This is a genomic window from Streptomyces sp. NPDC001450 (assembly GCF_053597295.1).
Genome location: NZ_JBSFHY010000048.1, coordinates 1 through 54,936, shown reverse-complemented (window position 1 = coordinate 54,936; position 54,936 = coordinate 1). Strand labels below are relative to the sequence as shown.

55 protein-coding genes and 1 pseudogene (1 of these 56 only partly in view) are annotated in these 54,936 nt (G+C 71.7%); 25 read left to right on the top strand and 31 right to left on the bottom strand.

Going from position 1 to position 54,936, the window contains the following annotated elements:
* Window positions 1–21 (bottom strand): annotated as a pseudogene (locus ACWC5O_RS38310) (N-acetylmuramoyl-L-alanine amidase) (its annotated part extends 507 nt beyond the left edge of the window); the annotation flags it as partial.
* A gap of 33 nt (window positions 22–54) precedes the next feature.
* Between ACWC5O_RS38310 and ACWC5O_RS38305 the strand changes: the two are divergent.
* From ACWC5O_RS38305 to ACWC5O_RS38290, 4 genes are all read left to right on the top strand, one after another.
* A complete protein-coding gene (locus ACWC5O_RS38305) occupies window positions 55–810 on the top strand; it encodes a TIGR03089 family protein (protein ID WP_450591035.1) in 756 nt (251 codons plus the stop codon).
* Window positions 811–983: 173 nt separating this feature from the next.
* Window positions 984–2,186: an LCP family protein gene (locus ACWC5O_RS38300; RefSeq protein WP_450591036.1), complete on the top strand. Its 1,203-nt coding sequence runs from the start codon at window positions 984–986 to the stop codon at window positions 2,184–2,186.
* Between the two features lie 232 nt (window positions 2,187–2,418).
* A complete protein-coding gene (locus ACWC5O_RS38295; protein ID WP_450591037.1) occupies window positions 2,419–4,173 on the top strand; it encodes an LCP family protein in 1,755 nt (584 codons plus the stop codon).
* A 128-nt stretch (window positions 4,174–4,301) separates the two neighbouring features.
* Window positions 4,302–5,900, top strand: a complete 1,599-nt coding sequence (locus ACWC5O_RS38290; RefSeq protein WP_450591098.1) for an LCP family protein — start codon at window positions 4,302–4,304, stop codon at window positions 5,898–5,900.
* Window positions 5,901–5,954: 54 nt separating this feature from the next.
* Here the strand turns inward: ACWC5O_RS38290 and ACWC5O_RS38285 are convergent, their stop codons facing one another.
* On the bottom strand, window positions 5,955–6,998 hold the full coding sequence (locus tag ACWC5O_RS38285; RefSeq protein WP_450591038.1) for a glycosyltransferase family 2 protein: 1,044 nt from the start codon (window positions 6,996–6,998) through the stop codon (window positions 5,955–5,957).
* Window positions 6,999–7,125: 127 nt separating this feature from the next.
* Between ACWC5O_RS38285 and ACWC5O_RS38280 the strand changes: the two genes are divergently transcribed.
* The gene (locus ACWC5O_RS38280; protein ID WP_450591039.1) at window positions 7,126–8,628 is read left to right on the top strand and encodes an LCP family protein; all 1,503 of its coding nucleotides are present in this window, start codon (window positions 7,126–7,128) and stop codon (window positions 8,626–8,628) included.
* A gap of 14 nt (window positions 8,629–8,642) precedes the next feature.
* On the opposite strand, the gene ACWC5O_RS38275 is transcribed toward ACWC5O_RS38280, so the two are convergent.
* Window positions 8,643–9,191, bottom strand: a complete 549-nt coding sequence (locus ACWC5O_RS38275; RefSeq protein ID WP_450591040.1) for an acyl-CoA thioesterase — start codon at window positions 9,189–9,191, stop codon at window positions 8,643–8,645.
* 118 nt (window positions 9,192–9,309) lie between these two features.
* Here ACWC5O_RS38275 and ACWC5O_RS38270 point away from each other — a divergent pair, with 118 nt between their 5' ends.
* Window positions 9,310–10,611 carry an LCP family protein gene (locus ACWC5O_RS38270; RefSeq protein WP_450591041.1) on the top strand — a complete coding sequence of 434 codons (1,302 nt, stop codon included), beginning with the start codon at window positions 9,310–9,312 and terminating at the stop codon, window positions 10,609–10,611.
* On the opposite strand, the gene ACWC5O_RS38265 is transcribed toward ACWC5O_RS38270, so the two are convergent.
* The 4 genes from ACWC5O_RS38265 to ACWC5O_RS38250 all read right to left on the bottom strand — a co-directional run bounded on the left by ACWC5O_RS38265 (window position 10,608) and on the right by ACWC5O_RS38250 (window position 14,055).
* Window positions 10,608–11,426 (bottom strand): class I SAM-dependent methyltransferase, encoded by an 819-nt coding sequence (locus ACWC5O_RS38265; protein WP_450591042.1) that lies wholly within the window; start codon window positions 11,424–11,426, stop codon window positions 10,608–10,610. The two genes, ACWC5O_RS38270 and ACWC5O_RS38265, sit on opposite strands and share 4 nt — an antisense overlap.
* Before the next feature lie 75 nt (window positions 11,427–11,501).
* Window positions 11,502–11,867 (bottom strand): four-helix bundle copper-binding protein, encoded by a 366-nt coding sequence (locus tag ACWC5O_RS38260; RefSeq protein WP_450591043.1) that lies wholly within the window; start codon window positions 11,865–11,867, stop codon window positions 11,502–11,504.
* A gap of 124 nt (window positions 11,868–11,991) precedes the next feature.
* Window positions 11,992–12,771, bottom strand: a complete 780-nt coding sequence (locus ACWC5O_RS38255; protein WP_450591045.1) for an SDR family oxidoreductase — start codon at window positions 12,769–12,771, stop codon at window positions 11,992–11,994.
* 126 nt (window positions 12,772–12,897) lie between these two features.
* Window positions 12,898–14,055 (bottom strand): acyl-CoA dehydrogenase, encoded by a 1,158-nt coding sequence (locus ACWC5O_RS38250; RefSeq protein WP_450591046.1) that lies wholly within the window; start codon window positions 14,053–14,055, stop codon window positions 12,898–12,900.
* Between the two features lie 181 nt (window positions 14,056–14,236).
* Between ACWC5O_RS38250 and ACWC5O_RS38245 the strand changes: the two genes are divergently transcribed.
* Window positions 14,237–15,580 (top strand): UDP-glucose dehydrogenase family protein, encoded by a 1,344-nt coding sequence (locus ACWC5O_RS38245; RefSeq protein WP_450591047.1) that lies wholly within the window; start codon window positions 14,237–14,239, stop codon window positions 15,578–15,580.
* Window positions 15,581–15,701: 121 nt separating this feature from the next.
* Here the strand turns inward: ACWC5O_RS38245 and ACWC5O_RS38240 are convergent, their stop codons facing one another.
* The gene (locus tag ACWC5O_RS38240) at window positions 15,702–16,208 is read right to left on the bottom strand and encodes a CGNR zinc finger domain-containing protein (RefSeq protein ID WP_450591048.1); all 507 of its coding nucleotides are present in this window, start codon (window positions 16,206–16,208) and stop codon (window positions 15,702–15,704) included.
* Window positions 16,209–16,323: 115 nt separating this feature from the next.
* Here ACWC5O_RS38240 and ACWC5O_RS38235 point away from each other — a divergent pair, with 115 nt between their 5' ends.
* Window positions 16,324–16,683, top strand: coding sequence for a VOC family protein (locus ACWC5O_RS38235; protein WP_450591050.1), 360 nt, complete (start codon window positions 16,324–16,326; stop codon window positions 16,681–16,683).
* A 36-nt stretch (window positions 16,684–16,719) separates the two neighbouring features.
* Here ACWC5O_RS38235 and ACWC5O_RS38230 read toward each other — a convergent pair whose 3' ends face one another.
* The 4 genes from ACWC5O_RS38230 to ACWC5O_RS38215 form a co-directional block, all read right to left on the bottom strand.
* On the bottom strand, window positions 16,720–17,826 hold the full coding sequence (locus tag ACWC5O_RS38230; RefSeq protein ID WP_450591051.1) for a dipeptidase: 1,107 nt from the start codon (window positions 17,824–17,826) through the stop codon (window positions 16,720–16,722).
* Between the two features lie 271 nt (window positions 17,827–18,097).
* Complete coding sequence (locus ACWC5O_RS38225; RefSeq protein WP_450591052.1) at window positions 18,098–19,276, bottom strand: dipeptidase; 1,179 nt, start codon at window positions 19,274–19,276, stop codon at window positions 18,098–18,100.
* Between the two features lie 5 nt (window positions 19,277–19,281).
* Complete coding sequence (gene purE, locus ACWC5O_RS38220; protein ID WP_450591054.1) at window positions 19,282–19,806, bottom strand: 5-(carboxyamino)imidazole ribonucleotide mutase; 525 nt, start codon at window positions 19,804–19,806, stop codon at window positions 19,282–19,284.
* Entirely contained in the window at window positions 19,803–20,942 is a 1,140-nt protein-coding gene (locus tag ACWC5O_RS38215; RefSeq protein ID WP_450591055.1) for a 5-(carboxyamino)imidazole ribonucleotide synthase, read from the bottom strand. The genes purE and ACWC5O_RS38215 overlap by 4 nt, the downstream gene beginning before the upstream one ends.
* Window positions 20,943–21,124: 182 nt before the next feature.
* On the opposite strand from ACWC5O_RS38215, the gene ACWC5O_RS38210 reads away from it, so the two are divergent.
* Window positions 21,125–21,628, top strand: coding sequence for a GtrA family protein (locus tag ACWC5O_RS38210; RefSeq protein ID WP_450591056.1), 504 nt, complete (start codon window positions 21,125–21,127; stop codon window positions 21,626–21,628).
* A gap of 7 nt (window positions 21,629–21,635) precedes the next feature.
* Here ACWC5O_RS38210 and ACWC5O_RS38205 read toward each other — a convergent pair whose 3' ends face one another.
* Window positions 21,636–22,907: an ATP-binding protein gene (locus ACWC5O_RS38205; RefSeq protein WP_450591057.1), complete on the bottom strand. Its 1,272-nt coding sequence runs from the start codon at window positions 22,905–22,907 to the stop codon at window positions 21,636–21,638.
* Between the two features lie 41 nt (window positions 22,908–22,948).
* On the bottom strand, window positions 22,949–23,626 hold the full coding sequence (locus ACWC5O_RS38200) for a response regulator transcription factor (RefSeq protein ID WP_020940464.1): 678 nt from the start codon (window positions 23,624–23,626) through the stop codon (window positions 22,949–22,951).
* A gap of 492 nt (window positions 23,627–24,118) precedes the next feature.
* Here ACWC5O_RS38200 and ACWC5O_RS38195 point away from each other — a divergent pair, with 492 nt between their 5' ends.
* The gene (locus tag ACWC5O_RS38195; RefSeq protein WP_450591058.1) at window positions 24,119–25,624 is read left to right on the top strand and encodes an oligopeptide:H+ symporter; all 1,506 of its coding nucleotides are present in this window, start codon (window positions 24,119–24,121) and stop codon (window positions 25,622–25,624) included.
* A gap of 71 nt (window positions 25,625–25,695) precedes the next feature.
* Here ACWC5O_RS38195 and ACWC5O_RS38190 read toward each other — a convergent pair whose 3' ends face one another.
* From ACWC5O_RS38190 to ACWC5O_RS38165, 6 genes are all read right to left on the bottom strand, one after another.
* Window positions 25,696–26,958 carry a hypothetical protein gene (locus ACWC5O_RS38190; protein ID WP_450591060.1) on the bottom strand — a complete coding sequence of 421 codons (1,263 nt, stop codon included), beginning with the start codon at window positions 26,956–26,958 and terminating at the stop codon, window positions 25,696–25,698.
* 2 nt (window positions 26,959–26,960) lie between these two features.
* A complete protein-coding gene (locus ACWC5O_RS38185) occupies window positions 26,961–28,031 on the bottom strand; it encodes a hypothetical protein (RefSeq protein WP_450591061.1) in 1,071 nt (356 codons plus the stop codon).
* Window positions 28,028–28,873 (bottom strand): hypothetical protein, encoded by an 846-nt coding sequence (locus ACWC5O_RS38180; protein ID WP_450591063.1) that lies wholly within the window; start codon window positions 28,871–28,873, stop codon window positions 28,028–28,030. The genes ACWC5O_RS38185 and ACWC5O_RS38180 overlap by 4 nt, the downstream gene beginning before the upstream one ends.
* 48 nt (window positions 28,874–28,921) lie before the next feature.
* Window positions 28,922–29,629 (bottom strand): LPXTG cell wall anchor domain-containing protein, encoded by a 708-nt coding sequence (locus ACWC5O_RS38175; RefSeq protein WP_450591064.1) that lies wholly within the window; start codon window positions 29,627–29,629, stop codon window positions 28,922–28,924.
* A 179-nt stretch (window positions 29,630–29,808) separates the two neighbouring features.
* Window positions 29,809–30,369, bottom strand: a complete 561-nt coding sequence (locus ACWC5O_RS38170) for an ATP-binding protein (protein WP_450591065.1) — start codon at window positions 30,367–30,369, stop codon at window positions 29,809–29,811.
* 223 nt (window positions 30,370–30,592) lie between these two features.
* Window positions 30,593–30,970: an STAS domain-containing protein gene (locus ACWC5O_RS38165; RefSeq protein ID WP_094216577.1), complete on the bottom strand. Its 378-nt coding sequence runs from the start codon at window positions 30,968–30,970 to the stop codon at window positions 30,593–30,595.
* Between the two features lie 249 nt (window positions 30,971–31,219).
* Between ACWC5O_RS38165 and ACWC5O_RS38160 the strand changes: the two genes are divergently transcribed.
* Both ACWC5O_RS38160 and ACWC5O_RS38155 read left to right on the top strand, forming a co-directional pair.
* Window positions 31,220–32,125, top strand: coding sequence for a SigB/SigF/SigG family RNA polymerase sigma factor (locus ACWC5O_RS38160; protein ID WP_450591066.1), 906 nt, complete (start codon window positions 31,220–31,222; stop codon window positions 32,123–32,125).
* Window positions 32,126–32,307: 182 nt separating this feature from the next.
* Window positions 32,308–33,846 (top strand): ricin-type beta-trefoil lectin domain protein, encoded by a 1,539-nt coding sequence (locus tag ACWC5O_RS38155; protein WP_450591067.1) that lies wholly within the window; start codon window positions 32,308–32,310, stop codon window positions 33,844–33,846.
* Window positions 33,847–33,859: 13 nt separating this feature from the next.
* On the opposite strand, the gene ACWC5O_RS38150 is transcribed toward ACWC5O_RS38155, so the two are convergent.
* The 6 genes from ACWC5O_RS38150 to hutU form a co-directional block, all read right to left on the bottom strand.
* The gene (locus ACWC5O_RS38150) at window positions 33,860–34,231 is read right to left on the bottom strand and encodes a hypothetical protein (RefSeq protein WP_450591068.1); all 372 of its coding nucleotides are present in this window, start codon (window positions 34,229–34,231) and stop codon (window positions 33,860–33,862) included.
* On the bottom strand, window positions 34,228–34,419 hold the full coding sequence (locus tag ACWC5O_RS38145) for a hypothetical protein (protein ID WP_450591070.1): 192 nt from the start codon (window positions 34,417–34,419) through the stop codon (window positions 34,228–34,230). The genes ACWC5O_RS38150 and ACWC5O_RS38145 overlap by 4 nt, the downstream gene beginning before the upstream one ends.
* Window positions 34,420–34,568: 149 nt before the next feature.
* The gene (gene hutI, locus ACWC5O_RS38140; RefSeq protein WP_450591071.1) at window positions 34,569–35,744 is read right to left on the bottom strand and encodes an imidazolonepropionase; all 1,176 of its coding nucleotides are present in this window, start codon (window positions 35,742–35,744) and stop codon (window positions 34,569–34,571) included.
* A 47-nt stretch (window positions 35,745–35,791) separates the two neighbouring features.
* Complete coding sequence (locus tag ACWC5O_RS38135; protein ID WP_450591072.1) at window positions 35,792–37,132, bottom strand: formimidoylglutamate deiminase; 1,341 nt, start codon at window positions 37,130–37,132, stop codon at window positions 35,792–35,794.
* Window positions 37,129–38,349 carry an allantoate amidohydrolase gene (locus ACWC5O_RS38130; protein ID WP_450591073.1) on the bottom strand — a complete coding sequence of 407 codons (1,221 nt, stop codon included), beginning with the start codon at window positions 38,347–38,349 and terminating at the stop codon, window positions 37,129–37,131. Before ACWC5O_RS38130 ends, ACWC5O_RS38135 begins: the two co-directional genes overlap by 4 nt.
* Window positions 38,346–40,010, bottom strand: a complete 1,665-nt coding sequence (gene hutU / locus ACWC5O_RS38125) for a urocanate hydratase (RefSeq protein ID WP_450591075.1) — start codon at window positions 40,008–40,010, stop codon at window positions 38,346–38,348. Before hutU ends, ACWC5O_RS38130 begins: the two co-directional genes overlap by 4 nt.
* A gap of 147 nt (window positions 40,011–40,157) precedes the next feature.
* Between hutU and ACWC5O_RS38120 the strand changes: the two genes are divergently transcribed.
* The 5 genes from ACWC5O_RS38120 to ACWC5O_RS38100 all read left to right on the top strand — a co-directional run bounded on the left by ACWC5O_RS38120 (window position 40,158) and on the right by ACWC5O_RS38100 (window position 43,823).
* Window positions 40,158–41,531 carry a diaminopimelate decarboxylase gene (locus ACWC5O_RS38120; RefSeq protein ID WP_450591076.1) on the top strand — a complete coding sequence of 458 codons (1,374 nt, stop codon included), beginning with the start codon at window positions 40,158–40,160 and terminating at the stop codon, window positions 41,529–41,531.
* A 179-nt stretch (window positions 41,532–41,710) separates the two neighbouring features.
* On the top strand, window positions 41,711–42,100 hold the full coding sequence (locus ACWC5O_RS38115; RefSeq protein ID WP_450591077.1) for a hypothetical protein: 390 nt from the start codon (window positions 41,711–41,713) through the stop codon (window positions 42,098–42,100).
* Entirely contained in the window at window positions 42,097–42,915 is an 819-nt protein-coding gene (locus tag ACWC5O_RS38110) for a transcriptional regulator (protein ID WP_450591078.1), read from the top strand. The genes ACWC5O_RS38115 and ACWC5O_RS38110 overlap by 4 nt, the downstream gene beginning before the upstream one ends.
* 31 nt (window positions 42,916–42,946) lie before the next feature.
* Entirely contained in the window at window positions 42,947–43,438 is a 492-nt protein-coding gene (locus ACWC5O_RS38105) for a roadblock/LC7 domain-containing protein (RefSeq protein WP_450591080.1), read from the top strand.
* A gap of 10 nt (window positions 43,439–43,448) precedes the next feature.
* On the top strand, window positions 43,449–43,823 hold the full coding sequence (locus tag ACWC5O_RS38100; protein ID WP_450591081.1) for a hypothetical protein: 375 nt from the start codon (window positions 43,449–43,451) through the stop codon (window positions 43,821–43,823).
* Window positions 43,824–43,827: 4 nt separating this feature from the next.
* Here ACWC5O_RS38100 and ACWC5O_RS38095 read toward each other — a convergent pair whose 3' ends face one another.
* Both ACWC5O_RS38095 and ACWC5O_RS38090 read right to left on the bottom strand, forming a co-directional pair.
* The gene (locus ACWC5O_RS38095) at window positions 43,828–44,412 is read right to left on the bottom strand and encodes a hypothetical protein (protein ID WP_450591083.1); all 585 of its coding nucleotides are present in this window, start codon (window positions 44,410–44,412) and stop codon (window positions 43,828–43,830) included.
* Window positions 44,413–44,525: 113 nt separating this feature from the next.
* Window positions 44,526–45,371, bottom strand: a complete 846-nt coding sequence (locus ACWC5O_RS38090; RefSeq protein WP_450591100.1) for a MurR/RpiR family transcriptional regulator — start codon at window positions 45,369–45,371, stop codon at window positions 44,526–44,528.
* A gap of 324 nt (window positions 45,372–45,695) precedes the next feature.
* On the opposite strand from ACWC5O_RS38090, the gene ACWC5O_RS38085 reads away from it, so the two are divergent.
* Genes ACWC5O_RS38085 through ACWC5O_RS38075 form a run of 3 tightly spaced genes read left to right on the top strand, consistent with a single transcriptional unit; the run spans window position 45,696 to window position 46,953 of the window.
* On the top strand, window positions 45,696–46,370 hold the full coding sequence (locus ACWC5O_RS38085) for a carbonic anhydrase (RefSeq protein ID WP_450591084.1): 675 nt from the start codon (window positions 45,696–45,698) through the stop codon (window positions 46,368–46,370).
* A gap of 21 nt (window positions 46,371–46,391) precedes the next feature.
* Complete coding sequence (locus tag ACWC5O_RS38080) at window positions 46,392–46,523, top strand: hypothetical protein (protein WP_450591085.1); 132 nt, start codon at window positions 46,392–46,394, stop codon at window positions 46,521–46,523.
* 10 nt (window positions 46,524–46,533) lie between these two features.
* Entirely contained in the window at window positions 46,534–46,953 is a 420-nt protein-coding gene (locus tag ACWC5O_RS38075) for a hypothetical protein (protein WP_450591086.1), read from the top strand.
* Between the two features lie 5 nt (window positions 46,954–46,958).
* Here the strand turns inward: ACWC5O_RS38075 and ACWC5O_RS38070 are convergent, their stop codons facing one another.
* On the bottom strand, window positions 46,959–47,720 hold the full coding sequence (locus ACWC5O_RS38070; RefSeq protein WP_450591087.1) for an SDR family oxidoreductase: 762 nt from the start codon (window positions 47,718–47,720) through the stop codon (window positions 46,959–46,961).
* 145 nt (window positions 47,721–47,865) lie between these two features.
* On the opposite strand from ACWC5O_RS38070, the gene ACWC5O_RS38065 reads away from it, so the two are divergent.
* On the top strand, window positions 47,866–48,723 hold the full coding sequence (locus ACWC5O_RS38065) for a helix-turn-helix transcriptional regulator (RefSeq protein ID WP_450591088.1): 858 nt from the start codon (window positions 47,866–47,868) through the stop codon (window positions 48,721–48,723).
* 328 nt (window positions 48,724–49,051) lie between these two features.
* Here ACWC5O_RS38065 and ACWC5O_RS38060 read toward each other — a convergent pair whose 3' ends face one another.
* Window positions 49,052–50,443: a cystathionine beta-synthase gene (locus tag ACWC5O_RS38060; RefSeq protein ID WP_450591090.1), complete on the bottom strand. Its 1,392-nt coding sequence runs from the start codon at window positions 50,441–50,443 to the stop codon at window positions 49,052–49,054.
* A gap of 162 nt (window positions 50,444–50,605) precedes the next feature.
* On the opposite strand from ACWC5O_RS38060, the gene ACWC5O_RS38055 reads away from it, so the two are divergent.
* The 3 genes from ACWC5O_RS38055 (at window position 50,606) to ACWC5O_RS38045 (ending at window position 54,115) form a co-directional block, all read left to right on the top strand.
* Window positions 50,606–51,625 (top strand): SGNH/GDSL hydrolase family protein, encoded by a 1,020-nt coding sequence (locus ACWC5O_RS38055; RefSeq protein ID WP_450591091.1) that lies wholly within the window; start codon window positions 50,606–50,608, stop codon window positions 51,623–51,625.
* A 158-nt stretch (window positions 51,626–51,783) separates the two neighbouring features.
* Window positions 51,784–53,004 (top strand): acetyl-CoA C-acetyltransferase, encoded by a 1,221-nt coding sequence (locus ACWC5O_RS38050; protein WP_450591092.1) that lies wholly within the window; start codon window positions 51,784–51,786, stop codon window positions 53,002–53,004.
* Window positions 53,005–53,302: 298 nt separating this feature from the next.
* Window positions 53,303–54,115 (top strand): hypothetical protein, encoded by an 813-nt coding sequence (locus ACWC5O_RS38045; RefSeq protein ID WP_450591101.1) that lies wholly within the window; start codon window positions 53,303–53,305, stop codon window positions 54,113–54,115.
* A gap of 2 nt (window positions 54,116–54,117) precedes the next feature.
* Here the strand turns inward: ACWC5O_RS38045 and ACWC5O_RS38040 are convergent, their stop codons facing one another.
* A complete protein-coding gene (locus ACWC5O_RS38040) occupies window positions 54,118–54,429 on the bottom strand; it encodes a hypothetical protein (RefSeq protein WP_450591094.1) in 312 nt (103 codons plus the stop codon).
* 99 nt (window positions 54,430–54,528) lie between these two features.
* Between ACWC5O_RS38040 and ACWC5O_RS38035 the strand changes: the two genes are divergently transcribed.
* Window positions 54,529–54,759: a DUF4287 domain-containing protein gene (locus ACWC5O_RS38035; RefSeq protein WP_020940491.1), complete on the top strand. Its 231-nt coding sequence runs from the start codon at window positions 54,529–54,531 to the stop codon at window positions 54,757–54,759.
* Window positions 54,760–54,936: the final 177 nt, after the last annotated feature.

Sequence of the window (54,936 nt, the reverse complement as noted above, 5' to 3'; positions counted from 1 at the left end):
CGCCTTGACCGCGTTCGTGTATGCGCGGGTCCGCCCCGGCGTACTCTTGCGCGGGTGAATGCCACCGATCGCACCCCTGCCGACCTGCTGCGTTCCGCGCTCGCCGCGGATCCCGGCCGCCCCCTGGTGACCTTCTACGACGACGCCACGGGCGAACGCGTCGAACTGTCCGTCGCCACCTTCGCCAACTGGGTGGCCAAGACCGCGAATCTCCTTCAGGGCGACCTGTCCGCCGGACCCGGCGACCGGGTCGCGCTGCTGCTGCCCGCGCACTGGCAGACGGCCGTGTGGCTGCTCGCCTGCGCGTCGGTGGGGGCGGTGGCGGACGTGGGCGGGGACCCGGCCGCCGCCGACGTCGTCGTCAGCGGGCCGGACTCCCTGGAGGCGGCGCGGGCGTGCCGCGGGGAGCGGGTCGCTCTCGCGCTGCGGCCGCTGGGCGGACGGTTCCCGCAGGTGCCGGAGGGCTTCGCCGACTACGCCGTGGAGGTGCCGAGCCAGGGGGACCGGTTCGTGCCGTTCGCGCCTGCGGATCCCGAGGAGGCGGCGCTGATCGTCGCGGGGGCCGAGTTCAGTGGGGGCGAGGTCGTCGAGCGGGCCCTGGCGGATGCGCCTTCGCTGGATCTGACGGGGCCTGGGTCTCGGTTGCTGTCGGGGTTGTCGTACGACACGTGGGAGGGGTTGAGCGCGGGGTTGTACGCGCCGTTGGCCGTCGGGGGGTCCGTGGTGCTGTGCAGGAATCTTGATCGGCTGGATGAGGAGGGTCTCGCCAAGCGGGTCGAGAGTGAGAGGGTGACTGCTTTGCGCCGCTGAGAAGGGGTGGAGCGGTCCTCTGGCGGGTGGGGGTCGTGGGGGTTGCTCGCGCCCACGCGGCGGAGCCGCACATCGGCACGGCCCCGCGCCCCTGAGGTTGGCTGCCGTCCCCCGTATGGAGTAGTACAGGGCGCCTTCGCCTTCCCGCACCTCCATCGTCGTAAGAGCAGGACGTGACGCTCGTACGCCGTGAGGGGGCCCGCACCGTGAACGACAGCGTTCGTCGGGGGCTCGGGGCCTCGGCCGCCGGGGAGGGGCTCCTGCGGCGGCGTCGGCGGCGGTGGGTCAGGGGGGCGGCGCTGGCGATGGGTGTGGTCGTCGTGGCGGCGGCCGGGGCGGGCTGGGCCGTCTACGCCAAGCTCAGTGCCAACATCACCCCGGATGACGCGGCCGCCGCGGAACTCGCCCGGTACGAGCGGGAGCGGCCCACCGCGCTGGTGCGGGGCGCGCAGAACATCCTGCTGATCGGGTCGGACACCCGGGCCGGGGACGGGAACGGGCAGTACGGGCGGGACCTGGGCAGTGAGCGGTCCGACACCACGATCCTGCTGCACCTGCCCGCCGACCGGCGCAGCGCCACCGCCGTCTCGCTGCCCCGGGACCTGATGGTGGACATCCCCGGCTGCCGTCGGGCGGACGGCAGCCGCAGCGAGCCGGTGTTCGCGATGTTCAACCACGCCTTCCAGGTGGGCGGTTCGGCCTGCACCATCCGTACCGTCGAGAAGCTGACGGACATCCGGATCGACCATCACATGGTGGTCGACTTCAGCGGGTTCAAGGAGATGGTCGACGCCGTCGACGGGGTCCAGGTGTGCCTGAAGGAGCCCATCGACGACAAGGCGGCCAAGCTGAAGCTGCCCGCGGGCCGAATAACCCTCGACGGGGAGCAGGCGCTCGGGTACGTGCGGGCCCGCAAGTCGATCGGCGACGGCAGCGACACCGAGCGGATGGAGCGGCAGCAGCGGTTCCTCGGCGCGCTCGTCAACAAGGTGCAGAGCAACGATGTCCTGCTGAACCCCGTGAAGCTGTATCCGGTGCTGGACGCGGCCACTTCCTCGCTCACCACGGACCCGGAACTGGCAAGTCTGCGCGGTTTGTACCAGTTGGTGCGCGGGCTGCGGAACATCCCCACGGAACATGTGCAGTTCCTGACGGTGCCGCGCGAGTCGTACGTCTACGACGCCAATCGCGATCAACTCGTGGAGCCGGAGGCCGAGAAGCTGTTCGCGCGGCTGCGGGCGGACCAGCCGGTGGCGGTGGCGCGGGAGGATTCTCAGGAAGTTCTCAGGGAGAGCCCCGGGGAGGATCCCGGGAGCGACCCCTCCGCCGCCCCGACGTTCCGCGGGAACACCGCCGCCGAGCACATCTGCGAGTAGGGCGCGCACCAAGACGACGAACTTCAGTTCAGAAATATGAGGGGGATTGCCCAGTTGTAGGAACGTGGAATTTGTCACCGGCGTCGCTTGACGCTGAACTGGGCGGATAGTGTGAGCGATCCGGTGCACCAGGCCGCGAGGTCAGTCCTGGGGTCGTGCACTGATTCACCGAGACCCGAGCGCCTTTGAGGGGGAAGGCGCCGCGTGGCCCCGACGGAGGATTCGGACAACCGTGGACGCGCAAGGCCGTGGGCGGGCGGACAACATCGACCCCGCAGACCAGTGGGTACTCAATCCGAACACCGGCGAATACGAACTGCGACTGAGCCCTTCCGCACCGCAGTCGTCGGTCCCCGGTCCGCGGAGACCGAACTCCCGTGACTCCGGCGGTGCCGGGCGCGGCCGCGGCGACGCGGCGGGGGGTCGGACGCGCGAGATGCGGGAGGTGCCCGGCGCGGAGGTGCCGGGCCCGCGGTCGGGCCGGCGTCGGGGTGCCGAGCCCGAGCCGCCGCCGACGCGGCGCGGCCGACGGCCGGTGAAGAAGAAGTCGAAGGCCAAGAAGGTACTGGCGTGGACGGCCGGCGGCACGGCGTTCGTCCTGGTCGCCGTCGGCACGGCCGGCTACCTCTACCTCAAGCACCTCGAGGGCAACGTCACCACCACGGACGTCGGCGACGCGGCCAAGGACGGCTTCAGCAAGGACGGCGCCTTCAACATCCTGATCATCGGCACCGACAAGCGCACCGGTAAGGGCAACGAGGGCTACGGCGACAAGAACAGCGTCGGGCACGCGGACACCAACATCCTGCTGCACGTCGCCAAGGACCGGACGAACGCGACCGCGCTGAGCATTCCGCGCGACCTGATCGTGGACGTGCCGGACTGCGAGACCACGCAGGCCGACGACACCAAGAAGATCATTCCGGGCACCGACGGCGTCCGCTTCAACACCAGCCTGGGCCAGGAGGGCCGGGACCCGGGCTGCACGATGCGCACGGTGAAGGCGGTCACCGGCATCGAGCCCGACCACTTCATGATGGTCGACTTCAACGCGGTGAAGACCCTGACGACGGCGGTCGGCGGCGTCGACGTGTGCCTCAAGCACGCGGTGAAGGACAAGCAGTCGCATCTGGACCTGCCCGCCGGCCCGTCCAAGATCGCGGGCGAGCAGGCACTGGCGTTCGTCCGCACCCGGCACAGCTGGGGCAACCAGGGCGACCTCGACCGCATCAAGGTGCAGCAGCAGTTCATGGCCTCACTGATGCGCAAGATGTCCTCCAGCGACACCCTCACCAGCCCGACCAAGATCGTGAAGCTGGCGGAGGCGGCCACCAAGGCGCTGACCGTCGACAAGGGCATCGGCAAGGTGAGCACGCTCAAGGACGTGGCGCTGGAGCTGAAGAAGGTGCCGCCGAAGAACATCTCGTTCATGACGGTGCCGGTGGTCGACAACCCGGCCGAGAAGGTCCACGCGACGGTCGTCGTCGACAAGACGAGGGCGCCCGAGGTCTTCGACGCCATCAGGAACGACGTCTCCTTCACCGAGGTGAAGAAGAAGCGGAAGGCGGCCAAGGACGCGGCGGCCGCCCGCCTCAAGGGCAGCAAGTCCCAGCCCTCCGAGGTGCGGGTGCGGGTCCTCAACGGCGGCGCCGAGTCCGGCAGCGCGCAGGAGACCCTGCAGTGGCTGCAGACCCAGGAGGGTGTGCTCAAGTCGGAGAACGCGGGCAACGCGCCCGCGGCACTGAGCAGGACCACGCTCGAGTACGCGCCCGACCAGGCGCCCCAGGCGCGTGAACTGGCCGCTCTGATGGGGCTGCCCGGAACCGCGCTGAAGCCGGGCAAGAGCGTGACCAACTCCCAGGGGCTGCCCGCGATGACCCTCACCCTGGGCAAGGACTTCAAGGGTGCGGGCGTCTCCCTCACCCCTCCGACGAAGGCTCCGTCGGTGGACAAGTCCACGGCGGACAAGGTTCAGTGCGCCTCGTAGGTAACCCAACGGGTCCGTCGTGCGTCTAACTCGGCGCGGGACGGACCCGTTTCATGGCGCAGGGTGGGGAGGGCAGGGAGTTGTCGCAGAGCGATGTGCGCGGGGAGCCTCCTGCGGTCGAGGACACGATGGCGCTCACGCCGCAGGCCGCAAAGGCTCCCGAGGGGTCCGGACGGCATGGCGGCGGGCGTCGCGGCGGCGGTCCGAAGACCGAGCGGCGGGGGCCCCGGCGGCGCGTGTTGCGCTGGTCGGCGACGGTGCTGGCGGTGGTGATACTTGGCACGGCCGGCGCCGGATACCTGTACTACCAGCACCTGAACGGCAACATCCAGAAGGGCCGCCGCAGCAACGGCGACGACTCCAAGGCGCAGCGGACCCGGCCGAACGCGGCCGGCCAGACCCCGCTGAACATCCTGCTGATCGGCTCCGACAGCCGTAACTCCGACGAGAACGTGAAGCTCGGCGGCGCCAAGTACGACCGCGGCAGCCCACCGCTCGCCGACGTGCAGATGCTCATCCACCTCTCCGCGGACCGCAAGAGCGCCGCCATGGTGAGCATTCCCCGGGACACCCGGGTCGACATCCCCAAGTGCACGGATCCCGACAACGGCAAGGTCTACCCGGCGACGAACGCCATCATCAACACCACCCTGGCCCGGGGCGGGGCCGGCTGCACGCTGGCCACCTGGGAGAACCTCACCGGCGTCTACATCGATCACTGGATGACGATCGACTTCGCGGGCGTGGTGAAGATGGCGGACGCCATCGGCGGCGTCGAGGTGTGCGTGCGGCAGAACGTGTGGGACCACTCGACGCCCGCCCAACGCGGCGGCTCCGGGCTGAAGATGAAGGCCGGCCGGAAGAAGGTCCAGGGCGTGCAGGCCCTGCAGTGGCTGCGCACGCGGCACGCCTGGGGCAGTGACGTGATGCGGGCCCGCGCCCAGCACATGTACCTGAACTCGATGATCCGCACGCTGAAGCAGCAGAACGTGTTCACCGACACCGGCCGGCTGATGGACCTGGCCGAGGCGGCCACCAAGTCCCTGAAGGTGTCCGAGGAGATCGGCACCGTCAAGAAGCTCTACGACCTGGGCACGGAGCTGAAGTCGGTGCCGGCGGACCGCATCACGTCCGTGACGATGCCCAACGTCCAGGACGCGCAGAACAGCGAGCACGTCGTACCGGAGAAGGCCGGCGCCGACAAGCTGTGGCAGATGCTCCGCGACGACGTGCCCTTCGACAAGAACGGCAAGCCGTCGGGGGCGAAGAAGGCGGCGAGCAAGTCCCGGCCGACGAAGACCCCTTCGGTCGACGCGGCCCGGCTCGGGGTGCTGGTGCAGAACGCCACGCAGTCCTCCGCCGAGGCCGCCGTCGGCGGCCGGGCCGGCACGGTCAGCCAGGCGCTCGTGCAGAAGGGGTACGCCAGGGCCACGGCCGACACCTCGGCGACGCTGTCCGCGGACCAGACCGTCGTGCGCTACCCGAGCGCCGACCTGGAGGGGGACGCGCAGGCCGTCGCCAAGGCGCTGGGCATCCCGATGAACCAGGTGAAGCAGTCGACCGACGTGTCGGGAGTCACCCTCGTCGTGGGCGCGGACTGGCGCACGGGCACCGCCTACCCCAGGAAGTCCGCCCCGAAGGCCGGCGATCTGCCCGGCAACTCCGACGCCATCAACGGCTCGGACACCTCCCAGTGCATGGACGTGTACAAGCCCTACCAGTGGTGAACGAACACGAGGGCCCCTCCTCGACGTGCGGAGGGGCCCTCTTCGTCCAGGTGCTCAGCGGGATTCGAGCACCGCCGGCCGCCGCGAGGCGATCACCCGCTTCGCCAGGGACCTGGGGCTGGTCAGGAAGCCCCAGCCCCACGACATGTGCATGGTCGCGAGGGCCACCGGGATCCGCAGCCGGGCCCTGACCGGCAGCCCCTTGCCCGCCGGGACCGAACCCGCCACGATCGCCGCCAGATAGCCGCCGGGGATCACCAGACCCCACGGCGTCAGGGCCGCGCCCACCACGAGACCCGCCGCTATGGCGCACACCGCGGTCGGCGGGGCGAGGTAGCGCAGGTTGATGGAGCCCTCGTGGTAGCGGGCGACGACACGGCGCCAGCGGCCGTAGTCCTTGTACTGCTTGGCGAGCGCCTTCACGCTGGGCCGCGGCCGGTACGACACCTTCAGCTCCGGCGAGAACCAGATCAGGCCGCCCGCCTCGCGGATGCGGAAGTTCAGCTCCCAGTCCTGGGCGCGGATGAACTCCTCGTTGTAGCCGCCCTGTTGATCCAGCGCCTCGCGGCGGAAGACACCGAGGTAGACCGTCTCGGCGGGGCCCGCCTGGCCACCGGTGTGGAAGGCCGCGTTGCCGACGCCGATCTTCGAGGTCATGGCGGCGGCGACCGCGTGCTCCCAGTCGTTCTCGCCCTCGGCGTGCATGATGCCGCCGACGTTCTGCGCGCCGGTCTCCTCCAGGAGCCGCACGGCGGTCGCGATGTAGTTCGGCGAGAGCATGCCGTGGCCGTCGACGCGGACCACGATCGGGTGCCGGGAGGCCTTGATCGCCGCGTTCAGCGCGGCGGGGGTGCGGCCGGTCGGGTTCGGGACGGTGTGCACGCGCTTGTTCTTATGGGACGCAGTCTCGGCGACCAGCTCGGCGGCGATCTCGTCCGTGCGGTCCGTGGACGGACCGAGGGCGATCACGACCTCCATCTCGCCGGCGTACTCCTGCGCGAGGATCGCTTGGACGGCCCCGCGCAGATGCCGCTCCTCGTTGAGGACGGGCATGATCACAGAAACGGCGGGGTGTCGCACGTCGGGCTTGGCGTTCATAGGGGGCTCACGTTACCGCGAACGGGGGACACCGGTGCGCGCCGCCGGGGCGTGGGGGTGGGCTGGAGATCGTATCGGCCTACTGTGCTCACAAATCCCACGCACGGCCGCAGTCCGGAGGTGTCCCTTGCCCAGCCCGCCTAGGTCCCCCGCCCGGCCGCAGCGCCGACCGCAACCGCCCCGCCGGGTGCCACGGCAGCCCGAACGGGTCGTGCGGCCCCCGCGCCCCCGGCGGCCGCGCTGGGCCATGCGGGCGGTGACCACGCTGTCCGTGGTGGTGCTCGCCTCCGCCGGGATCGGCCACGCGGTCGTCACCAGCCTGGACGCCCGCATCACCCGGGTCGACGCCTTCAAGGACATGAAGAACCGGCCCCGCGCGGGGCACGGCATGAACGTCCTGCTGGTCGGCACCGACGGCCGCGACAAGATCAGCGAGTCGCAGCGGCGCGCGTACCGGCTGGGCGGGCAGCCCTGCCACTGCACCGACACGATGATGATCGTGCACATCTCGGAGGACCGGGAACGGGCGAGCGTGGTGAGCCTGCCGCGCGACTCCTACGCCGAGGTGCCCGAGCGCGTCGACCCGGCCACCGGCCGGCGGCACGCCCCGCACCCCGTCAAGCTGAACGCGGCCTACGCCGAGGGCGGGCCCCAGCTGACCATCGCGACGGTCGAGAACATGACCCGTGTGAAGATCGACCACTATCTGGAGGTCGACTTCACCAGCTTCATGAAGACCGTGGACGTGCTCGGCGGCGTCCGGATCTGCACGGCGACCCCGCTGAAGGACTCGTACACGGGCCTCGAACTCGCGCCCGGCACGTACACCCTCAACGGCGGGCAGGCACTGCAGTACGTGCGCGCCCGGCACGTGGACGGGGCGAGCGACCTGGGCCGGATGAAGCGGCAGCAGCGTTTCCTGGCCGCGCTGATCGAGCGGGCCACCTCCTCCGGGGTGCTGCTGAACCCGATGCGGTTCCGGGACGTGACCCGGGCGGTGCTCGGCTCAGTACGGGCCGACGAGGGCTTCGGCACCGACGAGCTGCTCGACCTCGGCCGGGCGATGCGGAACTTCTCCCCGTCCTCCTCCGAGTTCTCCACGGTGCCCATCGGGCAGATGAACTTCCCGGTGAAGGGCCTCGGCTCGACCCTGAAGTGGGACCCGGCGGCGTCCGGCCGGCTCTTCCAGGCCCTGCGCGACGACAAGCCGCTCACCGTGGACCACCCGCACCGCGGGCCTCGGCCCGCGCCCGTCGAGGTCGAGCCGCGGCAGGTCCGGGTCCAGGTGGAGAACGGCACCGGCACGGCCGGGCTCGCCAAGCGGATCGACGCGGCGCTCGCGGCGGCCGGCTTCGCCACCACCCACCGGCCGACCACCGCGCCCGTGCACGACGTCAGGCGCACGGTGATCTCCTACGACCCCCGCTGGGACCGCTCCGCCCGCACCCTGGCCGCGGCCCTGCCCGGCAGCGTGCTGCGCGCGGTACGGGGCATGGGTCCGATGCTCAAGGTGACCGGCGGGTCCGACTTCAAGGCCGTGCACCAGGTGAAGGTCGAGGACCCGGCCAAGCCCGAGCAGAGCGCGCTGCGCGGCAACGAGGTGGTCTGCCCGGCTTCTGAAGAGGCCTAGTCCTCTGAAGAGGCTCAGTCCTCGAAACCCGCCGCCGCGCGCTTCTCGCGCAGCTCGCGGATCTCGCGCCGGCGGGCCAGGCGGTGGGTGCGGCGGATCTGGGCCTCCTGGTTGCGGCGGCGGTCGCGGTCGGTCTCCGGTATCACCGGGGGCACCCGGCGCGGCTTGCCGTCGGCGTCCACGGCCGCGAAGACCAGATAGGCCGAGCCGACCTGGGTCGGCGGGGTCGACTCGTTCCAGCGCTCGGCCAGGACCCGGACGCCGACCTCCATCGAGGTCCGGCCGGTCCAGTTGACCTGGGCCTTCACATGGACCAGGTCGCCCACGCGGACCGGCTCGAGGAAGGCCATCTCGTCCATGGACGCGGTGACGGCGGGACCGCCGGAGTGCCGGCCGGCCACCGCGCCCGCCGCGTCGTCGACCAGTTTCATGATCACCCCGCCGTGCACCGTCCCCAGCAGGTTGGTGTCGTTGTGGGTCATGATGTGGCTGAGCGTGGTGCGGGAAGCGGATGTCGGCTTGGCCGGGATGTCCGGATCCGCGTCCGGGGCCTGGTCTGTCATGGCCCCACCTTAAACCGAAGCGACATTCACGGAATTTGTGACGGCTTCGCAACAGCGCCGCTCTGATTTTCCGACACCCCTTGTAAGGCCCGCACCCGTGCCCTGCACACTGGGGCGCATGAATGACTGGCCCCAGGGATGGTCCGACGACAATCGCGGCCCGCGCTACGGACGCGGCAGCGGCGGCGCGCAGCCGGAAGGCGCCCGTGTGATGCGCCAGGTGCGGCGCGGCCCTGCGGGACCGCCCGGGCAACGCGGGTACGGCGGCGGGGTCCCGCAGCAGCCGTCGTACGTCGACGGCCAGGGATACGACGACGGCGCCGGCTACGGCGACTACGACAGCGGCTACAACACGGGCCAGGTCTACGGGGGCGGCCACGGCGGCGGCTTCGTGCCCAACGACAACGACGCGGACCCGGACGTCGGGCGCTACCGGCCGCGGCCGAACTGGCGCCGCCGCATCAAGTGGACCGCGATCACGGTGGCCGGTGTGCTGATCGTCACGTCCGTGGCGACCTACTTCTGGGCCGACTCGAAGCTGCGCCGCGAGGTCGACCTGTCGAAGGTCATCGACCGGCCGGAGTCCGGCTCGGGCACGAACTACCTGATCGTCGGCTCGGACAGCCGCGAGGGCATGTCCAAGGCTGACGAGAAGAAGCTGCACACCGGTGGCGCCCAGGGCAAGCGCACCGACTCGATGATGATCCTGCACGTCGGCGACAACGGCGACACGCTGATCTCGCTGCCGCGTGACTCGGACGTGGAGGTCCCGTCGTACAAGGGGTCGACGTCCGGGAAGATCTACCCGGCCAAGGGCCGGCACGAGAAGCTGAACGCGGCCTACGCCGAGGACGGCCCGACCCTTCTCGTGCGCACGATCGAGTACAACACCGGCCTGCACATCGACCACTACGTCGAGATCGGCTTCCAGGGCTTCGCGAACATCGTGGACGCGGTCGGCGGCGTCGACATCGACATCGACAAGGGCTTCAAGGACAAGTGGTCCGGCGCCGACTTCAAGGCGGGCAAGCAGACCCTCAACGGCCAGCAGGCCCTCGCCTTCGTCCGCACCCGGCACGCCTTCGCGACCAGCGACCTGCAGCGCACCAAGAACCAGCAGAAGTTCCTGGCCGCGCTGGCCCACCAGGTCGCCACCCCGTCGACGGTCCTGAACCCCTTCAAGCTCTACCCGACCATGGGCGCGGGCCTGGACTCCCTGATCGTCGACAAGGACATGGGCCTGTGGGACCTGGCGTCCATGTTCTGGGCGATGAAGGGCGTCAGCGGCGGTGACGGCACCTCGATGAACATGCCGATCTCCGGGTCCACCGGCGGCAACCTCGTCTGGGACAAGGCGAAGGTGAAGACGCTGGTGAACGAGTTGAAGAACGACCAGAAGGTGAGCGTCACCGGCAACTAGGCGGTCGCGGAGGCCAGCAGCGAGACATGGGGAAGGGCGAGCAGCCCTTCCCCATCCGCGTATGCGGCGCTCAGCCGCTCGTACTCCCGCCGGATCCGGACGACCGTCTCCGCGTCCTGCGAGGTCACGACCAGCCCGACGGTGGCGACCCCGCCGGCCGCGCCGCCCCACCACTCCTCGACGCCGGCCCGGTGATCCCAGGCCAGCTCCGCCGCCTCGGCACCGCCGAACCCGGCCTGCGTGAGCAGCTCCGCCAAGCCCTCCGGGGTGCGCGTGAAGTCCTCGTCCGGGTCCAGGCGCGGCAGGTACGACGGCGGTACGGCACCGCCGGCCGCGCAGGCCTGCCCGAGCAGCTCCTGCCCGGCCCCGCGCCGGGCGCCCCACAGCGTCAGGGCGATCCGTCCGCCGGGCCGCAGCACCCGCCGCAGCTCGGCGAGCGCGGTCCGCGGCCGGCCCACGTGGTTGAGCACGAAGTTGCCGACCACGGCGTCGAACTCCCCGTCCGGGAAGGGCAGTTCGGGCAGGACGGCGACCTCAGCGGCCACCCCGCGCCGCCGCGCCTCGGCGACCATGCCGGCGTCGGCGTCCACGGCCCGCACCAGCGCGCCCCGCTCCCCCGCCGCCAGGGCGGCCGTGCCGGTCCCGGTCCCGACGTCGAGGACCCGCGTCCCCGCGCCGACCCGGGCCGCGTCCAGCAGCGCGGGCACCGGGTACGCACACAGCCGGCCGAAGCTCCCGGCGTACGCCTCGGTCCGCCCCGCCCACATCGCTCGCTCGGCGGCGTCGAAGGCCGCCGTCGCATCCGTCTCGGTCATGGCCCCAGCCTGCCGCACAAAGGATCAAGGGCACCCACGGGGGTGCCCCTGAACGCCCTCATCGGCAGCAGCGGGTCACATCCGCGCGCCCGCCATCGCCCGGCACATCTCCGCGCAGCGACGACACGCCTCGGCACAGCGCATCATCTGCTTGTCGTCGGGCATGGACATACACGCCTCGGCGCACATGTCGCAGGCCTTGGCGCACATCGCGCACATCTCGGGCGACATCGGCGAGCGGCGCATCATCATGTCGGCGCACATGCGGGTCATCTCGGAGCAGTCCATGAGCGCGCGCATGATCTGCATCTGGGCCTGGCCGCCCATCTGCATGCAGGAGCTCATGGTCTCCTCGCAGATGTTGTGGCACGACATGCAGGCCTCGACGCAGTCCTGCATCTGCTTGGTCATGGCGGTCATGGCGGTTCCGGGCTGGGTCATGGCTCCTCCTGGGAGGGAGAGGGGTCCGGGGCGGGCCCCGTGTGCTTCCGTCCTACGCCCGGGTGCCCCGCTCTGCCATCCGACGCCTGCCCCGCTTCACACCCGTTCGGCCCGCAGGGAGACTTCAGACGGTGGGGGTCGTGCCGCCGTCGATGACGTACTCGGCGCCGAGGATGGCCGCCGCGCGGTCCGAGACCAGGAAGGCGATCAGGTCGGCGACCTCCTCGGGGCGGTCGGGGCGCCCGAGCGGGATCCCGCCGAGGGAGTCCATGAGCCGGTCCAGGGCCGCCTCCCGGGTGACGCCGGCCTCCTCGGCGATGCGGGTCACCAACTGGTCGGCCGCGCTGGTCCGGATGAAGCCGGGCGAGACCGCGGTGACCCGGACACCGTGCGGGGCGACCTCGTTCGCCAGGCCCTTGCTGTAAGTGGTCAGCGCGGCCTTCGCGGCGGCGTAGGCGAGGGTGCCGTTCCACAGCGGCATCCGGCGCTGGATGGAGGTGACGTGCACGATCACGCCCCGGCCGGCCTCGATCATGCCGGGCAGCAGGCCGCGGTCCAGGCGTACGGCCGCCAGCAGGTTGACGGTCAGCTCGCGGGCCCAGTCGTCCTCGCCGAGGACCGCGAAGCCGCCGGCCGGGGCCGCGGATCCCCCCAGGGTGTGGACGAGGATGTCGACGCCGCCCAGGCGGGCGTTCACCTCGGAGACGACCTGGGCGGCGCCCTCGACGGTGGAGAGGTCCGCCGCGATGAAAGTCTTCTCCTCGACCTCGTCGGGGCGGCTGCGGGCGGTGACGAGCACGCTCGCCCCGGCCCGGCGCAGGCGTTCGGCGACGGCGGCTCCGGTGCCCCTGGTGCCGCCGGTGACCAGCGCGCGCCGGCCGTCGAGGGATTCGCTGGTGGGCATGGTGACGGTGCCTTCCGTGACCGGGACCGGGCCCGGGAACGCCCCCGCTGTCCACGCTACGCCGATACGCCGGTAGCCCCCGTCCGAGGGCGGACGGGGGCTACCGGGAAGCGAGGAGAGCGCGCCTTACGGCAGGTTGCGGGCCATGACGATCCGCTGGACCTGGTTCGTTCCTTCGTAGATTTGCGTGATTTTCGCATCGCGCATCATCCGCTCCACCGGGTAGTCCCGCGTGTAGCCGTAGCCGCCGAGGAGCTGGACGGCGTCGGTCGTGACCTCCATGGCCACGTCCGAGGCGAAGCACTTGGCGGCCGCGCCCTGGAAGGTGAGGTCGCTGTCGCCGCGCTCGGAGGCGGCCGCGGCCTGGTAGGTCAGGGCGCGGGCGGCGGCGATCTTCATGGCCATGTCGGCGAGCATGAACTGGATGCCCTGGAAGTCGGCGATCGGCTTGCCGAACTGCTTGCGCTCCTGGACGTAGCCCTTGGCGTAGTCGAGGGCGCCCTGGGCGACACCGAGGGCCTGGGCCGCGATGGTGATGCGGGTGTGGTCCAGGGTCTTCATGGCGGTGGCGAAGCCGGTGCCCTCCTCGCCGATCATGCGGTCGGCGGGGATGCGGACGTTGTCGAAGTAGACCTCGCGGGTCGGGGAGCCCTTGATGCCGAGCTTCTTCTCCGGGGCGCCGAAGGAGACGCCCTCGTCCGACTTCTCGACGACGAAGGCGGAGATGCCCTTGGTGCGCTTGGCCGGGTCCGTCACGGCCATGACCGTGTAGTACTCGGAGACGCCCGCGTTGGTGATCCAGCGCTTCACGCCGTTGAGGACGTAGTGGTCGCCGTCGCGGACCGCCTTCGTCTTCATGCCGCCCGCGTCCGAGCCCGCCTCCGGCTCGGAGAGGCAGTACGAGAACATCGCGTCGCCCTTGGCGAGCGGGGTGAGGTACTTCTTCTTCAGGTCCTCGGAGCCGGACAGGATCACCGGGAGTGAGCCCAGCTTGTTCACGGCCGGGATGAGGGAGGAGGACACGCAGGCGCGGGCCACCTCCTCGATCACGATGACCGTGGCGAGCGCGTCGGCACCGGCGCCGCCGTACTCCTCGGGCACGTGCACGGCGTGCAGGTCGCCCGCGACCAGGGCGTCGAGAGCCTCCTGCGGGAAGCGGGCCTCCTCGTCCACCGCGGCGGCGAACGGCGCGATCTTCGCCTCGACCAGCGAACGGACGGCGTCGCGGAGCATGTCGTGCTCCTCGGACGGGCGGTACAGGTCGAAGTCAGCCGATCCGGCCACGGTCTCTCACGCTCCAAAGACGCAGTGATACTGACGCTAATTACCGTTAAGTAACTCAAATTTTAGAGGGCCGCCCGGAGGACGCCTACGTGAGATGGGCGACAGCTGGGAAATTGCCCGGTGGACGGCCCGACTATGCTCGGCTCCGCATCACCGACGTACCCCGATCTGGAGCACATCCATGAGCCTGAAGATCACCGTGATCGGCACTGGTTACCTGGGCGCCACGCACGCCGCGGCCATGGCCGAACTCGGTTTCGAGGTGCTGGGGCTCGACGTCGTGCCCGAGAAGATCGCGATGCTGGAGCGCGGCGAGACCCCGATGTACGAGCCGGGGCTGGAGGAGCTGCTGCGCCGGCATGTCGCGGGCTTCGAGGGGTCCACCGGGCGGCTCAGGTTCACCCAGGACTGGGCCGAGGTCGGGGCCTTCGGTGACGTGCACTTCGTCTGTGTGAACACTCCGCAGCGGCACGGGGAGTACGCGGCGGACATGTCGTACGTCGACGCCGCCTTCGCCTCCCTCGCCCCGCATCTGCACGGGCCCGCCCTGGTCGTCGGCAAGTCGACGGTGCCGGTCGGCTCGGCCGAGCGGCTGGCCGCCTACCTTGCCGAGCACGCGCCCGCCGGTGCGGACGCCGAGCTGGCCTGGAACCCGGAGTTCCTGCGCGAGGGCTTCGCCGTGCAGGACACGCTGCACCCGGACCGGATCGTGGTGGGCGTGCGCGGCGAGCGCGCGGAGAAGCTGCTGCGGGAGGTGTACGCGACGCCTGTCGGCGAGGGCACGCCGTTCGTGGTGACCGACTTCCCGACGGCCGAACTGGTGAAGACCTCGGCGAACTCCTTCCTCGCCACCAAGATCTCCTTCATCAACGCGATGGCGGAGGTCTGCGAGGCCGCGGGCGGTGACGTGGTGAAGCTGGCGGAGGCCATCGGCTACGACGACCGGATCGGGAAGAAGTTCCTGCGCGCCGGCATCGGGTTCGGCGGTGGCTGTCTGCCGAAGGACATCCGGGCGTTCATGGCGCGCGCCGGCGAGCTGGGCGCGGACCAGGCGCTGACCTTCCTGCGCGAGATCGACTCCATCAACATGCGCCAGCGCGGCCAGATGGTGGAGCTGGCCCGGCAGGCGCTGGGCGACGGTCCCTTCCTGGGCAAGCGGGTCGCGGTGCTCGGCGCCACCTTCAAGCCGGACTCGGACGACGTCCGCGACTCGCCCGCGCTGAACGTGGCCGGGCAGATCCATCTGCAGGGCGGCCAGGTGACCGTGTACGACCCGAAGGGCATCGAGAACGCCCGACGGGTCTTCCCCACCCTGGGCTACGCCGACACGGCCCTCGACGCGGTCCGGGGCGCCGACATCGTGCTGCACCTGACCGAGTGGCGGGAGTTCCGCGAGCTGGACCCGGCGGCGCTGGGCAGGGTCGCGGCGGACCGGCTGATCCTGGACGGGCGCAACGCCCTGGACCCGGAGCTGTGGCGGCGGGCCGGGTGGACGTACCGGGCGATGGGCCGCCCGACCGCGTAGCGGCATCCGTACGGAGGCATCCACGAGGACGCCGGTTCGGCCGAGGCTCAGTCGGCCGAACCGGCGTCCTCTCGCATTCTGCACCACCGGACACATACATGGCCGATGAACTCCCTGTGGTTCACGCCTCCTTCGCCCGGTAGCGGCGCATCTTCGCGCGCGCCCCGCACACCTGCATCGAGCACCAGCGGCCCCGTCCGGCGGGGCTGCGGTCGTAGTACGCCCAGTGGCAGGTCTCGGCCTCGCACGCCTTGAGGCGGGTCCAGGTGCCCGCGACCAGCGCCTCGGCCACGGCGGCGGCGACGCGGGAGAGCAGCGGGCCGGGGTCGGCCGGGGCGAGGGCCGCGGAGCCGTCGTGGTCGTCCAGGGCGACGTACAGGGGGGCGTGCGCCAGCAGCTCGCCGAGCGGTATGACCTCGCGGTGCGGCGGATGGCCGGCGTGAGCGAGCAGCGTGGCCCGCAGCGACTCGCGCAGCGCGCGGGCCCGTGGCAGCTCGTCCTCGGTGAGTCCGAGGCGCGCCCGGCCGTCCGCCGTGTCGAGCGAGTCGGCGCCCGACTCGATGTCCAGCGTGTTCACCAGGGACTCGACCAGGGCCAGGCCTCCCGGCGCGGGCGATCTCTCACTCATGACTGCAAGTTACCTGCCGAATCGGGTTGCGGCGTTACCGCTGATGCGGGAGCATCAGGTAACGCGTTACCGGTTACGCCTCATTAAAGGTAACTCCGACTTCGAGGAGGAAGTCATGGCACTCGCCAAGCTGGGTGCGGTCGTCCTGGACTGTCCCGATCCCCGTGCGCTGGCCGGGTTCTACGCCGGGCTGCTGGGCGGCACGGTCGAGGACCAGGGCGAATGGGTCGATCTGAAGGTGCCGGGCGGTCAGGCGCTCGCCTTCCAGGAGGCGCCCGGGTTCGTGCCGCCGCGGTGGCCCGCACCGGACGCCTCGCAGCAGTTCCACCTGGACCTGGTGGTGGAGGATCTGGACGCGGCCGAGAAGGAGGTGCTGGAGCTGGGGGCGAAGGCCCTGGACGCCGAGGACCGCTCGCGGACCTGGCGGGTGTACGCCGACCCCGCGGGGCACCCCTTCTGCCTCTGCTCCTCCTGAGGACGGCCCGCGCGTGCCGAGAACGCCAGGCGGCGCCTAGCCGTCCAGCTCCGCGATCCGCGCGTTGGACGGCTCCCGGCGGCGTTGTGCGGCGCGGGCCGTGAAGTCCGCGCTGCGGAGCACCCGCTGGACGTTTCCCCAGGTCAGGAGGGACAGCTCGGACTCGGACCAACCGCGGCGGAGCAGCTCTGCGATCAGGTGGGGGTAGCGGGAGGCGTCAGCGAGGTCGTGGGGATGGGCGGCGCCGGAGTCGTAGGTGCCGGACAGGCCGACACACTCGGGGCCGGCGACCGCGCGGACGTGGTCGAGGTGGTCGGCGACGTCCCGGACGGTCGGGCCGGTCTGCTCCGCGGTCAGCGGCACCATGCACAGGCCGCCCGCGGCGCCCACCTCGGCGAGCAGGTCGTCGGGCAGGTTGGCCGGGTGGGGGCGCAGGGCGCGGGCGGCGGAGCGGCTGCACAGCACCGGGGTCTTGGAGAGGGCGGCGGCCCGGCTGACGGTGGCGTCGGAGGCGCCGGAGAGGTCGGCCAGGACACCGAGGCGGTTCATCTCGCGGATGACCTCCTCGCCGAACCGGGTCAGCCCCGCGTCGCTCGCCCAGGCGGTGCCCGCCAGGGTGAGGACGCGCAGGCCGAGGGCGTGCAGGATGCGCAGGATGCCCAGGGAGTCGTCGAGCGCGGGCGCCCCGGCCGGGCCCAGCACGACGGCGGTCCGGCCGCAGTTGCGGGCGTCGATGATCTGTCCGGCGGTGCGCACCAGGCGCAGCCCCTCCGGATGGGAGTCGATCACCGAGTGCACGAGGTCCAGCTGCTCCAGGGTGGCGCCCACCGCGCGGTTCCCGGCCAGGCCCTCGGGCAGGTGCAGCGACCAGAACAGGACGCCCACATGGCCCTCGCGCATCCGTGGCACGTCGGTGTCGACGGCCATCTCGCCCAGCTCCAGGTCGTACCAGGGCAGATGCCGCAGGGCCCAGGGCAGCCCGCTGTAGCCGTCGGCGACGGGATGGTCGGCGAGCAGGGAGTGCGCCCGCCGCAGCGTCTCGTCGGCCGGGGCGTACGGCTCCTCGGAGAAGGGGTCGTCCGGCAGGCCGTGGTCCCCGCCGACCTCGGCCGAGGTGGGCATGTCGTCCTGCAGGTCGGCCATGGCGGGCTCCGTACGTCGTCGAGAGCTACGTCGGTCGTGAGCTACGTCTGATGCGGCTGGCGTACCGCCACGGTCGCACGGGGCGCGGGGATCCTTCCTGGTGAGTGGGGCGTTCGGGGGTACGGCCGGTCACGCGTCCCCGGCCGCCCGGATCACCTCGCCCAGGGTCTCCCGCCGGCGCTCATGGTCATCTGCCGGCACCCTCTCTACGGTCGTACCGGAAAAGTGGTACGACACCGGTACGACCTACCGGTACGACCGAGGGAGCCGCTCAGCCGTCCAGCGACTCGATCGTCGCGTTGGACGGGCCGCGCGTGGCCTGAACGTCACGGGCCACGTCCTCCGCCGCGCCCAGCACCCGTACCGCGTTCTGCCAGGTCAGCTTGGCCAGATCGGCCCGGGACCAGCCGCGGTCGAGCAGCTCGGCGATCAGGTTCGGGTAGCCGGACACGTCGTCCAGGCCGTCCGGGGTGAAGGCGGTGCCGTCGTAGTCGCCGCCGATGCCGAGGTGGTCGATGCCCGCCACCTCGCGCATGTGGTCGAGGTGGTCCGCGACCGTGGACACCGTGGCGACCGGGCGCGGGTGCCGCTCCTCGAAGGCGCGGTGGATCTTCATCGCCTCGGGAGTGGTGTCGAGATGGTGGAAGCCGTTCGCGCGCATGTTCTCGTCGGCCGCGAGCGTCCACTCGACCGCCGCCTGGAGCACGAACTTCGGTACGAACGTCACCATCGCCATGCCGCCGTTGCCGGGCAGCCGCTCCAGGACGTCGTCCGGGATGTTGCGCGGGTGGTCGCAGACGGCACGGGCGGAGGAGTGCGAGAAGATCACCGGCGCGGACGAGGCGTCCAGCGCGTCCCGCATGGTCGTGGCCGCCACGTGGGAGAGGTCCACGAGCATGCCGAGCCGGTTCATCTCCCGGACGACCTCGCGGCCGAAGGCGGACAGGCCGCCCACGTTCGGTGCGTCGGTCGCCGAGTCCGCCCAGGCCACGTTGTCGTTGTGGGTGAGCGTCATGTAGCGGACACCGAGCGCGTACAGGCCGCGGAGCGTGCCCAGGGAGTTCCCGATGGAGTGGCCGCCCTCGGCGCCCATGAGGGAGGCGATACGGCCGTCCGCGCGGGCCGCCTCCATGTCGGCCGCCGTCAGGGCCGGGGCCAGCTGCGCGGGGTAGCGGGCCAGCATCTGCCGGACGCCGTCGATCTGCTCCAGCGTGGCCGGGACCGCGTCCGGCAGGTCGGAGGGGACGTACACCGACCAGTACTGGGCGCCGACCCCACCCTCGCGCAGCCGCGGCAGGTCGGTGTGCAGGCTCGCGCGCTGGGAGGCGGCGAGGTCCAGGGCGTCGAGGTCGTAGCGCACCTGCTTGCGCAGCGCGTACGGCAGGTCGTTGTGCCCGTCGACGACGGGGAACTCGCGCAGCAGTGCGCGGGCGTCCTCCAGCGAGGTCACGGGCCTCACTTCCCGAAGCCGAAGCCGCCCGCGGCGCCCTCGACCTTGGTGCGCAGCCGCTTGCCCTTCTCGGTGGCCTGGTCGTTCAGGTCCTGCTGGAAGTCGCGCATCTTCTGCAGCAGCTCCTCGTCGTGCGCGGCGAGCATCCGGGCCGCGAGCAGACCGGCGTTGCGGGCGCCGGCGACGGAGACGGTGGCGACCGGGACACCGGCCGGCATCTGCACGATGGACAGCAGGGAGTCCATGCCGTCGAGGTACTTCAGCGGCACGGGCACGCCGATGACCGGCAGCGGGGTGACCGAGGCGAGCATGCCCGGCAGGTGGGCGGCGCCCCCGGCACCGGCGATGATCACCTTCAGACCGCGGTCGGCGGCCTGCTCGCCGTACGTGATCATCTCGCGCGGCATGCGGTGCGCGGAGACGACGTCGACCTCGTAGGCGATCTCGAACTCGTCCAGGGCCTTGGCGGCGGCCTCCATGACGGGCCAGTCGGAGTCCGACCCCATGACGATGCCAACAACAGGGCTCATTCGGTGATCGTGCCTCTCAGGTAGCCGGCTGCGTGACGGGCGCGCTCCAGCACGTCGTCCAGGTCGTCGCCGTAGGTGTTGACGTGTCCGACCTTGCGGCCGGGCTTCACGTCCTTGCCATACATGTGGATCTTGAGCTTGGGGTCGCGGGCCATGCAGTGCAAGTACGCGGAGTACATGTCCGGGTAGTCGCCGCCGAGGACGTTGGCCATGACCGTCCACCTGGCGCGCGGGCGCGGGTCGCCCAGCGGGAGGTCGAGCACGGCACGCACGTGGTTGGCGAACTGGGAGGTGATCGCGCCGTCCTGGGTCCAGTGGCCCGAGTTGTGCGGACGCATCGCCAGTTCGTTGACGAGTATGCGGCCGTCGCGGGTCTGGAACAGCTCGACGGCGAGGTGGCCGACGACGCCGAGTTCCTTGGCGATGCGCAGCGCCAACTCCTCGGCCTGGAGCGCCAGCTCCTCGTCCAGGTCGGGCGCGGGCGCGATCACCGTGTCGCAGACGCCGCCGACCTGCTGCGACTCGACCACCGGGTAGGCGACGGCCTGGCCGTGCGGGGAGCGCACGACGTTGGCGGCCAGCTCGCGGACGTAGTCGACCTTCTCCTCGGCGAGGACCGGGACGCCCGCCTTGAACGGGTCGGCGGCCTCCTCGACGGAGTCGACGACCCACACACCCTTGCCGTCGTAGCCGCCGCGGACGGTCTTGAGGACGACCGGGAAGCCGTCCCCTTCCGCCGCAAAGGCCGCGACATCCTCCGGGTCGCTCACGATCCGGTGCCGTGGGCACGGCACGCCGATCGCGTCGAGCTTCGCCCGCATCACGCCCTTGTCCTGGGCGTGCACGAGAGCGTCGGGCCCGGGGCGCACGGGGATGCCGTCCGCCTCCAGGGCCCTGAGGTGCTCGGTGGGTACATGTTCGTGATCGAAGGTGATCACGTCGCAACCGCGCGCGAACTCACGCAGCGTGTCCAGGTCGCGATAGTCGCCGATGACGACATCGCTGACGACCTGCGCCGCGGAATCCTGAGGGGTGTCACTGAGGAGCTTGAACCTGATGCCCAACGGGATGCCAGCTTCGTGCGTCATACGCGCGAGCTGCCCACCGCCGACCATGCCGACTACCGGGAACGTCACGCCCCTAGGGTATCGGCCACGCCGACCCGGCCGGATTACGTCCCTCACACCGCCTCTTACCGGGGGCTTTCCCGGCTCTTTCCGACCCGTTCCCAAGCTGTGGCCCGGTCCGGGGGCGGCGGACAGGTCACCTGGATAGCATGGCTGGGTTGACGAAACCTACCGACGGGAGCTGCACAGCCATGGAACCTCGTTCCTCGGGGCTGCAACGGCTCGTACGCGAGGTGGCCAAGTTCGGCGCTGTCGGAGGCGCCGGCGTCCTTGTCAATCTCGGCGTGTTCAACCTGGTCCGGCACGTCTCCGACCTGCCGGTGGTGCGCGCCAGCATCATCGCGACCGTCGTCGCGATCGCCTTCAACTACGTCGGCTTCCGCTACTGGACGTACCGGGACCGTGACAAGAGCGGCCGCACCAAGGAACTCACGCTGTTCCTGATGTTCAGCGCGATCGGCCTCGTGATCGAGAACGGCGTGCTCTACCTGGCGACGTACGGCTTCGGCTGGGACAGCCCGCTGCAGAGCAACGTCTTCAAGTTCATCGGCATCGGCGTCGCCACCCTGTTCCGGTTCTGGTCGTACCGCACCTGGGTGTTCCGCGCGATGCCCGCCCGGGAGGCCGTGGCGAACGCGGAATCGATCCTGGAGCAGGAGTCGAGAGAGCCCGCACCCCAGCAGCGCGTCCCGTAGCGGCCGGCTAGCGGACGGTCGGCTGGTCCTCGTCCGGCTTTCGGCTCGGAGGTGTGCGGGACAGGAACAGGCCGAAGACCGGTGGCTGGGTCTGGAGCAGTTCCAGGCGGCCGCCGTCGGCCTCCGCGAGGTCGCGGGCGACGGCCAGCCCGATCCCCGTCGAGTTGCGCCCGCTGATCGTGCGCTCGAAGATCCGGGCGCCCAGGTCACCGGGGACGCCCGGCCCCTCGTCGGTGACCTCGACCACGGCCTGGTTGCCGGTGACCCGGGTGCGCAGGGCGACCGTGCCGCCACCGTGCATCAGCGAGTTCTCGATCAGCGCGGCCAGCACCTGCGCGACCGCGCCGGGCGTGCCGACAGCCCGCAGATGCCGCTTTCCGGAGCTGACGATGGCCCGGCCCGCGCTGCGGTAGGCGGGCCGCCACTCGGCGAGCTGCTGCTGGATGACCTCGTCCAGGTCGAAGGAGACGGCGGAGCCGGTGCGCGGGTCGCGCGAGTTGGTCAGCAGCCGCTCCACCACGTCCGTCAGCCGCTCGACCTGCGTGAGAGCGACGTTCGCCTCCTCCTTCACCGTGTCCGGGTCGTCGGTGAGGGTGATCTCCTCCAGACGCATGGACAGTGCGGTGAGAGGCGTACGCAGTTGGTGGGAGGCGTCGGCGGCGAGGCGCCGCTCCGCGGTCAGCATCCGGCCGATGCGCTCGGCCGAGGAGTCGAGCACGTCGGCGACGCGGTCCAGCTCGGGGACGCCGTAACGCTTGTGCCGCGGGCGCGGATCGCCCGAGCCGAGGCGTTCGGCGGTCTCGGCGAGGTCGGTCAGCGGGGAGGCGAGCCGGTTGGCCTGGCGTACGGCGAGCAGGACGGCGGCGACCACCGCCAGCAGCGCCACCAGACCGATGATCAGCAGCGTCCGGCCGACCTCGCGGGTCACCGCGGAGCGGGGCTCCGCGACGGTGACGGTCTCACCCTCCTCGCCCCTCTGCGTGGAGCGGATGACGTCGCCCTCGGGCTTGGTGCCGATCTCGATCGCCGGCCGGCCCGGGACCCGGATCTCGGCGTACTGCTCCTTGCTGACCGGGTTGCGCAGGACGTCGGCGTTGACGTTCTCCGCCGCGAGGATGCGGCTGTCCACGATGCTGGCCAGTCGCACCGCCTCGGACTCCACCCGCTCCTGGGCGCTGTTGCTGATCGTCCGTGTCTCGACGATCACCAGGGAGACACCGAAGACGGCGATCACCACGAGGACTACGGCGAGGGTGGACTGGATGAGACGTCGACGCATGTTCCGTCACCTAGAGGGACTGCCGGACCCCGGTGAGGGGTTCAGCTCTTCTCGAAGCGGAAGCCCACGCCGCGCACCGTCGCGATGTACCGGGGGTTCGCCGCGTCGTCGCCCAGCTTCTTGCGGAGCCAGGAGATGTGCATGTCGAGCGTCTTGGTGGACGACCACCACGTGGTGTCCCAGACCTCGCGCATCAGCTGGTCGCGCGTGACGACCCGGCCGGCGTCGCGCACCAGCACCCGCAGCAGGTCGAACTCCTTCGCCGTCAGCTGGAGTTCCTCGTCGCCCATCCACGCGCGGTGCGACTCGACGTCGATCCGCACGCCGTGTGTGGCCGGCGGCTGCTGCGGCTCCGCCGCGCCGCGGCGCAGCAGGGCCCGTACCCGGGCGAGCAGTTCGGCGAGCCGGAAGGGCTTGGTGACGTAGTCGTCGGCGCCCGCGTCCAGACCGACGACGGTGTCCACCTCGTCGGCCCGCGCGGTCAGGATGAGGATCGGCACGGTGTGGCCGTCGGCACGCAGCCGGCGGGCGACCTCCAGGCCGTCCATGCCGGGCAGGCCGAGGTCGAGCACGACCAGATCGACGCCGCCCTGCATTCCGGCGTCGAGCGCGGTGGGGCCGTCCTCGCGCACCTCGACCTCGTAACCTTCCCGGCGCAGGGCGCGGGCCAGCGGCTCCGAGATGGACGCGTCGTCCTCGGCGAGCAGTACACGGGTCATGAGGTGATGGTAGACCGCCCGCGCGCAGTGCTGGGGTGTGATCGGTTCCAGGAGTTCTTACCTTGCCGGGCCCCTGGTACGAACCATTGCCCGAGAGGTGCGATGGTAGATAACACCTTCGAAACAGGTCGCGCGGTTCCCTCGACACCTGTGATCCGCGTCTCAAGTCCTTCCATATCCGGCACTGTCCTGCCGTATGGTGACCTGAACGCCTGTAGCACACCGGGGACCTTTGGCGGAAAAGACGCTGAAGGTCTCTTTTGTGTGCGGGGCTGACGAAGATCAGCCTTGAAAGGAATGACCTCTGGCCGGGCTCCGGACGCGGTGACGCGTCCAGGGCGTGGATCCCGGTGGTCGCCGTCCGCCGCTCCGTGATCCGGAACGGACTCCCCCTGGGCGTGGGGGTGGACGGCCGACCCCGCCGGTGCCGGCCGCACCCCCACCGGGCGCGCAACGCTCCAGCCGCCGCGTCCCGACCAGCAAGGAACGACCATGGCGTCCAGCCTGACGAAGGACTCGGTCCGCCCGGGCACCCCCGGTTCCGAGAAGACCTTCTTCGGCCACCCCCGCGGACTGGCCACTCTCTTCATGACCGAGATGTGGGAGCGATTCTCCTACTACGGCATGAGGGCCCTGCTCCCGCTGTACCTGGTGGCCCCGGGTGGCCTGCACCTGAACGCGGGCACCGCGACCGCGATCTACTCGGTGTACGTATCGCTCGTGTACCTGCTCGCCCTGCCGGGCGGCTGGTTCGCGGACCGCGTCCTCGGTCCGCGCAAGACGGTCGCCGTCTCCGGTCTGATCATCATGCTGGGCCACCTGTGCCTGGCGCTGCCGGTCTCGGCCAGCTTCTTCGTCGGCCTCGGCCTCGTCGCCATCGGCTCGGGTCTGCTGAAGGCCAACATCTCGACGATGGTCGGTCACCTGTACAAGGGCGCCGACGACCCGCGTCGTGACGGTGGCTTCACGCTCTTCTACATCGGCATCAACCTGGGCGCCTTCGCCGCGCCGCTGGTCATCGGCACCGTCGGTGAGAACGTCAACTGGCACCTCGGCTTCGCGCTGGCCGCGCTCGGCATGGCGCTGGGTCTGGCCCAGTACCTGCTCGGCAGCCGTCACCTGAGCGAGAAGAGCAGCGTCGTCCCCACGCCGCTGTCCGCCGAGGAGAAGTCCGCCACGCTGCGCAAGGGCCTGATCTGGCTGGGCATCGCCGCGGTCTTCTACGCCGCCGTCGGCTTCTCCGGCCACTTCACCCTGAACTGGGCGCTCATCCCGCTGACCGTCATCGGTCTGATCGTGCCGGTCTTCGTCATCACCCGCATCCTGCGGGACAAGGACCTGGACGGCGCCGAGCGTTCGAAGGTGTCGGCCTACGTCTGGTTCTTCGTGGCCGCCGCCGTCTTCTGGATGATCTACGACCAGGGTGGTTCGACCCTGTCGATCTTCGCCGACGGCAAGGCCGAGAACTCCATCTTCGGCTGGGAGTTCCCGGTCTCCTGGTACCAGTCGGTCAACCCGGTCATGATCATGGCCCTGGCGCCCGTCTTCGCCTGGCTGTGGCTGTGGCTGAACCGCCGCGGCAAGGAGCCGAGCACGATCGTGAAGTTCGCCTCCGGCCTGGTGCTGATCGGTGCGTCGTTCTTCCTCTTCCTCGCCCCGCTGTCGATCGCCGAGGGCGGTCACAAGGCCGCGGCGATGTGGCTGGTCGCGATCTACTTCGTCCAGACGATCGGTGAGCTGACGCTGTCTCCGGTGGGTCTGTCCGTCACGACGAAGATGGCGCCGAAGAAGTACGCCTCGCAGATGATGGGCGTCTGGTTCCTCGCGGTCACCGCGGGCGACTCGATCACCGCGCTGCTGTCCAACCCGGCCGTCGGCGGGGTGAACCTCGACAAGACGGGCTTCGTCACCCTGGAGGCCGTGCTCGCCGTGGTCGCCGGTGTCGCGGTGTGGATGTACCGCAAGAAGGTCAACAAGCTCATGGGTGACGTCCACTGACGTAGCCCCAGGCTCCGAGGAGGGCCACCGCATCCCTGACGGTGCGGTGGCCCTCTTCCGTTGTACGGGAACTACCGCGTCCTGCGCTTCAGCATGAACGTGAACACCGCGGCGCCCAGCAGGATCGCCGTACCCGCCACCAGGCCGAGGGCCTTGAGGGCGCCGTGGTCACCGGAGCCGGTCTCGGCGAGGCCGCCCGCGCCGCTGCTGCTGGAGCCGCCGGCGGACGACGTGCCTCCGGAGGCCGAGGTGCCGCCCGAGGCGCCGCCCGGCTGCTGGGCGGTGTCCAGGGTGAGGGAGACCAGCGACTTGGCCGGCGTGCAGGTCGTCGTCGTACCCAGGGCCTTGATGGTGAGGACGCCCGGCGCCAGGGTCGAGGTGCCGCTCGCGCCCGGCTTGTAGGTGCCGGTGAGGTCCGGGATCTCGATCGGGTCGCCGGACTTGATGGGCTGCGCGTTCGTCGGCCCCTCCACATGCACGGTGCCCTTGTCCGCGCCGCCCAGCACCACCTCCATCGACGGCTTCACGGAGTCCTTCGGGATGTCGGCGGGACTGTTCATCACCGACTTCTTGAACTGCACGGTGAGGTCGTAGTCACCGCCGTTCTTCTTGGCGTTGATCTGCACCGGCGAGGTCGCGTTCTTGTCGCCGATCGGCGTCTTGCAGGCGTAGGGGACCTGGACCTCCTTGCCCGGGAAGTCGGTCTGGCCCGTGCCGCCGGTCGGGGTCGCGCTCTTCGTCGGCGTGGCCGACTGGGTCGGTGACGAGCTGGACGTGCCGCCGCTGCCCGGCGTCACCCGGATCGTCGCCGCCTTCTGCACGGTCTCCTTCGGCGTGCACTTGGTGTCCGTCGACATCGCGTTGACCGTGTACGCGTCCGGTGTCAGCGTCACCTCGCCGGCCGTCGTCAGCTTCAGGGTGCCCTTCATGTCGGACAGCACCATGTCGCCGCCCTTGGGGATCGCCGGGTTCTCCCGCGGGCCCTGCATGGCGATGTCGGCGGTCTGCGTCCCGGCCGCCTTGAGCACCCCGGACGGCTGCACCGAGTTGGCGGGCAGGTCGATGATGTCCGGGTTCTTGGAGGCGGCCTGGACGAACTTCCACACGATGTCGACCGTGTCGCCCACCTTGGCCGTGGCCGGCGCGGTGATCTCGACCTTCGTGGTGCCGTCGACCGGGTCGATGCCCGCGGGCGGCACGCAGTGGGTGGCGAACGACACCTCGGCCGCCTGCGCGGGCGTGGCCGCCACGCCCAGCAGTACGCCCGCCGAGCAGAGCACCAGTGCGGCGCCGGCGGCGCCCGTCCTGCGGGCCGGTTTGACTCTCCTTCGCATGCTCACGTGGGTCCCTTCGGGGTCGGAGTCGTAGGACTCGTCGGGCTGTCGTCGTGCGGTGCGGAGAGCCGGCCGGCCGGGCCGCCCGGAGCGGAGTCCGGGGTGAACCACGGCAGGGTCGGAGTCGGTTCGGGCGCGGGCCCGGTGCGCGAGCGGGGCAGCCGCAGCGCCGGCCGGGTGAGCCGCCGGTGGCGGACGCCGCCCGGCCGGCGCGGCCGTACCCGGTCCACGACGGCCATCCCGGCGCGGAAGAGCGCGGCCGGGACGACCAGGCAGAGCAGGATCCAGAACAGCGTCACGCCCCAGGGGCGGCCCACGCCCCACGGCTGCTCGGCCAGCACCCTGCCGTCGTACCGGAGGGAGACGGTGTAGTCGCCGTGCGCCCCGGCCGACAGTTCGACGGGCAGCTTGATCTGCGCCTTCTTCCCGGGTGCGAGGGCGCCGCGCCACTGCTGCTCGTCCCACTGGGGCGCGAAGACGCCGTGCGCGGTGCCGACGCGGAAGACCGGGTTCTTGATCTCGGTGGAGCCGGTGTTGCCCGCGGTGAAGACCAGGGTGCGGCTCGGTGGCGCCCCGAACCAGGTGAGCACGCCGCTGGAGCCGGTCAGCCGGGTGTCGGAGAGGATCGACAGCCGGCCGCCGGAGGACTCGGCGGGCAGCGGGGCGACGGGATGCCCGGCGACCCGGAGGACGGCGTCCGCCTCGGCCTGCGCACCGGTCACCGTGGCGACGTGCACCACGCAGGGGCACGGCACGGGCGGCTCGGCGACCGGCAGCTTCCTGGTGAAGGACCCGCCGGCGTCGGTGGTCACGGCCCGGCCGTCGCCGTTGGCGCAGGAGTTGGTGCCGCCGATCACGCCCCGGGACGGGGTTGACCTGCCGCAGATCAGCATCATCAGCAGCGTGTGCGGCCGCCAGCCGCTCCCGCTGACGGTGACCGAACCGCCCGTGCCCGCCTGGGACGTGGACAGCTTCACGGCGGGCCCGTCCGCCGCGGCCATGGGGACGCGGAGCGGCAGCAGGAGCAGCGTGAGCACCACCGCCAGCACGGATGTCCGGGCCTTGCCGCTCACGTCACCGCTCCCGTCAACTCGACTTCCGTAGCCGTGGGTTCGTCGTCCTCGGCGGTAGTCCTACGACGCCTGCTCCGCCGTACGGCCACCGGCGCGGCCGCCGCGGCGAGCGCCCCGAGGACCCCGGTCACCGCGCCCCAGGGCACGAACCGGGCCGAGGTGTGCGTGGTGTCGTGGGCGCCGCCCGCCGCCGTGACCGTCAGCCGTACGTCGACGTCGTCCAGCGCGGGCCGGCCGGGCCACGGCTCGCTGAGGCTGCGGCGGGACGCCGGGGGCAGGTGGACCGGCAGGGTGTGTGCGGGGCGGTCCAGGACCTGGCCGAAGACGCCGTCCGCGTGCACCGCGAGTTTCGGTACGAGTGTGGTCGTACCGCGGTTGACCAGCTCGTACGTGATCCGGTCGCCGTGCACCGCCACATGTTCGACGGTCAGCGCGGACAGGGCCGGGCCGCCCACGCGCAGCCGCAGCTTCACGGCCGCCGTACGGCCGTCCGCGTCCCGGGCGGTGAGGGTGCCGGAGCGGTCGCCGGGTGCGGCACCGGTCGGCACGGTCACCGTGAACGGCACCTCGGCGCGGGTGCGTGCGGGGACGCGCAGGCCGGTCCGGGCGAACGCGATCCGCACGCCGGTGCCGCGCAGATGGACGGTGAGCGGCGTCCGGCCGCGGTTGGTCACGGACACCGTGTCCTGCAGGACCGTTCCGGGGGCACCCTCGGCGTAGAAGGAGGGGCGTCCGGCGCCGGCGGGCGCGAGGGACCAGGCTGTCGCGGCTTCCGCGTGCGGTGCGGAGGCCGGCAACAGGAACAGGGCGAGGCCGAGGACACGGGCGGCGGCGGACGGCATGGGCGGCTCCAGCGGTCGGAGGCTGCGGTTGAGCGGCGTGCGACTGGTTCAGCGGCGCGTGGCCGGGTTCCGCCGGGTCAGCCACAACGCGCCCGCCGCGCCCGCGAGGAGAACCGTTCCGCCGAGGGTGCCGAGGGCGACGGCGGAGTCCTCGGGGCCGGTCTGCGGGAGCTGTCCGCCGGAGCCGCCCGACGAGGAGGACGAGGAGGACGAGGAGGACGAGGAGGAGGACGACGATGATCCGCCGGCCGCCGTCACGTCCAGCGTCAGGGACGGCTTGGGGCTGTTGGCGGGGGTGCAGGTGGTCGTCGTACCGAGCGCCCTGATGGTGAGCGTGCCCGCCGTGAAGGTGACCTTGCCGGTCTTCTCCGGCGTGTAGGTGCCGCTCAAGTCGCTGATCTTGATGGGTGTGTTGGCGGGTATCGCGGCCGCGTTGGCCGGGCCGGTGACGGCGAGGGTGCCGCGGTCGGCGCCGCCGAGATCGATGGTGGCGCTCGGCTTCATCGCGCCCTTGCCCAGCTCGACCGGGCTGGAGGAGACGCCCTTCTGCCAGGACATGGTGATCTTGTAGCCGTTGCCGCTCTTGACACCCTTGATGTCGATGGGCGAGACGGCGCTCTTGTCGCCGATCGGCGTCTTGCAGTGGTAGTTGACGTCCACGACGTCGGCGTGGGCCGCCGGCGCGGCCAGCAGCACCGCCGAGCCGGCCAGGGCCGCGGCGGACACGAGCGCGGCGGTTCGTTGCGGGTACGACACGGTCGGTCCACCCCATTCATTCCTGACGGCATATCAGATTCGGCCGTCAAGGTACGCCGGGGGCCTTGAGGAGGGAAGACGCAGCACACGCCGGAGTTGTGTCGATCCGGCGTGCACGAAAGGGGGTTCGAGTGGAGACGGAGGCTCAGGTGACCGTGCCGGGCCGGCCACCCGAACACTCAGACAGGAGCGCCCAGTTCTGCCCAAACGGTTTTGCCCGAGCGGCCCGGGGTGCGGACGACGCCCCAGTCCAGGCACAGCCGCTGCACGATGAACATGCCGTGGCCGCCGGGGCGGCCGGCGCGGTGCGGGGTGCGGGGGGCCGGCTGGCCGGCGCCGCGGTCGGTCACCTCCACCCGGATCACCTTGTCGTCGCGGGCGAGGAGCAGCTCCTGCGGACCCTCGGCGTGCAGGCAGGCGTTGGTGACCAGCTCGGACACGACGAGCAGGACGTCCTCGGCGGCGGCCCGCCGGTCGGCGGAGGCGGCGGGCAGCCAGCCCCACGCGTACAGCGCCTGGCGGGCGAAGTCACGGGCGAGCGGGACGACCCCGCTCGCACCGTCCAGGCGCAGCCTGCGGACCTGCCGCCCCGGGGTCTCCCGCACGCCTTCGGACGGCACGGACGGCGCGGCTGCCCCCGCGGACACGCCGTCCCCCGGCGCACCCCCCTCGGACGCCCCGGAAGCGCCGCTCGGCTCCGGGCCGCGGTCGCCCGGCGAGTAAGGCCGGGTGGTGCTCATCAGCGCTTCACCTCACCGATTCACCAGTACACGATTCAAAAGCACACGACTCAAGCTCATCACGCCCGGGCCGTTTCGCCGGTTCCCCGGGCGGTCCGACACCCCGACGGCCGTCGCGTTCAGCATTCTCCTGCCCGGCGGATCCGGGGGAACACCCCCGTTCTGGGCATGACGCGCGCCGCGCCGGGCCACGGCCCCACAGGGGTCGGCCGGGGCGCGGGTCTCAGTCGGCCTCGCCGGCCAGCGCCGCCTCCAGGGAGTCATGGACGGTGAAGACCGCCCCCGCTCCGGTGATCTCGAACACCCGGGCGACCACCGGGAGCATCCCGGCCAGGTGCACTCCGCCACCGGCGGCCTCCGCCTTCAGTCGGGCTCCGAGCAGCACGTTCAGGCCGGTGGAGTCACAGAACTCCAGCCGTGAGCAGTCCACCACGAGGCGTGAGAACCCTTTGCCCAGGAGGTCGTCGAGCGGCTCGCGCAGAAGATCGGCGGTGTGGTGATCGAGCTCACCCGCCGGTGTCACTACGGCACTGGAACCCACTTCGCGCACCTCCACCAGAAGCCGGCCCGACTGTGCGCTGCCGACCATCCCGTGGTCCATGCCGTCTCTCTCCCGAGGTCGTGGCTGCTACTGACGCCCTCGAACACTACGCCTTCCTCACACTCTCCGACACCCGAACAACCTCACATAGTCGGACAGATCGCCATGGAACGCACTTGCGGTCGGCTCGCAGAAGCGGGTAGGGCTAGTAGGGACACACATCCCTACACGCCGGCTTCGGAGGCGCCGCACACCGCAGTGCACGTATCGGCTTCGGCAGCCATATGCCGAGAACGACGGAGGACACCCATGTCACCCCGGCTCGACGAATCGCCTACCCGCATCGCGACGTCGACACCCCCACCGGAACAACTGGATCACCCCCTCGATCCCGTCGACACCCACGCCCCCCTCGCGGGGCTCCCGGACATCCCCCCCTTCGACGAGGTCGACCCAGTCGACGCGCGGGCCCTGTCCAAGACCCTCTTCGAGCGGCTGACGTCGCTGGAGGAAGGCACGCACGAGTACGCGTACGTCCGCAACACGCTCGTCGAACTGAACCTCGCGCTCGTCAAGTTCGCCGCCTCCCGCTTCCGCTCCCGCAGCGAACCGATGGAGGACATCGTCCAGGTCGGCACCATCGGCCTGATCAAGGCGATCGACCGCTTCGAACTCACCCGCGGTGTGGAGTTCCCCACCTTCGCGATGCCGACCATCATCGGCGAGATCAAGCGCTTCTTCCGCGACACCTCGTGGTCCGTGCGCGTACCGCGCCGACTGCAGGAGCTGCGCCTCGACCTGGCCAAGGCCGGGGACGAACTGGCCCAGAAGCTGGACCGCGCCCCCACCGTCACGGAACTCGCCGAACGGCTCGGCCTGTCCAACGACGAGGTCGTCGAGGGCATGGCCGCCTCGAACGCGTACACCGCCTCCTCCCTGGACGCCCAGCCCGAGGAGGACGACTCCGAGGGCGCGCTCGCGGACCGCATCGGATACGAGGACCACGGGCTCGAAGGCATCGAGTACGTCGAGTCGTTGAAGCCCCTGATCGCCGAACTCCCGCCGCGGGACCGGAAGATCCTCTCGCTGCGCTTCGTCGCGGGCATGACCCAGTCGGAGATCGGCGAGGAACTGGGCATCTCCCAGATGCACGTCTCCCGGCTGCTGACGCGGACCCTGGTGCGGCTGCGCAGGGGGCTGACCCTGGAGGAGTGACCCTCCGTCACCCGCGGGAAGCGGCTCGGCCGACGACGCCGGGCCGCTTCACCCTGTTCGAGCACCCGAACCGTTATGTGGGTTACCGCGGGAAACGTCTTTTCCGAACCGGACCCCTCCATCACGATGGGCCCCCATAACTGACTGGTACGTCAGAGGTTTCGGGGGACGGAGTGTGCGGGATGGCTCAGGGCGGCGACTGGGCCGAAGCGGGCGCGGAACACGCGGACGCATCGGACGCGCGGCTGACGGAACTGCTGCGCTCCCCCACCCCGACGGCCTACCCGGCCCTGCAGGAACTGCGCCGCCGGCACCACCCGGCGGTCCTCGCCTACGCCCGGCTGTGCACCGCGAGCGAGTCCGCCGCACGCCGGCTGGCGGCGGAAGCCATCACCACGGCGGCCCGTGAGACGGCCCGCGGCCGGGAACCGAGTGTCCCGCTGCGCCACCAACTCCTGCTCCTCACCGCGCAACTGGCCGCCCGCTGGGCGACCGACGAACGCTCCGCGGGGGTGGACCCGGCCCTGCTCCTGGTCCTGAACTCCAGCGGCCTGCCCGACGGCCCGACCCCTCCCCTCCTCCCGGCGTTCCAGACGCTCCCGTCCCGCACCCAGGGCCTGATCTGGTACGGCGTCCTCGAAGCGGAACCCGTGGAGCGCACCGCGGCCCTCCTCGGCCTTAGCCGCGCGGACGTGGCCCACTGCACCCAGCCGGCCCTCAAGTCCCTGGCCGAGGCGTGCCTGAGGCACCGTCTGGCCGCCTCCGACGACCCGCGCTGCGCCGACTTCCGCCGGCTGATCGAGGAGGCGGTACGACAGGACGGCCCCCGTCGCAGCCCCGACCTGGACGCCCACCGGACCCACTGCCCGTACTGCACGGCCGCGTTCGAGGACCTGACCGCACTGCGGGACGCCCCGAGGCAGACCCTGGCGGAGGGCCTGCTGCCGTGGAACGGGACGTCGTACATCCGCCCCGACGAACCCCTCCCCGCCCCCGAACCGCCTGCCAATGCGGGGAGTTGGCCACCCGGGCGCCGCTATCTGCTGGTCTCGGCGGCCCTGGGCGTGGCCCTGCTCCCCCTGCTGGTGTTCCTGCTGTCCGCACCGGACGACCACGCGCAGGAGCCGGTGGCCGCGACGCCCACACCTCCACCGGTGACGGTGACGGCGACGGTCTCACTGACCCCGTCCCCCTCGCCGACCCCTACTCACACCACCACCAGGTCCCCGTCCCCGAAGCGGTCTTCACACCGGCCGACCCCGTCGCCACGCCCCAGCCGCACCCCGAGTCCGTCCCCCACGCCCTCGTTCTCGCCCCCGGGCAGCACCTACGCCCAGGTGGTGAACCTCGCCACGGGCCGCTGCCTCGACATCCGCGACGGCGACCTCTCCCAGGGCAACGACGTCATCACGGCCCCCTGCTCCTCCTCCCCCACCCAGCGCTGGCGCCTCGACACCTACCTGGGCGTCCTCCGCTCGGCCGCCGACTCCGACTTCTGCCTGGACAGCCGCGGCTCGACCGACCGCGGCGTGGGCATCTGGGGCTGCGACTCGGTCTACGGCTCCAACGGCCAGAACCTCCGCTTCACCGTCGCCTCCGACGGCACGATCCGCCCGGCGATCGCCATCGAGACGGCGGTGACGCCGGAGAGCTGGGGCGGGGTGGGTCTCGAGCCGTTGGACGGGGGACCGGGGCAGCGGTGGCGGGCCGGGGTCAGGTGAGGCCGCCCGCTCGTCAGGGTTTGCCGATGTCCACGACCCACACCCCGGTGCCGTCGTAGGCGTCGGGCGTGGCGCTCAGCACCTGCCCCTCGACCGGGTCCGACGCGGCTGCGTACACGGCGTGCCCGAAGCGCCAGTCCAGCCCGGCGGACACGATCTGCTCGACCGCAGCCGCACCGGCGAAGTCGAGCGGCGGGAACTCCAGACCGGGCAGGGCCCCGACGTGAGCCGCCACGCCTGGACGCTCGAGGCTTGCGGCGACGAGACAGAGCGCGGGCACATGAGCGCGCCGGGCGGGATCGTCGGCCTCGACGACGGCGAGTCCCGAGAGCAGCCGGTGACCACGGCACAGAGCGAGGACCGCCGTGTGATCGAGAATGATCACCTGCGACTCCCCGTCCGCCTGGCGACGATCGCCGCCCGCCACTCCTGAGCCTGCCGCACGTCCTCCTCGCCGAAGTCCTCACGGAGGTGGGCGCGCACATAGGCCACGGCCCGCGCCGTCCGCTCGGCCCGCTCGGCTTCGGTGGGCGTCGCGGCGACGACACGCTCGACATAGGCACGCGTACTCATGCCACGCTCTTCGGCAAGCGTGCGGAGACGGTCCCTTGTCGAGTCACTGATCTTGATCGTGGTGTCGCCCATGACGTCAGAATACATCTGAATACCGCGGAGTGTCCGGCAGATGGAGTTCGGCCGGCCCGAATGACGCGCCGCCCCCGTCAGACCACCCGCGCGCCCCGCCGCCACACGCCGGTGACCAGGGGAACGCCCGGCCGGTATGCCAGGTGCACATGGCTCGGCGCGTCCAGCAGCATCAGATCGGCGTACGCGCCGGGGCCGACGCGGCCGATGTCGTCGCGCCGCAGCGCCGCCGCCCCGCCCGCCGTGGCCGACCACACCGCCTCGTCCGGCGTCATCCCCATGTCCCGTACCGCCAGCGCGATGCAGAACGGCAGGGACGACGTGAAGGACGAGCCGGGGTTGCAGTCCGTCGACAGGGCCACCGTGATGCCCGCGTCCAGGAGGCGGCGGGCGTTCGGCCACTGGGCACGGGTGGAGAACTCGGCGCCGGGCAGGAGCGTGGCGACCGTGTTGCCGTTCGCGAGGGCGTCGACGTCCGCGTCCGTGAGGTGGGTGCAGTGGTCGGCGCTCGCCGCGTCCAGTTCGACGGCCAGCTGGACGCCGGGACCGTAGGAGAGCTGGTTGGCGTGGACGCGGGGGTGCAGGCCCCTGGCCTTGCCCGCGGTCAGGATCGTGCGGGCCTGGTCGCCGTCGAAGGCGCCCTTCTCGCAGAAGACGTCGATCCAGCGGGCGTGCGGCGCGCAGGCGTCCAGCATCTCGCCGGTGACCAGGGCGACGTAGGCCGCCGGGTCGTCGGCGTAGTCGGGGGAGACGATGTGGGCGCCGAGGTACGTCACCTCGTCGGTGTGCCGGGCCGCGATGGCGAGGGCGCGGGACTCGTCCTCGACCGTGAGGCCGTAGCCCGACTTCGTCTCGAAGGTGGTGGTGCCCTGGCGGAGCGCCTCCGCCAGATAGCGGGTGAGGTTCGCCTCCAGTTGCGCGTCGGTCGCGGCGCGGGTGGCCGCGACCGTCGTGCGGATGCCGCCCGCGGTGTAGGAGCGGCCCGACATGCGGGCGTTGAACTCCTGCGTGCGGTCGCCGGCGAAGACCAGGTGGGAGTGGGAGTCCACGAAGCCAGGCAGCACCGCCCGGCCGCCCGCGTCGACCCGGTTGTCAGTGGCGGGTGCTTTGCTGGATTCACCGGTCCACGCGACGCGGTCGCCGTCGATGACGACGGCCGCGTCCTGGATCAGGCCGAGGGGGGAGCCGTCACCGAGGGAGGGGTCGTTGGTGACCAGCGTGGCGATGTTAGTGATGACGGTGCTGCTGCTCATGGTGTCCTCTGGGGTGGCCGGTTGGGGTTCGGCGGATTCGGCGGTGGTCAGCCGCGCAGGGCGTCGATCGCTTCCGCGAGTGCCGACGGCACGTCGGGCACGAGCGCGTGCACACCGTCCCGTACGACATGGCGGCCGCCCACGATGGTGTGCCGCACGTCCGCCGCGCCCGCCGCGAATACGGCCGTCTCGGCGCCCAGCCCGGGCAGCGGCCCGGCCGTCCTGACCGAGTCGAGGGCGATCGTCGTCAGGTCGGCGAGCGCACCGGGCTCGATGGTGCCGGCGTCCGTCCAGCCGAGGGCCGCGTGGCCGTCGGCGGTGGCGGCCCGCAGCAGCGCCGAGGCGGTCCAGTGGCCCCGGGTGCGGGTGCGCAGCCGCTCGTTCAGCTCCATCGCGCGTGCCTCTTCGAGCAGGTCGATGACGGCGTGGCTGTCGGAGCCGAGGGAGAGCGGGGAGCCCGCCCGCTGGAGGGCGACGGCGGGGCCGATGCCGTCGGCCAGGTCACGCTCGGTCGTCGGGCACATGCAGGTGCCGGTACCGGAGCCGCCGAGCAGCGCGATGTCCTCGTCGGTGAGGTGGGTGTTGTGCACACCGGTGGTGCGCGGGCCGAGGACGCCGTGGTCGGCGAGCAGCCGGGTGGGGGTGCAGCCGTGCGCGGCCTGGCAGGCGTCGTTCTCCGCCGTCTGCTCGGACAGGTGCACGTGCAGCGGGGCCCGCCGCTCCTGTGCCCACCGCGCCACGGTCGCCAACTGGCCCGCGGGCACGGCCCGTACGGAGTGAATCGCCGCCCCGATCCGCGCGTGGTCCCGCTCCTTGAGAACTGCACAGCGTTCGGCCCAGGCCTCCGCGCTGCCGTCGGAGAAGCGCAGCTGGTGCGCGTCGGGTTCCGCGCCGAAGCCGGAGGAGAGGTAGGCGGTGTCCAGCAGGGTGATGCGGATACCGGCCTCGGCGGCGGCCGCGATCAGCGCCTCGCCCATGGCGTTGGGGTCGGCGTAGGGCCTGCCGCCCGGGGCGTGGTGCACGTAGTGGAACTCGCCGACGCAGGTGATGCCGGCCAGAGCCATCTCGGCGTACACCGCGCGGGCGAGGGCGTGGTAGGTCTCCGGGGTCAGGTGGTCGGCGACGGAGTACATCACCTCGCGCCAGGTCCAGAAGGTGCCGGAGCCGACCTGGACCGTGCCGCGCAGCGCCCGGTGGAAGGCGTGCGAGTGGGCGTTGGCCAGGCCGGGGAGGGTCAGTCCGCGCAGTATCCCGGCGCCGGGCGGCGGGGTGGCGACGCCGGTGTGGACGGCGGAGATCCGGCCGTCCACACCGGCGTGCACCGCCACGCCCGGCTCGACGTTCGTGTCGAGCCAGGCGTGTTCCAGCCAGTACGTCCGTGTGGTCACGTGCAGGCCAGCCCTTCCAGTACGTCGGCGAGCGCGCTCACCCCGGCCACGCAGTCGTCCTCGGCCGCGAACTCGGCCGGGGAGTGCGAGACGCCGGTGGGGTTGCGCACGAACAGCATGGCGGTCGGAATGCGCCCGGAGAGGATTCCGGCGTCGTGTCCGGCACCGGTCCCCAGGACGGGCACGTTCAGGCGGTCGCTCGCCGTCCCCAGGATGCGGCCGAGTTCGTCACGGAGCGCGTGGTCGAACTCGACCACCGGGGTGAAGGACTCCCGGACGACGTCGAGGTCGATGCCGTGGGCGTCCGCGTACTCCCGCGCGGCCTTCTCGATGCCGCCGACGACCGTGTCCAGGGTCGCCTGGTCGGCGGCGCGGGAGTCGAGCCAGCCGCGCACCAGGGAGGGGATGGCGTTGACGCCGTTCGGCTCGACGGAGATCTTGCCGAAGGTGGCGACGGCACCGGCGAGTTCGGCCTCCCGGCGGGCGGCGAGCACGGTCTCGGCGTACGACAGCATCGGGTCGCGCCGGTCGACCAGCCGGGTGGTGCCGGCGTGGTTGGCCTCGCCGCGGAAGTCGAAGCGCCAGCGGCCGTGCGGCCAGATGGCACTGGCGATTCCGACCCGGTCGCCGGACAGGTCCAGCGCGCGGCCCTGCTCGACGTGCAGCTCGACGAAGGCGCCGATACGGGCCAGCCGCTCCGGGTCGGCCCCGATGCCGTCGGGGTCGTACCCGGCGGCCTCCATGGCCTTCGGGAGGCTGATCCCGTCGCCGTCGGTGAGCCGATGGGCCTGCTCGACGGTCAGCTCCCCCGCGGTGAGCCGGGAGCCGACACAGGCCAGCCCGAACCGGGCACCCTCCTCGTCACCGAAGTTGACGATGGCGAGGGGCTTGGCGAACCGCACGTTCCTGCCGCGCAGCTCGTCCAGGGCGGCGAAGGAGGAGACGACCCCGAGAGGCCCGTCGAAGGCGCCGCCGTCCGGCACGGAGTCCAGATGCGACCCGGTGACGACGGCGTCCCCGGCGGCCGGATCCCCGAGCCAGGCCCACTGGTTCCCGTTCCGGTCGACCTCGTAGGCCAGCCCCCGCGCCTCGGCCTGTTCCTGGAACCAGGCCCGGCACTCGGTGTCGGCACCGGTCCAGGCGTAGCGCCGGTAGCCGCCGGAGGCGGAGCTGCGGCCGATCGGCAGCAGCTCCGCCCACATGCTGTGGAAGGTCACGCCTGGTCACCCTCGCGCATAGGCACCCGGACCCCGCGCTCCTGCGCGACCGACTCCGCGATGTCGTACCCGGCGTCCACGTGCCGGATGACGCCCATGCCGGGGTCGTTGGTGAGGACACGCCGGATCTTCTCGCCGGCCAGCTTCGTGCCGTCGGCCACCGTGACCTGGCCGGCGTGGATGGAGCGGCCCATGCCCACGCCACCGCCGTGGTGGATGGACACCCACGACGCACCGGAGGCCACGTTGACCATCGCGTTCAGCAGCGGCCAGTCGGCGATCGCGTCGGAGCCGTCGAGCATGGCCTCGGTCTCGCGGTACGGGGAGGCGACGGAGCCGCAGTCGAGGTGGTCGCGGCCGATGGCCAGCGGAGCCGCCAGCTCGCCGGAGGCCACCATGTCGTTGAAGCGCTCGCCGGCCTTGTCGCGCTCGCCGTAGCCGAGCCAGCAGATGCGGGCGGGCAGGCCCTGGAAGTGGACGCGCTCGCCGGCCATCTTGATCCAGCGGTGCAGGGACTCGTTCTCCGGGAAGAGCTCCAGGATCGCCTTGTCGGTCTTGGCGATGTCGGCGGGGTCACCGGACAGGGCGGCCCAGCGGAACGGGCCCTTGCCCTCGCAGAAGAGGGGACGGATGTAGGCGGGGACGAAGCCGGGGAAGGCGAACGCGCGGTCGTAGCCGGCCAGCTGGGCCTCGCCGCGGATGGAGTTGCCGTAGTCGAAGACCTCGGCACCGGCGTCCATGAAGCCGACCATCGCCTCGACGTGCTTCGCCATCGCCTCACGGGCACGCGTGGTGAAGCCGGCCGGGTCCTTGGCGGCGGCGTCGGCCATGTCCTCGAAGGCCACGCCGACCGGCAGGTAGGACAGCGGGTCGTGGGCGGAGGTCTGGTCGGTGACGATGTCGATGGGGGCGTTCATCGCGAGCAGCTGCGGGACCAGCTCGGCCGCGTTGCCGAGGACGCCGATGGACAGCGGGCGGCGGGCGTCACGGGCCTCGGTGGCCAGCTGGAGCGCGTGGTCGAGGCTGTCGGCCTTGACGTCCAGGTAGCGGTGCTCGATGCGGCGCTCGATGGCGCGCGGGTCGCAGTCGATGCAGATGGCGACGCCGTCGTTCATGGTCACGGCGAGCGGCTGGGCGCCGCCCATGCCGCCGAGGCCGGCGGTGAGCGTGATGGTCCCGGCGAGGGTGCCGTTGAACTTCTTCGCGGCGACGGCGGCGAAGGTCTCGTAGGTGCCCTGCAGGATGCCCTGGGTGCCGATGTAGATCCAGGAGCCGGCGGTCATCTGGCCGTACATGGTCAGACCGAGGGCCTCCAGACGGCGGAACTCCTCCCAGTTGGCCCAGTCGCCGACCAGGTTGGAGTTGGCGATGAGGACACGCGGGGCCCACTCGTGGGTCTGCATGACGCCGACCGGGCGGCCGGACTGGACCAGCATGGTCTCGTCCTGCTTGAGGGTCTTCAGCGTGCGCACCATCGCGTCGAAGGAGCGCCAGTCACGGGCGGCCTTGCCGGTGCCGCCGTACACGACGAGCTTGTCGGGGTGCTCGGCGACCTCGGGGTCGAGGTTGTTCTGCAGCATCCGCAGGGCGGCTTCCTGCTGCCATCCCAGGGCGCTCAGTTCCGTGCCGCGCGGTGCTCGTACGGGGCGGGGTCCCGACATCGTCTGCCTCCTCCTGTTGCTATCTCTATTCACATCCTGACTGTCTGAATAGAACTAGTCAATACGTCGGCCGCAGCCCGTCCGCGCGTCGCGGGTGTTTGGCTGGAATCACCCGAACACGCGGGCAGGGCGACAGGAGGAGCGGTCGTGGATCAGGACACCGACAGCGAGGCCCGGGAGCGGGCCGCCCGGCGGGACGAGGCGGTGCGCGGCGCGGTGGAGCAGGGGCTGCTGGGGCCGGACGCGGCCGTGGTGGCGCTGCTGGACGTCACCGGCATCCGGGAGTCGGCGGCGGCCCTGCGGGCGGCGTTCGACGCGGTATCGGCGCCGGGGACGCCGGTGCTGCACGCCTTCGCGGTGAAGGCGACCCCGCTGGTGCCGGTACTGCGTCTGCTGCACGAGGAGGGCATCGGAGCGGAGGTGGCGAGCCCGGGCGAGCTGGCGCTGGCGCGGGCGGCGGGGGTGCCGCCGGACCGGACCGTGCTCGACTCGCCCGCCAAGACCCCGGCCGAGCTGCGCGAGGCGCTCGCGCTGGGCATCGCCGTCAACGCGGACAACCCGCAGGAGCTGGACCGGCTCGACGCCCTCGTCCGGCCGGCGCCCGGCCGGTCGCCGCTCGGCATCCGGGTCAACCCGCAGATCGGCGGCGGCACCATCGGGGCGACCTCGACGGCGACGGAGACCTCCAAGTTCGGGGTGGCCCTGCGCGACGAGGGGGCCCGGGAGTGGGTCGTGCGGGCGTACGCGGACCGGCCGTGGCTCACCCGGCTGCACGCGCACACCGGTTCGCAGGGCATCCCGCTGCCACTGCTGGCGCGGGGCGTGGCGGAGGCGTACGCGCTCGCGGAGGAGATCAACGCGCGGATCGGGCGGCGGCAGATCGACACGCTCGACATCGGCGGCGGGCTGCCGGTCGACTTCACGGCGGAGGCGACGGCGCCGACGTACGCGCAGTACGCGCGCCTGCTGGCCGATGAGGTGCCGGGGCTGTTCGACGGGCGGTACGGGCTGGTGACCGAGTTCGGGCGGTCGCTGCTGGCCCGGCACGGCACGGTGGTGGCGCGGGTGGAGTACACCAAGAGCTCCGGCGGGCGGCGGATCGCGGTGACGCACGCGGGCGTGCAGGTGGCCACGCGGACCGTGTACGCGCCCGGGGCGTGGCCGCTGCGGATCGCCGCGTACGACGCCAAGGGGCGGCCCCGGTCGGGCCCCGAGGTGGTGCAGGACGTGGCCGGCCCGGCCTGCTTCTCGGGCGACCTGCTCGCCGAGGGGCGCACCCTGCCCCTGCTGGAGCAGGGCGACTACGCGGCGGCGCTGGACACGGGCGCGTACTACTTCGCCCACCACTACGCCTACAACTCCCTAGCCCGGCCGGGGATCTACGGCTTCGCGCCGGACGGCACGGGAGACGTGGCCTTCGCGACCGTGCGGGAGCCGCAGACCGTGGCGGAGGTCGTGGCCGAGTCCGGCGGGGCGCACACGTCCGCGCTCACCACCCTGCGCACCCCCAGGAGCCGTTGACGCACCCCGGGTACACCTCGAACAACTGGATCAACTGCCGTGAAACAGTCGTCAGTTGACCCACACTAGTACGCCGGACGCATGTTCCACCGGAAAATGCCAAAGCACTCACCTCTCGCGCATACGTTGCGTAGTGTCCCTGTCACTCAACCGGAGTCACAGGCGGGAGGGAAGCCAGGGTGCCCGGAATCGACGAGTGCTTGCTGGAAGCGATGCGGTTGCCCGGTGCCCGGGGGGCCTCCCTGGTGGACTGGACGAGCGGACTGGCTCTGGGCACCGTCGGGGACGCCCCCGGCGGTGACCACGAGACCACCGCGGCCGAGGCCGCCGAACTGGCCCGGCTGGCCGCCGAACACGGCGCCTTCGCGGCCGGGGACGGCGGCGACATCGGCCCGCCCGTCGAGGACGTGATCGTCAGCAACCACGACAGCTACCACCTGCTGCGGTTCGTGGACACGTCCTTCGACAGCAGTGTCTTCCTGCACCTGTGGCTGGGCCGGGAGGAGGGCAATCTCGCCCTCGCCCGGATCCGGCTCGGCGAGATGGCCGCCCGGTTGGTGCTGGGATGACGATGGTCGAAACGCCTCCGCCGCTGCCGGTGCGGGACAAGGCCGCGGCCCAGGACCGTACGGCGGGCGCGCTGTCCCCGATGCTCCGGCGGCTCGCCGAGGAGCAGGCCACCGGCGTCCTCGTCCGCGAGCACGGCACCCTGCACCTCGCCGAGGGCCGGGTGGTGCACGCCGAGAGCCCCCATGCCCCTGGTCTCGACGTGCTCCTCACGGCCCACGGCACCCTGGCCACGACCGCCTGGCAGCGGGCGGCCGAGCAGGCCGACGGTCCGGGGAACGCGGCCCGGCTGCTGCTGGACGCCGGGCTGCTGCCGGAGGGCGCGCTGGAACTGTGCCACCTGGACGCGCTGTACGACGCCGGGTACTTCGCCCTGTCACCGAGCAGCGCCCCGGGCCGCTTCCGGTACGCCCGGGCACCCCGCCCCGGCCCGCTGCCCTCGGTTCCGGTCATCGCGCTGGAACGCGAGACGCTGCGGCGCCGGCTGCTGCTGCACCGCCTGTGGCCCGACCCGGCGGCCGACAGCGCGCCGCTGATCCGCGCCGACCCGGCCGCCACGGCGCCGGTCACCCCCCGCCAGCGGGCGGTCCTGGACCGGGTGGACGGCGTCCGCACGGCTCCGGAGATCGCCCGCAACCTGGGCCGGCAGGCCTTCCACACGCTGGTGGACGTACGGCGGCTCGCGGCGGCCGGACTCCTCAGGCCGATGCCCGTGGCCCCCGCCCCGCCGCCGGTTCCCCCGGCTGCCCCGCTCACGGTCACCGACCCCGACATCGCGCTGCTGAAGAGGCTCAGGGATGCGCTGGAGGCGCTTTGAACGGCACCAACCCGCCGAGAGGAGAGAGCTGATGGTGTCCGCGCAGGACCTCGACGCCGTCCTGGACGAACTGCGCCGCCTGCGGACCCGCGTGCCGCAGCTCACCGGCGCCCTCGCGGCCGGCGTCGACGGTCTCGCCGTCGCCCACGACACTCCCGGTGTCGACCCGGAGGGCCTGGCGGCACTCACCGCGGCCGCGCTCGGCGTCGCCGTACGGATGACCGACGCCACCGGGAACTCAGGTTTCCGGGAGCTGCTGGTGCGCGGCGAGAACGGCTACGTCGCCACCTACGCGGCCGGCCGCACCGCCGTGCTGACGCTGCTCGCCGAGGACCGGGTCAACGTCGGCCGGCTGCATCTGGAGGGCCGCCGCGCGGCCGCCCGCGTCGGGGAACTGCTCGACGCCGCCGAAGCCGCCGCGGAGGCCACCCGGTCGGCCACCAGGACCACACCCGCACCACGGACCAGAACTACGCGCGCGCCACGCACCACGACCGAGGCGCGCACCGCAACCGACAGCTGAAAGGATCACCATGGCCAACACCGAGATTGCACTGAAAGAAGCGCTGACCTCCATCGAGGGCGCCACCGGCGTCGCCCTCGTCGACTACACCAGCGGCATGGCGCTGGGCACGATGGGCGGCGGCAAGAGCTTCGACCTGAACGTGGCCGCCGCCGGCAACACGGACGTGATCCGCGCCAAGATGCGCACGATGGAGCACCTGGGCCTCAAGGGCGACATCGAGGACATCCTGATCACGCTGTCGGGCCAGTACCACCTGATCCGCCTGCTCAAGGGCCGCGGCGGCAACGGCCTGTTCCTCTACCTGGTCCTGGACGCGAGCCGGGCCAACCTGGCGATGGCCCGGCACCAGCTGAAGAGGATCGAGGGGGACCTGGAGGTCTAGCCGGTCAGACCGGCGCTGCGGCGCGGCGACGGGTCCCGCCCGGGGCCGCGTCGCCGGCCGCGAGGCCCGTCCCGCGCAGGCCCTTCACGGCCGTGCCCGCCGGGCTCCCGCCCCGCCGGTCGAGCCAGTCGACCCGCACCCACAGCAGGGTGTCCTCGGCCCGCTCGCGCCGCCCGAGCCAGGCGGCCTTCAGCCGCAGCCCGGTGCCGGCCCCGGCGAGCAGCATGCCCCCGGCCGCGGGTACCGCGAAGGAACTGCCGAACGCGACGGCGAACGCGAGCAGCACCCACCAGCGGTGTCCCCGCCGCCAGGTGCGCACGGTCACCGCCCGGTCCTGAAGGACATCGAACTTGCCCGCACGGGCGGCCCCGCGGGCGAGGGCGGCGTACCGCCCGCGCCGCACCAGCGCCACGACGGTCGCGGTGATCAGGAACAGCGCGGCTCCCGCGAGCACGCCGATCCGGCGCCCGGTCATCCCGGGCAGCAGGACCCCGATCCCCGCGGCGAACACCCCGAACCACCACAGCGGTGCGGCCCCGGCCTGTACGACCACGGCCACCCGGGCCAGCCCCTGTCCTCCGCGCGCCACGATCCGCCTCCTCGTCGTTTCGGCACAGTGCTGTCGGCCGGGCACGGTAGCGAGCGAACGTGAGACGAGTCTGAGAGCGCGCCAGGCCGTTCGGCCCGGTCGGCTCGGTCGGCCTATTCGACGAACAGTCCGCGGGCGGCCGCGTGCGCGTCGAACTCCTCCAGCCGGGCCTGGGCGTCCGGCAGGTCGTCGCAGAGCGCCTCCAGCAGCACCCGCCCGAGCAGCATGGGCGCGCACGCGGTGTCGAAGGCGAGCCCGGTGCCGACGGCGGCGGGCAGCAGCAGGTCGGAGTACTTGGCGACGGGCGCGAAGGCGGAGTCGGCGACCGTGACGACGGTCAGGCCCGCCTCCCTGGCGTAGGCGAGGGTGTCGACGACCTCGCGCGGATGCCGGGGCAGCGCGAAGCACAGCAGGGCGGAGGCGCCCGCGCGGACGGCCGCGTCGATGCGGTCGTGGATCATCGTGCCGCCCTCGTTGAGCAGCCGGACGTCCGGGTGGACCTTGGCGGCGAAGTACGCGAAGCCGTACGCCTGGGAGGCGGCGGCGCGCAGCCCGAGCACCGGCAGCGGGCGGGAGGCGGCCAGGACCCGGCCGGCCCGCTGCACCGGGCGGGGGTCGGCGAGCAGCTCCGCGAGGTGCTTCAGGTTCTCGATCTCGGCCTCGACGGCCTGCTGGTACTCGTTGTAGGAGCCCGCCTCCGCGGCCGGTTCGGCGGGCACGACCTCGCGCAGGTGCTTGCGCAGCGCGGGGTAGCCGTCGAAGCCGAGGGCGACCGCGAACCGGGTCACCGACGGCTGGCTGACCCCGGCCAGCTCGGCCAGCTCCACGCTGGACAGGAAGGGCACGTCGGCGGCCCGGCGCACCATGCTGTGCGCGATGCGGCGCTGGGTGGGCGTGAGCCGGTGTCCCTCGAAGAGCGCCTGCAGCCGGGCGGCCGGGCTGTCCGCCGCAGCGGACATCGCTTCGGAAGCCGCCTCGGTCGTCACACCGGTACTCCTGTCCACGCTCATGCCGTGATCCGCCTCCCCCTCCAGATGTCCGGGGAGAGTACAGCGTGTCCCACCGATGCGTCCGTGATACGAGACGACAGCAAACCCGGGCTCCCCTCAGCTATTCACACACCAAGAACTCTGCATGACGTTATGCAGCCGGGCAAGGGGCGGTATCGCCGTGGCGATGATCCGACGACGAAACGGCCAAGTGTCGTTAAACCGACACTCAGGGTGATCGGACGACTGCTTACGGTGAATGTGCGCTACTGGCACGACTCCTGAGGAAGCGTCATGGCCTCCAACCGCAGGGCCTTCCTGACGGCCACCGCCGTCACCGCCCTGACCGCCGCCCCGGCGACGGCCGCCCCCGGTCCCCGTCCCCTCCCCCCGAGCACGGCGCACACCGCGCGCACCGCCCTCGACGAACTCCTCGCGGGCAACCGCCGCTACGCCGCCGGCCACCCCCGCCACCCGCACGACAGCCCCGGCCGGCGCCACCTGCTGGCCGCCACGCAGCACCCGTTCGCGGTGATCGTCGGCTGCATCGACTCCCGGGTGCCGCCGGAGCTGGTCTTCGACCTCGGACTCGGCGACGTGCTGTGCATAAGGACCGCCGGCCAGGTGCTGGACGAGGCCGTGCTCGGCTCCATCCAGTACGGCGTCCAGGAGCTGGGCGTCCCGCTGGTGCTGGTGCTCGGGCACGAGCGCTGCGGGGCCGTCGCCGCCACGCTGGACCGTCTGCGCACGGGCGCACCGGTGCCGGGCCATCTGGAACTGCTGGTGGACGAGATCGCCCCCGCCGCCCGCCGCACCCGGGCGCTGCCCGGCGACTGGGCCGAGCACACCATGCGCGCCCACACCGCCTGGGTCCGGGATGTGATCCGCGCCGACCCGGCCTTCACCTCGGCCCACATCGCGGCCGCCCGCTCCGACCTCGACACAGGGCTCGTGTCCCTGCTGCCCTGAACCCACCCCCCTGAAGAAGCCATGAACCTGAACCGAGCCCTGTCCGTCCTGCCCTCCCGCGCCGACCTGGAGTCCTGCGGGGTGCTCACGGCCGGCGGCGCCGGTGCGAAGAGGGGGGCTGTCCCCAGTGCGGCGGGCGTGACCGCTCCCTAGGGTGGAGCGCATGAGCGCACTGGACTCTCGGGACGTCGATCTCAAGAAGGACCTCGACGCCACCGTGCGGGCACGCAGGGAACTGGGCGAGGAGTACGACTCCGCGCTGGTCGAGTCCTTCCTGGAGAAGGTCGACCAGCGGATCGACGACGTGGTGGACCGCCGGGTGCGGCGGCACCTGGCCGAGCAGCGGATGGCGGACGCGCGCGGTGCCCGGCGGCCCAAGGGTGCCGACACCTGGGCCGAGCGCGTCGGCTTCGCGATCGTCTCGCTGGTGCTGGCGATCCCGCTGTCCGCGATCGGCGGCACCTTCGCGGGGATGACCGGGGTGGTGACCACCTGGGCCGGCATCGTCGGCGTCAACGCGGCCCAGGCGGTCCGGCACAACCCGCAGATCCTCGCCGGGCGCCGGGCCTCCCGGGAGAACTGAGCGCTTCACGCCTGCCGGGTCGGCAGCACCATGATCTGGCGCAGGTTGACGTGCCGGGGGCGGCTGGTGGCGTAGGCGACGACGTCCGCGACCTCCGTCGCCGCGAGGCTGCCGATCGCCGCCAGCATGCCGTCCAGCTGCCCGGACAGCTCCGCGTTGCCGACGTGGACCTTGAGCTCGGTCTCCGTGAGCCCCGGCTCGATGTTGGTGACCCGCACGTCACGCGGCCCCAGCTCGGTGCGCAGGGACTGCGAGAGATAGGTGACGGCGGCCTTCGTGGCGCCGTACACCGCGTAGTTGGGGAAGGTGACGTGGGCGCCGATGGACGACACGTTCACGAGGTCGGCGGTGCGGCCCTCGGCGGCCGCGGCCACCAGGTCGGCGGTGAAGGCGCGGATGACCCGCAGCACGCCGGTCACGTTGGTGTCGAGCATGCGCCGCCACTCGTCGAGCCGGCCGTCGTCGACGGGGTTCGGCAGCATCACCCCGGCGTTGTTGACGACCAGGTCGACGGGCCCGTAGGCCTCGTGGACCAGGTCCCGGGCGGCCTCGACGGACGCGTCGTCGGTGACGTCGGCGGCCACCACCAGCGCCTCGCCGCCCTCGGCCCGGATCTTCCCGGCGACGGTCTCCAGCCGGTCCGCGCGCCGGGCGAACAGCGCCACCCGGGCGCCCTGCGCGGCCAGTTGCCGGGCGACGGCCTCGCCGATGCCGCTGGCGGCTCCGGTGACGACGGCGGTACGGCCGGACAGGTTCTCGTACGACATGGTGTTCTCCCTGGTCGGGTGCCGGGGCGTCGCCCCGGCGGCTGACACCACCCTCGCCGGGTCCGGCGGGCGTACCCAGGGATGCGTTTTTCCTGGGTCTGCCAGTACCAGGCTGAAAGACCGCCGCTCCCCTACGATCGACCCCATGGACGGGGACCTCGGAGACTTCCTGCGCTCGCGCCGCGCCCGCATCCAGCCCGAGGAGGTGGGGCTGCCCGTGCACGGGCGGCGCCGCGTACCGGGCCTGCGCCGCGAGGAGGTGGCGCAGCTCGCGGGCGTGAGCGTGGACTACTACATCCGCCTGGAGCAGGGGCGCGGCCCTGGGAGCCCCTCCCGGACGAAGTCCGGGGGAGTCTCGGACGCCGTGCTGGACGCGATCGCGCGGGTGCTGCGGCTGGACGAGACCGAGCACGCGTACCTGCGTACGGTGGCCCGGCCGCGCGGGCGCCGCGAGCGCCGTCCGGCCGCGCCCCGGGTACGGCCGGGCGTGCAGCTGCTGTTGGACAGCATGGAGCGGACGCCCGCGTTCGTGCTGGGCCGCAGCATGGACGTGCTCGCCTGGAACGCGCTCGGCGACGCGGTGGGCGGCTTCAGCCGCATGGCACCGGGCGAACGCAACATGCCGCGCCAGGTCTTCCTCGACCCCGCCGCCCGGGACCTCTACCCCGAGTGGGCCGCGGTGGCCGCCCAGACCGTGGCCAACCTGCGCATCGGGGCGGGCCGGTACGCCGACGACGCCGCGCTGTGCGCCCTGGTCGGCGAACTCTCCCTCAAGAGCGAGGACTTCCGCCGGCTGTGGGCCGACCACGAGGTCAAGGAGTGCGCGTACGGCGTGAAGCGCGTCCGGCATCCCGTGGCGGGCCTGCTCACCCTCCCGTACGAGACGCTGACCGTCCCGGCGGACCCGGAGCAGACGATGGTGGTGTACACCCCTGAGCCGGGGTCGGAGACGGCGGAGAGGCTTGCCCTGCTGGGCAGTTGGGAATCGGCTCACGCCCGCTGAAAGAGTCATGCGCGGGGACCGCCGCACCCCCGTTTCCGGGGGGCGGGACGACGGCGGTCCCCGCGAGGGACGCGGGCCGGGTCAGGGCCGGGCTTGCGCGTCCTAGGCGTCCATGGAGGTCCGGGAGCCGCTCCGGAGGTCCTTGACGCCGTTCGGCGCCGGCCGGGGCGGGGAGCCGCTCCCGCCCTGCCGACGCCCACTAATCTGCCTGACCCGTGTTAAGCGGGTGCTGCGCGCACGTGACGCGCTCGTACCACTTCCGAAACGGCTCGATCGGCCGCGGTCACCGCAAGTTCGCCGCCGCCACGGGCAGTTCACCACAGGTTTGCTACTTGTTCCCGCCCTTGGCCAGGAAGGCCAGCAGGTCCTGCCGGCTGACCACTCCGGTCGGCTTGCCCTCGACCAGGACGATCGCCGCGTCCGCCGAACCCAGCACCGACATCAGGTCGCCGACCGGCTCGCCGGAGCCGACCTGGGGCAGCGGGGAGGACATGTGCTTCTCCAGCGGGTCGTCGAGCGAGGCCCGCTTGTTGAACAGGGCGTCCAGCAGCTCCCGTTCCACGACCGAGCCGACCACCTCGGCGGCCATCACGTCCGGGTGCCCGGCGCCCGGCTTGACGACCGGCATCTGCGAGACGCCGTACTCGCGCAGCACCTCGATGGCCTGGCCGACGGTCTCCTCCGGGTGCATGTGCACCAGGGACGGGATGGAGCCGCCCGCCTTGTCGTTGAGGACGTCGGCGACGCGGGCGCTGGGGCCCTCGTCCTCGAGGAAGCCGTAGTCGGCCATCCACTCGTCGTTGAAGATCTTGCTGAGGTAGCCGCGACCGCTGTCGGGCAGCAGCACGACGACGACGTCGTCCGGGCCCAGCCGCTCGGCGACCTCCAGCGCGGCCACGACGGCCATGCCGCAGGAGCCGCCCACCAGCAGGCCCTCCTCCTTGGCGAGGCGCCGGGTCATCTGGAAGGAGTCCTTGTCGGACACGGCGACGATCTCGTCGGCCACGGTCCGGTCGTAGGCGGTGGGCCAGAAGTCCTCGCCCACGCCCTCGACCAGGTACGGCCGCCCGGAGCCGCCGGAGTAGACCGAGCCCTCGGGGTCGGCGCCGATGACCTTGACCTTGCCGTCGCTGACGTCCTTCAGGTAGCGGCCGGTGCCGGAGATGGTGCCGCCGGTGCCCACGCCCGCCACGAAGTGGGTGATCTTACCCTCGGTCTGCTCCCACAGCTCGGGGCCGGTCGAGTGATAGTGCGAGAGCGGGTTGTTGGGGTTGGAGTACTGGTCGGGCTTCCAGGCGCCCGGCGTCTCGCGGACCAGCCGGTCGGAGACGTTGTAGTACGAGTCTGGGTGCTCAGGAGCGACGGCGGTCGGGCAGACCACGACCTCCGCGCCGTACGCCCGCAGCACGTTGATCTTGTCGGTGCTCACCTTGTCGGGGCACACGAAGATGCACTTGTAGCCCTTCTGCTGGGCCACGATGGCAAGCCCGACGCCGGTGTTCCCGCTGGTCGGCTCCACGATGGTGCCGCCCGGCTTGAGCTCGCCGCTCTGCTCGGCCGCCTCGATCATGCGCAGGGCGATGCGGTCCTTCACGGAGCCGCCCGGGTTGAAGTACTCCACCTTGGCCAGGACGGTGGCCTGGATGCCCTTGGTCACGCTGTTGAGCTTCACCAGCGGGGTGTTGCCGACGAGGCTGATCATCGAGTCGTGGAATTGCACCGTTGTCTCCGGTTGCTTGCAAAAAACAGTGGTCGTATGTGGTTCCGCCAGCCTAAGGCCCCTGGGTGACGCGGGGCGGGCGTTCACTCCCCGTTGAGATTGGCGAACGGGCTGTACGGGGCAAGGAGTGGGTGTACGGCTACGAGGAGGTGGCGGCGACGCATGACGAGCATGTCGAGGGCGAGGGTGGCCCGGCGCATCGCGGCCGGAGCGGCGTACGGCGGTGGCGGGGTCGGGCTGGTCGGGGCGGCCGCCGTCGGCCTGCTGCTGGCGGAGCTGCAGCTGGCCCGGCGCCAGGTGGGCAACGGCAGCGGCGGGCGGGTGCCGGTGGCCGAAGGCGTGTACGGCACCTCGTACGACCTCCCCGGTGAACCGCCGCTCAGACTGAGCATGCTCGGCGACTCGACGGCGGCCGGGCAGGGTGTGCACCGGGCGGGGCAGACGCCGGGTGCGCTGCTGGCGTCGGGATTGTCCGCGGTGGCGGAGCGCCCGGTGGAGCTGCGGAACGTGGCGTTGCCGGGGGCGCAGTCGGACGACCTGGACCGTCAGGTGACGCTGGTGCTCTCGTCCCCGTATCCGCTCCCCGACATCTGCGTGATCATGATCGGCGCGAACGACGTCACGCACCGGATGCCGCCGACGCGTTCGGTACGGCACCTGTCGGCGGCGGTACGACGACTGCGCACGGCCGGCGCGGAGGTGGTGGTCGGCACGTGTCCCGACCTCGGCACCATCGAGCCGGTGCAGCAGCCGCTGCGGTGGCTGGCCCGCCGGGCCTCGCGGCAGCTGGCGGCGGCGCAGACGATCGGGGTGGTGGAGCAGGGCGGGCGGACGGTGTCCCTGGGCGATCTGCTCGGACCCGAGTTCGAGGCGAATCCGCGGGAGCTGTTCGGGCCGGACAACTACCACCCCTCGGCGGAGGGGTACGCGACGGCGGCGATGGCGATCCTGCCCACCGTGTGCGCGGCGCTGGGGCTGTGGCCGGCGGAGGAGGAGCGGCCGGACGTGTCCCGCAACGAGGGCTTCCTGCCGGTCGCCCGGGCTGCGGCGGAGGCGGCGTCGGAGGCGGGCACGGAGGTCACGGCGGCGATGCCCACCGGTCCGCGGGGGCCTTGGGCGTTGCTCAAGCGCCGGCGCCGGCGCCGGGTGCCCGAGGCCGAGCCTGCGACTCCGTCCACGTGACCCCCTGGGGGCTCCGCCCCCTGGGTGGGCCGCCACGGCCAAGCAAGCGCTTAGTAAATTGCGGTCAGTGTCACACTGCGACACCAGTGACCTGAACCATACGGCCGGGTAACTTCCCAAGCGGCCCTGCCCGAACTCCGTATGCCACTGGAGCCGTGATGCCCGAAGCCGTCATCGTCTCGACCGCCCGCTCCCCCATCGGCCGCGCCGGCAAGGGTTCCCTCAAGGACCTGCGCCCCGACGACCTGACCGCGACCATCATCCAGGCCGCGCTCGCCAAGATCCCCGAGCTGGACCCGCGGGACATCGACGACCTGATGCTCGGCTGCGGCCTCCCCGGCGGGGAGCAGGGCCACAACCTCGGCCGCATCGTCGCCGTACAGATGGGCATGGACCACCTGCCGGGCTGCACGATCACCCGTTACTGCTCCTCCTCGCTGCAGACCTCCCGCATGGCCCTGCACGCCATCAAGGCCGGCGAGGGCGACGTCTTCATCTCGGCCGGTGTCGAGACGGTGTCCCGCTTCGCCAAGGGCAGCTCCGACGGTCTCCCGGACACGCACAACCCCTTCTTCGCCGAGGCCGAGGCCCGTACCACCGCCGTCGCCGGGCAGGAGGGCACCACGTGGCACGACCCGCGTGAGGACGGGCTGGTCCCGGACGCGTACATCTCGATGGGCCAGACCGCCGAGAACCTGGCCCGCTGGAAGGGCGTCACCCGCCAGGAGATGGACGAGTTCGGCGTCCGCTCGCAGAACCTCGCCGAGGAAGCCATCAAGAACGGTTTCTGGGAGCGCGAGATCACCCCGGTGACCCTCCCCGACGGCACGGTCGTCAGCAAGGACGACGGCCCGCGCGCGGGCGTCACCCTGGAGGGCGTGGCGGGCCTCAAGCCGGTCTTCCGCCCGGACGGCCTGGTCACGGCCGGCAACTGCTGCCCGCTGAACGACGGCGCGGCCGCGCTGGTCATCATGAGCGACACCAAGGCTCGCGAGCTGGGCCTGACCCCGCTCGCCCGCATCGTGTCGACCGGCGTCTCCGGCCTCTCCCCGGAGATCATGGGCCTCGGCCCGGTCGAGGCCAGCAAGCAGGCGCTGCGCCGCGCCGGCCTCACCGTCGACGACATCGACCTGTTCGAGATCAACGAGGCCTTCGCCGCCCAGGTGATCCCCTCCTACCGGGACCTCGGCATCGACATCGACAAGCTGAACGTCAACGGCGGCGCCATCGCCGTCGGCCACCCCTTCGGCATGACCGGCGCCCGCATCACCGGCACGCTCATCAACTCGCTGCAGTGGCACGACAAGCAGTTCGGCCTGGAGACGATGTGCGTCGGCGGCGGCCAGGGCATGGCCATGGTCATCGAGCGCCTCAGCTGACCTGATCCACCCTCGGTAGCCGAGCGGGTACGGCAGGTCAGGAAGCGGCCCAGAACCCGGAGAACACCCGGGTTCCGGGCCGTTTTGTGATCCAATCTCCCCCAGGATGTGACCTATCTCCCTCACTGGGGGTATCACTGCAGGTCAGCGCAGGTCAGCGCGGTGACGGACGAAACCACGAACCCAAAGTCCTGTCCGTTTCGTGACGTTACGCACTGACAGCTGCTTAGTCCGCCCTTCAAGCTGATGTAGGAAGTCGGGGGTCGACTTTGAACCTGGGAGTACGTCAGTGAGCGCCATGCCGATCGCCCTGCTGCTCACCACGGCCGCCACGGGCGCCGTGGGCGTCGCCGTCCTGCGCACCGTCCTGAAGCTGCGCCGCCAGCTCACGGAGCTGCAGACCCAGCTCGCCGAGAACCAGGCCACCGCCCTCGGCGCGCTGCTGCCCGCAGCCCGCACGACCACCGACACGGACGGGATACGCGCGGCCGTGGCCGAGGCGCTCGCCGAGGAGCGCGAGCGCGAGCTGGCCGAGGCCCGTGCGTTCTGGGCCGCCCAGGAGGCCCGTGACGCCTCCGACGCGCCCTCCCTGCTGGGCCTTCCCGACAGCGACCTGTTCCTGCCCCGGCAGGCCGACTTCGCCGGCCTGGAGCCGCTGGAGCCGGTCTCCGAGCCGGCCACCGAGGCCGACGAGTTCTCCCCGAAGGACTTCGTCCAGGGAGGCGCCTCCACGGACTCCCCCGAACTGGCCGCGGCCCGCCGCCGCCACCCCTCGCACCCCGACTTCGTCCCGGTGCAGTCGCCGGCCGTGAACGACCACGAGCGCACGGTGACCACGCTGGAGCAGCTGGCCGCGGACCAGGTCGAGCTCTCCGACGTCCGCCCCGGCCCCCTCGGCACCCTCGACGTCTACGTCTTCGCCGACGGCACGACCCTGTGCATGACCCCCGGCCACCGTGAGACCGCCGAGCACCTGGCAGCGGCTCTCCGCGACGGCGAGACCCCGTACCTCCTCGGCGGCTCGGGCATATCGGGCGCCTACACCCTGACCTTCGCCTGCGGCAAGGACACGGTCTACATCCTGGCCGACCGGGTCATCGCCTCGCTCTGACGTCAGACCCCGGCTCTTTTGCGGGCCTCCTCCACGAACTCCACCGCCTCGGCGACCTGGTCCGCGCTCTCCAGCAGCACCGCCAAGTCGTGCCCCGCCACCATGATTTGGTCGGCGGCCGCGAACATCCCGGCGTCCGGCATCTCCCGGGGCTCCGCACCGGGCTCCTCCAGCAGCTGTGCCCGCCGCGAAAGCTCCCTGGCCGCGGCCAAGGCCTCGGCCGCGGCGCCTCGTTGGAGCCGGCTCTGCGGAGCCGCCCGCAACCGGTCGGCGAAGTGATCCACTGCTCGGGTCAAGGGCGTCGTATCAACCACGCGCCGAGCGTAACGCGCCACACTGTTGCCAATACGCGAACGCTCAGGCACGGTGACGTGAAGGACCGGCTTACATCCCCTTTGCGTTCGGAGGCGCCGATGTCCCAGCTCTTCTCCGAGGAGACCCACCGCAATCTGCTCGCCCGCATCCCCCACTGCACCGGTCGCGAAGTCTCCGACTGGCTGCGCACCGTTGAAGAAGGCCCCGCCCTGTTCCGCTTCGAGGAGAAGGTCAGCTGGCTCCGGCACGAGTACGACCTCGCGTACGGCCACGCGAAGGCGATCGTCCACGAGTACGACCTGAGGAGGGCAGCGCGCAAGCTGCTCTGAGACGCCGAGAGGGCCCCGGGGCCACGCGGCGGTAGCCGCATGTGTGACAGCCCGGGGCCCTCTCGCACGACCGGCGTGCCGGCTAGGAGTTGTCCGGGCGATCACGTGCGAAGCCAGATGGTGAGGGCTGCGGCGGTTGCTGTGCCGAGGTATACGTAGCCACGCTTGTCGTAGCGG

Coding starts and splice junctions, on each gene's coding strand:
- ACWC5O_RS38055 (WP_450591091.1), top strand. CDS start 50,606: ATGACGAGCATGTCGAGGGCGAGGGTGGCCCGGCGCATCGCGGCCGGA.
- ACWC5O_RS38190 (WP_450591060.1), bottom strand. CDS start 26,958: ATGCGAAGGAGAGTCAAACCGGCCCGCAGGACGGGCGCCGCCGGCGCC.
- ACWC5O_RS38090 (WP_450591100.1), bottom strand. CDS start 45,371: ATGTCCGCTGCGGCGGACAGCCCGGCCGCCCGGCTGCAGGCGCTCTTC.
- ACWC5O_RS38105 (WP_450591080.1), top strand. CDS start 42,947: ATGGTGTCCGCGCAGGACCTCGACGCCGTCCTGGACGAACTGCGCCGC.
- ACWC5O_RS38085 (WP_450591084.1), top strand. CDS start 45,696: ATGGCCTCCAACCGCAGGGCCTTCCTGACGGCCACCGCCGTCACCGCC.
- ACWC5O_RS38200 (WP_020940464.1), bottom strand. CDS start 23,626: ATGACCCGTGTACTGCTCGCCGAGGACGACGCGTCCATCTCGGAGCCG.
- ACWC5O_RS38145 (WP_450591070.1), bottom strand. CDS start 34,419: ATGAGTACGCGTGCCTATGTCGAGCGTGTCGTCGCCGCGACGCCCACC.
- ACWC5O_RS38065 (WP_450591088.1), top strand. CDS start 47,866: ATGGACGGGGACCTCGGAGACTTCCTGCGCTCGCGCCGCGCCCGCATC.
- ACWC5O_RS38195 (WP_450591058.1), top strand. CDS start 24,119: ATGGCGTCCAGCCTGACGAAGGACTCGGTCCGCCCGGGCACCCCCGGT.
- ACWC5O_RS38165 (WP_094216577.1), bottom strand. CDS start 30,970: ATGGACCACGGGATGGTCGGCAGCGCACAGTCGGGCCGGCTTCTGGTG.
- hutI (WP_450591071.1), bottom strand. CDS start 35,744: ATGAGCAGCAGCACCGTCATCACTAACATCGCCACGCTGGTCACCAAC.
- ACWC5O_RS38070 (WP_450591087.1), bottom strand. CDS start 47,720: ATGTCGTACGAGAACCTGTCCGGCCGTACCGCCGTCGTCACCGGAGCC.
- ACWC5O_RS38100 (WP_450591081.1), top strand. CDS start 43,449: ATGGCCAACACCGAGATTGCACTGAAAGAAGCGCTGACCTCCATCGAG.
- ACWC5O_RS38285 (WP_450591038.1), bottom strand. CDS start 6,998: ATGAACGCCAAGCCCGACGTGCGACACCCCGCCGTTTCTGTGATCATG.
- ACWC5O_RS38230 (WP_450591051.1), bottom strand. CDS start 17,826: ATGGCCGACCTGCAGGACGACATGCCCACCTCGGCCGAGGTCGGCGGG.
- ACWC5O_RS38170 (WP_450591065.1), bottom strand. CDS start 30,369: ATGAGCACCACCCGGCCTTACTCGCCGGGCGACCGCGGCCCGGAGCCG.
- ACWC5O_RS38035 (WP_020940491.1), top strand. CDS start 54,529: ATGTCCCAGCTCTTCTCCGAGGAGACCCACCGCAATCTGCTCGCCCGC.
- ACWC5O_RS38245 (WP_450591047.1), top strand. CDS start 14,237: ATGAGCCTGAAGATCACCGTGATCGGCACTGGTTACCTGGGCGCCACG.
- ACWC5O_RS38290 (WP_450591098.1), top strand. CDS start 4,302: ATGGCGCTCACGCCGCAGGCCGCAAAGGCTCCCGAGGGGTCCGGACGG.
- ACWC5O_RS38160 (WP_450591066.1), top strand. CDS start 31,220: ATGTCACCCCGGCTCGACGAATCGCCTACCCGCATCGCGACGTCGACA.
- hutU (WP_450591075.1), bottom strand. CDS start 40,010: ATGTCGGGACCCCGCCCCGTACGAGCACCGCGCGGCACGGAACTGAGC.
- ACWC5O_RS38180 (WP_450591063.1), bottom strand. CDS start 28,873: ATGCCGTCCGCCGCCGCCCGTGTCCTCGGCCTCGCCCTGTTCCTGTTG.
- ACWC5O_RS38075 (WP_450591086.1), top strand. CDS start 46,534: ATGAGCGCACTGGACTCTCGGGACGTCGATCTCAAGAAGGACCTCGAC.
- ACWC5O_RS38240 (WP_450591048.1), bottom strand. CDS start 16,208: ATGAGTGAGAGATCGCCCGCGCCGGGAGGCCTGGCCCTGGTCGAGTCC.
- purE (WP_450591054.1), bottom strand. CDS start 19,806: ATGAGCCCTGTTGTTGGCATCGTCATGGGGTCGGACTCCGACTGGCCC.
- ACWC5O_RS38205 (WP_450591057.1), bottom strand. CDS start 22,907: ATGCGTCGACGTCTCATCCAGTCCACCCTCGCCGTAGTCCTCGTGGTG.
- ACWC5O_RS38235 (WP_450591050.1), top strand. CDS start 16,324: ATGGCACTCGCCAAGCTGGGTGCGGTCGTCCTGGACTGTCCCGATCCC.
- ACWC5O_RS38270 (WP_450591041.1), top strand. CDS start 9,310: ATGAATGACTGGCCCCAGGGATGGTCCGACGACAATCGCGGCCCGCGC.
- ACWC5O_RS38110 (WP_450591078.1), top strand. CDS start 42,097: ATGACGATGGTCGAAACGCCTCCGCCGCTGCCGGTGCGGGACAAGGCC.
- ACWC5O_RS38155 (WP_450591067.1), top strand. CDS start 32,308: ATGGCTCAGGGCGGCGACTGGGCCGAAGCGGGCGCGGAACACGCGGAC.
- ACWC5O_RS38260 (WP_450591043.1), bottom strand. CDS start 11,867: ATGACCCAGCCCGGAACCGCCATGACCGCCATGACCAAGCAGATGCAG.
- ACWC5O_RS38275 (WP_450591040.1), bottom strand. CDS start 9,191: ATGACAGACCAGGCCCCGGACGCGGATCCGGACATCCCGGCCAAGCCG.
- ACWC5O_RS38080 (WP_450591085.1), top strand. CDS start 46,392: ATGAACCTGAACCGAGCCCTGTCCGTCCTGCCCTCCCGCGCCGACCTG.
- ACWC5O_RS38045 (WP_450591101.1), top strand. CDS start 53,303: ATGCCGATCGCCCTGCTGCTCACCACGGCCGCCACGGGCGCCGTGGGC.
- ACWC5O_RS38265 (WP_450591042.1), bottom strand. CDS start 11,426: ATGACCGAGACGGATGCGACGGCGGCCTTCGACGCCGCCGAGCGAGCG.
- ACWC5O_RS38255 (WP_450591045.1), bottom strand. CDS start 12,771: ATGCCCACCAGCGAATCCCTCGACGGCCGGCGCGCGCTGGTCACCGGC.
- ACWC5O_RS38050 (WP_450591092.1), top strand. CDS start 51,784: ATGCCCGAAGCCGTCATCGTCTCGACCGCCCGCTCCCCCATCGGCCGC.
- ACWC5O_RS38210 (WP_450591056.1), top strand. CDS start 21,125: ATGGAACCTCGTTCCTCGGGGCTGCAACGGCTCGTACGCGAGGTGGCC.